The sequence below is a fragment of the Sphingobium sp. genome, assembly GCF_036170395.1.
Lineage (GTDB): Bacteria > Pseudomonadota > Alphaproteobacteria > Sphingomonadales > Sphingomonadaceae > Sphingobium.
Genome location: NZ_JAVHPD010000057.1, coordinates 1 through 53,507 on the forward strand (window position 1 = coordinate 1; position 53,507 = coordinate 53,507).

Sequence of the window (53,507 nt, forward strand, 5' to 3'; positions counted from 1 at the left end):
CCCGGCGCGCCCTTGCCCCAGGGGCTGTCCCATTCCATCTGGCGCTGCTCGCCCGGCGGCGACTTGCGCCAGATCGCAAAGTCGCTGGGGTTGCGCTTGCCCGCGACCGGATCGATCCGGGCGTGCGCCGCATCGTCGCGCCCGCCCGCCAGCGCGCCATAATCCGGCACCGTCGCGCTGTCGAAATACAGCCCACTCTCCAGCTCATAGCAATGATCCGGCGCGATCTTCTCGGCAAATTCGATCATCTGCGGCACATAGTCGGTCGCGACCGTCCATTCGCTGGGCGCGATGATGTTGAGGTCGGCGATATTCTGCTTGAACGCCTGGGTATAGTGCGCCGCGATGTCCCAGATGCTCTTGGCGGAGGCGCGCGCCGCCGCCTCCATCTTGTCGTCGCCGGCGTCCGCGTCGCTGGTCAGATGGCCGACATCGGTGATGTTGATGATGTGGGTGACGCTAAGCCCCTTCCACAGCAAAGTCCGTCGCAGCGTGTCGGTGAACACATAGGCGCGCAAGTTTCCGATATGCGCATAATTATAGACGGTCGGCCCACAGCTATAGACGCGCGCATGGCCCTCTTCGATCGGCGCGAACGGTTCGATCGCGCGGGTCAGGCTGTTGAACAGGCGCAGCGGCGCGGCGATATGCTGGTCGTCGGACATGGGCCAAGCATGTGTCGTCAGAAGGCGCGGGGGTCAATCCTCCGCGTCACCGATCCAGCCGCCGCCCCAGCGCCACGAGCAGATAGACGACTGGCGGCACGAATATGGCCGACAGCAGTATCTTGGCGATCATCTGCCCCAGCAGCAGTTCGCCGATCGGGAACACGCCGTAAAAGGCGATCGTCACGAACAGCAGCGTATCGACGATCTGCGACAAGATGCCCGCCACCGCGGCGCGCAGCCACAGCAGCCGGCTGCCCTCCCGGCCCTTGAGCGCCGCGAAGAGGGTGACGTTCAGCGTCTGCGAAATGCCATAGGCGATGATCCCGCCCAGCCAGATGCGCGGCGTGCCGCCCATCATCAGCGCGAAGGCCTTGGCCCGCTCCGGGTCCATGTCCCCCGCCGCCGGCGCGGCCAGCACCAGCAGCGACAGCAGGATGGACGCGATCAGCGGCGCAAAGCCGATCTGCACCAGCCGCGTGGCGATCGCCCGGCCGTGCAGTTCAGCGACCGCGCTGGACAGGGTGACGAGCAGCAGGAAGGCGAAAATGCCCGCCTCCACCGCCAGCGGCCCCAGCCCCAGCATCGGCCCGACCGCCGCCAACGGCCCCAGCGCCACCTGCTTGTTGCCCAGCACGCCTGCGATGCAGACCATGCCGCCATAGAAGATGGCGAAGGCGAAGAGGGAAGGGGCGATGCGCGTCTGGCCGTTAGTCATCGCCGGGCCTTATCGGCATTTCCGGGCCGAGAAAAGCCGCCGCTCATGCGATCGCCGGCAACGCCCAGTCGATCGCCCCGCGCCCCTTCGCCTCTAGGAAAGCGTTGGCGCGCGAAAAGGGCCGCGACCCCAGAAAACCATTATGCGCCGACAGCGGGGAAGGGTGAGCGGACTTGATGACCAGATGCCGGCTCTGGTCCACGAACCCCGCCTTGCGCTGGGCATAGGCGCCCCACAGCAGGAACACGACCGGCTCCGCCTTCTGCGCCACCAGCCGCACGACCGCGTCGGTGAACAACTCCCACCCCTTGCCCTGGTGCGACGCGGCGCGGCCCCTCTCGACCGTCAGCACGCTGTTGAGCAGCAGCACGCCCTGCCGCGCCCAATGCTCCAGAAAGCCGTGGCGCGCGGGCGCGATGCCAAGGTCGGCCTGCATTTCCTTGTAGATATTGACCAAAGAGGGCGGCGTGCGGACGCCCGGCTGCACCGAAAAGCACAGCCCGTGCGCCTGCCCCTCGCCATGATAGGGGTCTTGCCCCAATATCAACACCTTGACCTGTTCCAGCGGTGTCAGGTCCAGCGCGCGGAAATAATCGCTCCCCCTGGGAAAGATGCGCTTGCCCGCCGCCTTCTCCGCCTGAAGAAAGCTCTTGAGCGCCTGCATGTGCGGCGCGCCGAACTGTTCCGCCAAGGGTGCGCGCCAGCTTTCGTGCAGCCTGATGGTGTCGCTCATACCCGCCAGATGGCGCGGCTGTCACCGACCTGTCAATCCACCACCCGCCGTTCGCTTCGAGCCGGTTCGAGCCTGTCGAGAACCGATGGTCGAGAAGTGCGTGTGTCATAGCATCATCAAAGCCTTGCCACCGGCCCCCCGATCCGCGAAAACCCCGATATGCTGTTCCGCTCGCTGTCCGCTTTGGCCGCCCTCGGCCTCTTCTGCGCGCCTTTCCCCGACGCCGATGCCTTCGGCCCGCCGCCCAAGCCGCTCGTCCAGCAAAGCGCCGAGGCCAAGCTGCTGGCCGAATTCACCCGTTTCTCCGCCCTCTCCGACGGCACGGTGGGCATCGCCGTACGCGATCTTCAGACCGGGGAGACGCAGGCGCTGAACGGCGACACGCTGTTCCCGATGGCGAGCGCTTACAAGGTCGCGGTGGCCGGACGCATCTTCGCGCTGATCGATGCTGGCGAGCTTCGCCTTGACGACCAGCTCGCGCTCGATCCCGCGCTGGCGAGCGAAGGCGGCATCGCCTGGATGTTCTCGAAGCCCGGCGCGACGCTCTCGACCGAGCGGCTGCTGGAATTGATGCTGCAAAAGAGCGACAATAACGCCACCGATGTCCTCGTCGCCCGCGCGGGCGGGCCGCAGGCGATCACCGCCTTCGTCACCCGGCTCGGCGTCACGGGTCTGCGCGTCGATAGCGACACGGTGCATCTCCTCTACCGCGCCATGAGCATCCATCCGCTGACCGGCACGTTCCGGCAAAATGCCGAAGCTGCCCGCCGCGCCGACCCGCAACTCGCGGTGCGCGACATACGCGATCTCCCCAATCTCGCTTTCGCGATCGAGCCGGAGGATACCTCCACCCCCAGAGCGATGCTCGACCTGCTCAGCGCATTCCAATCGGGCCGCGCCCTCTCGCCCGACAGCACCCAGCGCCTGTTCACCATCATGGCGAACTGCGAAACGGGGAAGGCGCGGATCGTCGGGATGCTGCCGCCCGGCACGGCGGTCGCGCACAAGACGGGATCGCTGAACGGCATCGGCAATGATGTCGGCATTGTCCGCCTGCCCGATGGCCGCCGCTTCGCCGTCGCCATCTTCGTGATGAAGGACAGCCGGGGCCACGCATCGCGCGACCGCATCATCGCGGAGGCATCCCGCGCCGCCTATGATTATTTCCTCTACGCCCCCGATCGCGCGCACGGCTCGCCACAAAAGTCTTAACAGCGCCGCCGCCAATCGTTACGCTGCCGGGCAAAAGAGGATGCCCGTGACCAGCCTGACCCGCTTCAACGATTTCTGGCCCTATTATCTCCAGGAACATGCGCGTCCCGGCACGCGCGCGCTCCATTATGCCGGCACCAGTATCGTCGTCGCGCTGCTCGCCGCCGCGCCGCTTGGCCGTCGCGGCTGGATCGCCGCCGCGCTGCCGCTCGCGGGCTATGGTTTCGCGTGGCTCGGCCACTGGCTGGTGGAACGTAACCGGCCCGCCACCTTCCGCTACCCGCTCTGGTCGCTGCGCGCCGATTTCGTGATGTGGCAGCGTTTCCTGACCGGCCATATCGGCCATGATCTCGCCCGCGCCGGCGTCCGCGCCGACGGCACCGTCGATCCCGCGCGCCGCATCAGCGCCTGACGTCCCCGCTTGACCCCATCCCGCGCTCTGCCACAAGGAGCGCGATGGCGCTCACCGCACATTTTTCCCGGCTCGATCGGGCGACGCTGGCGCAGCGCTGGCAGGCGCTCGAATCGCGCGCCGACGGCTCTTTCTTCCTTGGCTGGACCTGGATGGGGTCATGGCTCGACAGCTACCCCGTTCAGCCCGATCTGCTGGCCGTCACCGACGAGCAAGGCCGCGATGTCGCTCTTGCGCTGATGGGCCATGCCATGCAGCCGCGCCTGCTGAGCAAAGTGGCGACGCTCAGCCTCAACCAGTCCGGCGATCCCGCCGCCGACCGCCCCTATGTCGAATATAATGGCCTGCTGGTCGAGGCTGGCCGGGAAGGGGAGGCGGTGCTCGCCGCGCTTGCCGCCGTCGCTCGCCGCCGCGACTGGCGCGCCCTGCGCTTAAGCGGCATCGCGCCGGGCTCGTCGCTGCTGAACCTGCCCGCCCGCCGCAAGACCCGGCTCGACACCTCGCCCGTCTATATGGTCGACCTCGACGCCGTCCGCGCGGCGCAAGGCGACTATCTCTCCCTCCTCAGCGCCAACACCCGCAGCCAGATCCGCCGCGCGATGAAGGATCATGGCGGCCCGCTGCCCTCCGTCGCAGTCGGCACGGTGGACGACATCGCGCCCTGGCTGGACGAAATGGCCGCGCTCAACGGCGGCCGCCATGCCGACAACGCCTGGGACGACCCGGCCTTCCGCGCCTTCGTCGCCACCCTCGCCACGCGCGGCCTACCCACCGGAGAGGTCGAGCTGCTGCGCTTCATCGATGCGGGCGGCGTGGTCGGCCTGCTCGTCAATTTCGTCCATCGCGGCCGGGCAATGAACTATCAGTCCGCCTTTGCCGATCCGCGCACGGCCAAGGACAAGCCCGGCCTGCTCTGTCACGCCGCCGCTGTCGGCCATTATGCCGCCCGCCACCTCGCCCACTATTCGCTGCTGGCGGGCAAGGACCGCTACAAGCAGAGCCTCTCGACCTGCGAGGAGTCGCTCGAATGGTGGCTGCTCGAACGGTTCAGCCCGCGCCTGGAAGCCGAAGCGCTGCTGCGCCGGTTGCTCAGGCGCCCAGCTTCCGCATGACGCGATAGACGAAGCGGCGCACGCCCTGCCGCTCGGGCTGCGCGCTCACTACGGCCACCGGCAAGCCGCGCCGCCGCAACAGCGCGTTGAAACTGTGCAGTTCGCCCTCGGCGACGCTGCGCTCCGACCGCCATGTCACCGACAGGCTGACCGATACGGCGGGGCCGTTCTCCACGAAATGTGGCGCCTTCACCGGCACATGGATCGCCTCGCCGGGCACAAGCGGGAAAGCCGTGCCCCGGCTTTCGAACCCATCCTGCCAGACGAGGTTGCGATGCCCGCCATTATGGAATTCCTCGCTTTTCTGCGCCGGCACCAGATCTTCGTCACGCGCGGGAAAGACGGTCATCGTCTTTGTCCCCATGATCTGGAGCAGGATATTATGCTCCGGGTCCATGTGGAACGGCGTCACGCTCCCCGGCGACGACAGGAAGATGAACGCCTCCCGGTGCAGCATCGCCCCGGTCTTCGCGTCAACAATGGGGGCGATCTCGGCCAGCGCTTCGTCGAGCAACGCGCCATAGGCCGGATCGCGCTCGACATTCTTCAGCACCGCCCAGCTGCCGTTGGTCTCGATCGTGCGGATCGTCTCGCCCAGAGTCAGCCCGTTGGACGGCGTATCCTCCGGCCGCACGCCCTTGGGTAGTTTGCCGAGGTTATATTCGACCGACCCCGCCGGCATCCGCTCGGCCAGCAGCGCCAGGGCGTCGAGGCTCAGCAGCGGATGGCCGACCAGCCCATGCGTCAGCTTGCCCGGCGCATCGGGGTAGAGGGCAGCGAACTGCGCCCGTGCGGCATCGGGGAAGGTCGCGCCGTCGGCCGGCATGATGGGGCTATGGGCGGTCATCCCTGTCCTTTCAGCAATCTGGCGGCGGCCTCCACGCCGTTGGCGAACGCGAAGGCGGCGCTGCGGCGCAGCCGCGTGAGGCCGCGCCCCCGCAGCGCGATGCGATATTGCACGATCGTCCGCCGCTCGGCCCACAGGCTGTCGATCATCGGATGATCGGCGGCGGCGCAGCTGTCCATCCAGCCGATCGCCGGATCGTCTTGCACGGCATGAAGATTGGCGATCTCGATGAGGACGCCGGGCGAAAAGCGGCCGAGTTCCTCGTCGAACGCGATCTTGAAGGAGAAAGCCCCCTCGCCATGGCGGAAATTGACCAGCATCGCGATCGCCCGTCCGTCCAGGTCGATCCGCAGCATATGCAGCCGCCCGGCCGCCAGCGCGGCTACGCAAGCGGCGCGGAAGAAAGCCGCATCCGCCGGCCTGCACCCCAGCGCCGTGCCTTCGCGCCCCTTCCACCCCGACGCTTCCAGCGCGAGGAAATCGTCGCACCAAGCCGGCAGCGCTTGCGGCTCGGCCAGCAGCCGCGTCTCGACCGCGCCCAGTTCCGCCAGCCTCTTCTGAAGGCGCCGCAATTCCTTGCGTTTCTTCGCGCGCACCTGGCTTTCCCAATAGGCGTCGGCGCTCAAATCAGAACGCAGCATCGCCCGTTCGTAGCGGTGGATTTCGCGCCAGCCGCGCCTTTGCTCCACGCACACCGCCTCGATCGCGGCGGCGTTCGCCCCGGCGGCGTCGATCCCTTCCAGATGCAGGAAGCCGCGCGCCCAGTCCGCTTCGTCCAGTTGCGTCAGGAAATCCCGCCACGCCGCCGCCTCATGTCCGCGTCGGATGATCGGCGCGCCGAAAAAGCAATGCTCGTGCATCCAGTTAGTGGCATTGGCGATCGGCAGCCGCCCATGGCGCGGCTGCACCGTTACCGGCATCAGCCCGATCAGCAGATCGCCCGCGCGCGCCTCCATCACCCGCACACCCGCGCCACCCGCCAGATGGTCGATCGCCGCGCAGAGCATGTCCGGCGCGTAAAAAGCGTTGGACTCCGCCGCTTCCGCCGCCAATTCCGCCCAGCGCGCACGCCGGCTTTCCCGGCAGGCGGGGGCGTCGGGAAGCGACGGGTGCGAGGCCATGTCCATGCTGCTCGCCTTAGGCGGTAAAGATTAGGGAAAGCCTAAACTTTGCCGCCTAAGCGGACCACAAGGCCCCACCGGGGCTTTACATCGGCCGCTCGATCATCGCAGACGGTCGGCAGCCCCTCTGCGGAGACAGACGAGATGACGATCCTGGTTACCGGCGCCGCCGGCTTCATCGGTATGCATGTCGCCGACCGGCTGCTGGCGCAGGGTCATGCCGTGGTCGGCATCGACAATATGAACGACTATTATCCGGTGTCCCTGAAGCGCGACAGGATCGCGGCGCTGCGGCAGGCGCATGGCCGGCTCTTCACCTTCCACGAACTGGATTTCGCGGACATGGACGCGCTTCAGGCCGCGCTCGCCGATCAGACGATCGAATCGATCGTGCATCTGGGCGCGCAGGCCGGGGTGCGCTATTCGCTCGTCAATCCGCACGCCTATGTCCGTTCCAACCTTGCCGGCCACGTCAACATGCTGGAACTGGCGCGCGAGCGGCGGGTGCGGCATCTCGTCTATGCCTCCTCCTCCTCGGTCTATGGCGGCAACGACATACTGCCCTTCCGCGTCGAGGACCGCGCCGACCATCCCGTCTCGCTCTATGCGGCGACCAAGCGCGCCGACGAGCTGATGAGCGAGACCTACGCTCATCTTTTCCGCATCCCCATGACCGGCTTGCGCTTTTTCACCGTCTATGGTCCCTGGGGCCGGCCCGACATGGCGATGTGGATCTTCACGTCCAAGATTCTCGCCGGGCAGCCAATCCCGGTGTTCAACCATGGCCGGATGCAGCGCGACTTCACCTATATCGACGATATCGTGACCGGCGTGATCGGCTGCCTCGATCATCCCCCGGCCGACGACGGCGCGGCGAAAGCCGGCGGCAGCCGCGCCCCGCACCGCCTCTACAATATCGGCAACAACCGGCCCGAGGAGCTGATGCACCTCATCGCGGTGCTGGAGGATGCGCTGGGACGAAAGGCGGAGATCGACTTCCAGCCGATGCAGCCCGGCGACGTCCACGCGACCTACGCCGATATCAGCGCCATCGCGCAGGACATCGGCTTCGCGCCGACCACGGGCATCGAATCGGGCGTGCCGAGGTTCGTCGACTGGTATCGCTCTTATCATGGATCATGATGCGCCTTGCGTCGCACGCATGGCCGCAAAACAAGTTCCGCGATTCATCCATTTAAACCAACGCTTCGTCCAGATTGCAGCCTCTGACGCCATGATTCGCCGCAACAAAATTTCTTTCGCAGTTGCAAAATAGATTGCCATAAGCGCCTGAAACAGCGTAAGCCATCCTCCCGGACCGAGCGTTGATCGGTCCTGGGTCGCGGAAAAGAGGAAGGACGACACATCGAATACGATGGTGCGTCGCCACCGGCAGGATCGGACAATCCGGTCATGATCGGCGGAAAAAAGGGCAATCGCGTGTCGACATCTGCGTCAAAGATCGTCCCGTTCGGGTCCGGTAGCCGCATCGTGGAAAGTGCCTGCCGCAGCCTGTCCATCGCCGCCTCCGGGCTCGGCGCGCTGGAGGCACGCTTTTCCGAACGCGATTTTTCAGCCACTTTCCTGCGCGTCATCGGTGTCATCATGAAAGTGCGGGGCCGCGTCATCGTGACCGGCATCGGCAAGAGCGGGATCGTCGCCCGCAAGATGACAGCGACGCTCACCTCCACCGGCACCCCCGCCATCTTCCTGCACCCGGCCGACGCCGGTCATGGCGACCTTGGCATGATAACGCCCGACGATGTGGTGCTGATGCTCTCCCAGTCGGGCGAGTCGACCGAACTCGGCCCGATCATCCATTATTGCAAACGCTTCGCCATCCCGCTCGTCGCTGTCACTGCGCGCGCGAACAGCACGGTCGCCGCCGCCGCCGACATGGGCCTCATCCTGCCCGAAGTGGAGGAAGCCTGCCCCAATGCGCTGGCCCCTACCACCTCCACCACGGTGCAGATGGCGTTCGGCGACGCGCTCGCCATTTCGCTCATGGAAATGCGCGGCTTTTCCGCCGACGATTTCCACAAATTCCATCCCAATGGAAAGCTCGGCGCGCAGCTGGTCAAGGTGCGCGAACTGATGGCGACCGGGGAGGATGTGCCGAGCGTGCATGAGGACGCCTCGCTGCTCGACGCTACGATCGAAATGACCCGCGCGCGCCTCGGCGGCACGGCGGTGGTCGATCGCAACGGCCGGCTGATCGGGGCCTTCACCGATGGCGACCTGCGTCGCACCGTCACCGGCAAGCAGAATCTGACCGAGCCGGTCGGCCGTTTCATGACGACCAATCCCTATGCCCTCGGCCCCGATGAACTGGCGTCCGAAGCGCTGCACCTGATGCATGAAAAAAATATCATGCTGCTGTTCATCTGCGAACAGAATCGCCTGATCGGGGCGGTCCATATGCACGATCTGCTGCACGCCGGGGTCGCCTGAGCCTTCTCGTCGTCATTCCCGCGCGCGCGGGATCGTCCCGCCTGCCGCGCAAGCCGCTCCGCCCGATCGCCGGGCGGACCTTGCTCCATCGCACCATCGCCATGGCCCGCGCGGCGATCGGATCGCGGCCGGGCTTGGCGCTGACGGTCGCCACCGATGATGACGAGATCGCCGATCATGCGCGCGCGGCCGGCTGCGACGCGGTCTTGACCGACAGCGCCATCGCCACCGGATCGGGCCGCGCCCTCGCCGCCGCGCTTGCCCAGGCGGAGACGCCGCGCTTCGTCGTCAATCTCCAGGGCGACTCGCCCTTCCAGCCCGCGGGCGCATTGGGCGCGGTCATCGCCGCTCTGGAGCAGGGCGCTCAGGTCGCCACCCCGGTCATCGCGCTCGACTGGGCCGCGCTCGATGCGCTGCGCGAGCACAAGACCCGTTCGCCCTTTAGCGGCACCACCTGCGCCCGTGCGCCCGACGGCCGCGCGCTCTGGTTTTCCAAGACGATCATTCCCGCGATCCGGGGCGAGGAGACATTGCGCGACACCATGCTTCGCTCGCCCGTCTGGAGGCATGTCGGCCTCTATGGCTACGCCCTCGACGCGCTGCGCCGGTTTGAGGCGTGCCCGCCCACCGCGCTTGAAAATCTGGAGGGTCTGGAGCAGCTTCGCCTGCTCGAACTCGGCATCCCGATCACGACCGTCGCGGTCGATCCGCCGCTGTTCGACAGCAGCGGCATCGACACGGAGGCGGACATTATCCGGGTCGAAGCGCTGATCGCCGCCCACGGCGATCCCACCCCGCCGCTCTGATGCGCCGCATCGTCGTCATCCGCCACGGCAACACCTTCGCCGGCAGCGCGCAGGCGCGCCGCATCGGCGCGCGTACCGATATTCCGCTGGTGGAAAGCGGCCGGGCGCAGGCCGATCGCCTGGGCGCCTGGTTCGCGGGCCAGGGCATGACAATCGCCCGCCTCCTGTCCAGCCCCCTGCTGCGCGCCCGCGAAACGGCCGATCGCATCGCCGCCGCCACCGGCCACCCGCCGGACGGCACCGCGCACTGGCTGGGCGAGATCGACCATGGCCCCGACGAAGGCCGCCCCGAAGCCGAAGTGCTCGCCCGCATCGGCGCGCAGGCGCTCGCCGACTGGGATGAACGCGCCATCGCGCCCGATGGCTGGATCGTCGACACCGACGCGCGCATCGCCGCCTGGCGCGCTTTTTTCGCGGAGGGCGGAGAGGGCGCTGACCTGCTCGTTACCAGCAACGGCGCGGCTCGCTATGCTCTGCTCGCCGCCGGCCTGCCGATGGGGTCGCTCAAGCTCCGCACCGGCGCATTCGGCGAGCTGGCGGTGGACGGGGGAGGGCGGGTCAGCCTGGTCCGCTGGGACGAGCGGCCCCCATTTGGATAACTATAAGCCGTTCGCCCTGAGCCTGTCGAAGGGCGCGCACCCTTCGACAGGCTCAGGGCGAACGGGGGCAGGTGTGGTCCCTCGACATAGGGCATTGTCCTAACCACACTCCACCGTCACATGCGCCATATTCGGAATTGCGCGCACCCGGTCGCGCACCGCCGCGCCCGGCGCGCCCTCGGCCACACTGACGATCGCCGCATGAGCATGCGGGCCGATCCGCCAGACATGCAGATCGCGCACGATCGCCCCTTCGGCTTCGGCGGCCTGCCGCACCCGCGCCATCAGCGCCGGCTCAGCGGTATCGAGCAGGATCGCGGCGGTATCGGCCATCAGCCCCCAGGCCCAGCGCGCGATCACCACCGCGCCCAGCAGGCCCACCGCCGGGTCCATCCACCACCAGCCGAGATAGCGACCGGCGAGCAAAGCCGCGATCGCCAGCACCGACGTCAGCGCATCGGTCAGCACATGCACATAGGCCGCGCGCAGATTATTGTCGGCATGGCCGCGCCCGTGGTCATGCCCATGCCCGCCATGATCGTGGCTATGGTCATGCCCCAGCAGCAGCGCGCTCACGATATTGATGACAAGGCCGACGATCGCCACCAGGGTCGCCTCGCCGAACGCCACCTGGGTCGGATGGACGAAGCGCAGCGCCGATTCGACCGCAATGAACAAAGCCGTCACCATCAGCAGCAGCGCGGAGGCGAATCCCGCCAGGTCGCCCACCTTGCCGGTCCCGAACGTATAGCGCGGATTGCGCGCATGACGCTTGGCATAGCCATAGGCGGCGGCGGCGACGGCGAGCGCGCCGGCATGGGTCGCCATATGGAAGCCGTCCGCCAGCAACGCCATCGAACCGGTGATCCAGCCGAACGCGATCTCCACCACCATGGTCGCGGCGGTCAGCCACACCACCCACATTGTCTTGCGCGCGTTCCGGTCGTGGCCCGCACTCAGATAGATATGGTCGAAATAATGGCTGTCCTCCGCCGCGCCCGGCGTGGCGATGCGATCGTCATGTCCATGGTGATGGTGCGCATGATCGTGCCCGTGACTATGCATCGTCATTTCCCGTAGCGCCGGATCAGCGTCAGCATCTCTTCGCTGGCCGCGGCGCGCGCCTCGTCGGTCAGGCCGGGCCGGGCGACATGCTCGCGCATATGCTGCTCGATCAATTCCTCCATCAGGCTGCCGACGGCGCCGCGCACGGAGGCGACCAGCTGCAACGTCTCCGAACAGTCGGCGTCGCCCGCCAGCTGGCGCTCGACCGCGCTCACCTGACCCGCAATCCGTCGCACCCGCGCCAGCAACTTCTCTCGATCGATTACAATATGCATAGGATACCCCACTATACTATGTGGGAGGCACGATGCAAGCGCGACTGACCGCAAGGGAGGTTCCCTCCCGCTCATCCTTCGCCTACCACCGCCGCCATGGACCTCGACTGCGACCTGGCGATCATCGGCGGCGGCCTCTCGGGCAGCCTCATCGCGCTCGCCTTCGCCGCGCTCCGGCCGGAGGTGCGGCTGCTGCTTATTGAGGCGGGCGCGGAGCCCGGCGGGAACCATGTCTGGTCCTTCTTCGACGGCGACGTTGCCGCCTCCGATCGCTGGCTTATCGACCCGCTTCTCAGCCATCGTTGGAAAGAGGGCCATGAGGTGCGTTTTCCCGGCCATTCCCGCCACTTGCCGACCCCGTATAACAGCCTCACAGCTGTCTCACTCGCTGTTCCACTTAAGGCCCGATTGGGCGATCGGCTGCGCCTTTCGACACCCGTCTCAGACCTTGCGCCGGGTGCTGTCCATCTCGCCGATGGCCGCGTTCTGCGCGCCGCCGCCGTCCTCGATGCGCGAGGGGCGGGGGATCTCAGCGCTCTGCGCTGCGGCTGGCAGAAGTTCGTCGGACAGGCGCTGCGCTGCGACGCGCCCCACGGCATAGACCGCCCCGTCATCATGGACGCGACCGTGCCGCAGATCGACGGCTATCGCTTCGTCTATCTCCTCCCCTGGGACGACCGCACCATCTTCGTCGAGGACACTTATTATAGCGACAGCCCGGTGCTGGACGAACCCGCGATCGAGGCCCGCATCGCGGCCTATGCCGCCGAAAGGGGCTGGCGGGCGGAGGTCATTCACCGCGAGCAGGGCGTCCTGCCGGTCGTCCATGGCGGCGACTTCGACCGCTATTGGCCCGCCGACGATCCTGTCGCCCGCGCCGGCGCGCGCGCCGCGCTGTTCCAGCCGATGACCGGCTATTCGCTGCCCGACGCCGTCCGCTTCGCGCTCTGGCTCGCCGATCAACCCCTCGACGGCCTGGCCCAGGCGACCCGCGCTTATGCCAAAGCGCATTGGCGTAGCGGCGGCTACTACCGGATGCTGGGCAAGATGCTGTTCGGGGCCGCCGCGCCAGAAGAACGCTGGCGCATCTTCGACCGCTTCTACCGGCTCGACCCCGCGCTCATCCAGCGCTTCTACGCCGGCCGATCGACCCTGGCTGACCGTTTGCGCATCTTGTGCGGCAAGCCCCCCGTCCCCATAAGGAGCGCCATGCGAACCCTGCTGAACCCGCCCGCCTGATGTCCCGATCCGCTATCGTCATCGGCGCGGGCTTCGGCGGTCTCGCCCTCGCGATCCGCCTCCAGTCCGCCGGCATCCAGACCAGCCTGGTCGAAGCGCGCGACCGCCCCGGCGGCCGCGCCTACATGTGGCAGAAGGACGGCTTCACCTTCGACGCCGGCCCGACCGTCGTCACCGATCCCGACTGCCTCTCGGAACTCTGGCGCCTGTCCGGCCACGACATGGCGCAGGATGTCGATCTCGTGCCCGTCAGCCCCTTCTACCGGCTCAACTGGCGTGACGGGACCAATTTCGACTATAGCAACAACGAAGCCCAACTGCGCGCCGAGATCGCCAAGCTCGATCCCGGCGACGTCGCGGGCTATGAGCGCTTCCTCGACTATTCGGCCGGCGTGTTCGAGGAAGGCTATCGCAAGCTCGGCGCGGTCGCCTTCCTCGACTTCGCCTCGATGATAAAGGCCGCGCCGGCGCTCGCCAAGCATCAGGCGTGGCGATCGGTCTATTCGATGGTCAGCAGCTTCGTGAAGAATGAGAAGCTGCGCGAGGCCTTGAGCTTCCACACGCTGCTGGTCGGCGGCAACCCGATGAAGACCAGCGCCATCTATGCCCTCATCCACAAGCTGGAGAAGGATGGCGGCGTCTGGTTCGCGAAAGGCGGCACCAACCGCCTCGTCCAGGGCATGGCGACCCATTTCGAGCGGCTCGGGGGCGTGCTGCGCCTGGGCGATCCGGTGACGCGGATCGAGACCTATGGCGACAGGGCGACCGCCGTGCACACCGCCTCGGGCTGGCGGGGGGAGGCCGACGCGGTCGCGACCAACGCCGACCTGATGCACAGCTATCGCGACCTTCTCGGCCATCATCCGCGTGGGGCGAAACAGGGCGAAAAGCTGGCCGCCAAGCGCTGGTCGCCCAGCCTCTTCGTCCTGCATTTCGGGATCAAGGGCAGCTGGCCCGGAATCCCGCACCATATGATCCTGTTCGGCCCGCGCTACGAAGGGCTGCTGACCGACATTTACGATCATGGCGTGCTGCCGCAGGACTTCTCGCTCTACCTGCATCATCCGACCGTGACCGACCCGTCAATGGCCCCCGAAGGCCATTCGACCTTCTACGCCCTCGCCCCGGTGCCGCATATGGGCAAGCTGCCGATCGACTGGGACCAGTTCGCTCCGGCCTATGCCGATCGTATCCTGGACGAGATCCAGCATCGCCTTATCCCCGACATACGCTCGCGCATCGTCACCCAGTTCCACTATACCCCGCGCGACTTTGGCCGCGATCTCGCCGCGCATATGGGCAGCGCCTTCAGCCTGGAGCCGCTGCTGACCCAAAGCGCCTGGTTCCGGGCGCATAATCGCGACGATGTCATTCCCAACCTCTATCTGGTAGGGGCCGGCACCCATCCCGGCGCGGGCATCCCCGGCGTTGTTGGCAGCGCCAAGGCGACCGCGGCGCTGATGCTGGACGATCTGGGCAGGATATAGATGAAGCGACTGGCGGTCTATTGCGGGTCGGCGACGCCGGCCGACCTTACTTATGTCGATGCGGCGCGTCACGTCGGCCGGACGCTGGCGGAGCGAGGCATCGGTCTTGTCTATGGCGGCGGGCGGCTCGGCCTGATGGGCGCGGTGGCCGATGCCGCGCTGGAGGCGGGCGGGGAGGTGATCGGCGTGATCCCCGAAGCGCTGGTCGGGGCAGAAGTCGCGCATCGCGGCTGCACGCAGCTCCACGTTGTCCAGACGATGCACCAGCGCAAGCAGCTCTTCACCGACCTGTCCGACGGCTTCGTGACCCTGCCCGGCGGCGTCGGCACCATGGACGAGCTATGGGAAGCGATCAGCTGGGCGCAGCTCGGCTATCATGGCAAGCCCGTCGGCCTGCTGAACGTCGCCGGCTTTTACGACCAGCTGATCGGCTTCAACCGGCAGATGGTGGAGGCCGGATTCATCCGCGCGCAACATGCCGGCATCCTGATCCACGCGGACGGCATCGATGCGCTGCTCGACGCCATGGCTGCCTATCAGCCGCACGAGACCATCTTCGCGATGAAAGCGGATCGGCTTTAATTATGCCCCTCCCGCTTGCGGGAGGGGTTAGGGGAGGGCATGTCCTGCCGATGGACACAGCAGGCCCTCCCCCGGCCCCTCCCGCAGGCGGGAGGGGAGAATTGGTCGCCCACGCCCGCGACAGCATAGCGCGCGGCTCCAAGAGCTTCGCCATGGCCTCGAAACTGTTCGACGCGCAAACTCGCGAGCGCGCCTGGCTGCTCTACGCCTGGTGCCGCAAGTGCGACGACATCGCCGACGGACAGGACCATGGCGGCGCATTGTCGGCCGTCGATGATGCCCCGGCCCGCCTCGCCGACATGCGCGCGCTTACCGACGCTGCACTGCGGGGCGAGCCTGCCGGCGATCCCGCCTTCGACGGCTTCGGCCTCGTCATGCGTGAATGCGCCATTCCCGCCCGCTACGCCCACGACCTGATCGACGGCTTCGCGCTCGACGCCGCCGACTGGCGACCCCTGACCGAGGATGATCTGCTGCGCTATTGCTATCATGTCGCCGGCGCGGTCGGCTGCATGATGGCGGTGCTGATGGGCGTCGATCCGGCCGAAGAGGCGACGCTCGACCGCGCCTGCGACTTGGGCCTCGCCTTCCAGCTCGCCAACATCGCCCGCGATATCGGCGAGGACGCCGCCGCGGGCCGCTGCTATCTGCCCGTCGCCTGGCTGGCTGAAATGGACCTCACACTCACAACGCTTATGACCCCCGTCGCCCGGCCGCGCTTGGCCCGGCTCGGCAACCGCCTCGCCACCATGGCCGCCGCCTATGAGGAGAGCGCCCGGCACGGCACCGGCGCGCTCCCGCCGCGCGCCGCCTGGGCGGTGCTGGCCGCCGCCGGCATCTATGGTGACATCGCCCGCAAAGTCGCCCGGCGCGGCGAAGCAGCGTGGGACGACCGGGTGGTGACACCCAAGCGCGAGAAACTCGGCTGGGTCGCCCGCGCCGGCCTCCAAGTCATCGGCCGCGCCCGCCGCTGGCCCGCCGCCGCGCCCCGGCACACGATCCTCTGGACCCGCCCCCGCTGAACGCCAAAAAATAGGGCCGATACTTTCGTACCGGCCCAAGGCATGTTCGCAGGAGGAACATCATGTGGCGGGCGGCCCTTGGCCCTTCTGGCGGGCCGCCCGTCCGAACTCAGTAGTTGTAGGCGCGCTCGCCATGGCTGGAGAGGTCGAGACCTTCCTGCTCGGCGTCGGCGCTCGGGCGCAGACCGATGGTCTTGTCGATCGCGAAGAAGAGGATGCCGCTCAGCACGCCCGAATAGACGAGGGTGAAGAGCACCGCCTTGATCTGCGTGACGACCTGGGTCGCGATCGAGTAGCTGTCGGCGTTGAAGCCGGCCGGGAACACAGTGTAGTCGAACACGCCCTGACCGCCGAGCGACGGGGCCGCGACGATGCCGGTGGCGATCGCACCGACGATGCCGCCGATGCAGTGGACCCCGAACACGTCCAGGCTGTCGTCATAGCCGACCTTACCCTTCACGAACGCCACGAAGATGTAGCAGATCGGCGAAACGACGAAGCCGAGGACGATCGAGGTCATCGGCGCGCCGAGACCCGCCGCCGGCGTGACGGCCACGAGGCCCGCGACCGCGCCGGTCACCGCGCCCAGCAGCGACGGCTTGCCATGGTGGAACTGCTCGACCAGCGCCCAGCTCACCGCCGCCGCGCAGGTGGCGAGCATGGTGTTGATGAAGGCGACGCCGGTGACGGCATTGGCTTCCAGGTTGGAGCCGGCGTTGAAGCCGAACCAGCCGACCCAAAGCAGGCTCGCGCCGATCATGGTCATGGTCAGCGAGTGCGGCGGCATGGGCTCCTTGGGGTAGCCGACGCGCTTGCCGATGATGATCGCGCCCACCAGGCCAGCGATACCGGCGTTGATGTGGACGACAGTGCCGCCTGCGAAGTCGAGCGCGCCCCAGCCCCAGAGCAGACCGGCGTCGGTCGGCGCGTCAGGCAGGAAGTCGGGGCCAGCCCAATACCAGACCATGTGCGCCATCGGGAAGTAGACGATGGTCAGCCACAGCACGACGAACACGATCAGCGCCGAGAATTTCACGCGCTCGGCGAAGGCGCCGACGATGAGGGCCGGGGTAATCATCGCGAAGGTCATCTGGAACACCACGAACACCAGTTCGGGCAGATACAGATTGTTGCTGAAGGTCGCCGCATAGGTGGAGCTGCTGACGTTCATCAGGAACGCCTTGTCCAGCCCGCCGAAAATGGCGGGGAAGGGCGTGTTGGTGCTGGTGAAGGCCATCGAATAGCCCCAGCAGGCCCAGACCAGGCCGGCGACCGACACGATCATGAACACCTGCATCAGCACGCTCAGCATATTCTTGGTGCGCACCAGGCCGCCGTAGAAGAGGGCAAGGCCGGGGATCGACATCATCAGCACCAGTGCGGCCGAAACCAGCATCCAGGCGACGTCGCCCTTGTTGACCATGCCGGCCATGGCGGCGGCGTCCGGCGCCTTCACCGGGCCGGCGAAGGCCGGCGATGCGGCGAGCAGGGTCAGGCCGACCGCCCCCGCAACTCCGCAGAGTTTCTTGGAAAAGCTCATCATTCCCCCCTTCTTACAGCGCGGTTTCGCCGGTCTCGCCGGTGCGGATGCGCACGGCCTGACCGACATCGAGGACGAAGATCTTGCCATCGCCGATGGCGCCCGAATTGGCGGCCGCCTGGGTCGCTTCCACGACGCGCGGCGCGAGGTCGTCGTCGCAGACCACCTCGATCTTGATCTTCGGGACCATGTTGGTGGAATATTCCGCGCCGCGATAGATTTCGGTCTGGCCCTTTTGGCGACCAAAGCCCTTCACTTCGCTGACCGTCATACCCGCGATGCCGAGCGAGGAGAGTGCCTCGCGGACATCGTCAAGCTTGAACGGCTTGATGATAGCCATGACAAGTTTCATGTCGCCCCCTTTATTGGTGTGCGGCAACACACCAGCAAAAGCCGTGCCAAATTGCTAAGGACGGGTTAATGCGCGGGTGAGCGGGTCGGCGTCATGCTGCGCCGCCAAAAAAATGGGCAGGCGCGAATGGATGCCTGTTTTTTGTGCAGCGCTTTACCAGCGCGCGCCCTCGCGCACCGCCTCGACTTCGTCGGGCCGTGGGTCGCGGCCGAGCGCCGCGTTGCGATGGGGGAAACGGCCGAACCTCGCGATGGTTGCATGATGCGCCCGCGCGAAGCCGATCGATTCCGCGTCGCCCGTCGCCTCGAACAGCGTCAGCGACAACGCCTGATCCTCAATCGCCTCGCTGTGCATGAAGGGCATATAGAAGAAGCGCCGTCCCGCCCCGCCGATCTGGATGTCGTAGCCGCGCGCGATCCCGCCGCGCGCCACCTCTCGCGCGAGACTATCGGTGGCGAAGGCGTCGGCCGTGTCGCGGAACATGTTGCGGGGCAGCTGGTCGAACAGCAGCACGGCGGCAAGTGCGTCGTCGGCGCGGTCGAGAAACGCCTCGGCGGGAAGGGTGCGCTTCTCCCGCCACAGCGCCTCGAACCGCTGAATGGTCATGCGGTCGAGCGCCGGGTCGTGACTCCACCAGCCCGCCTCACCGACTTCGTTGAACCAGAAATCGAGCAGGCGCGCCGCCCAGTCGGCGGTCACGGCGTCATGGCTGTCGGACGGATTGGTCATGCAGGTCCAATGACGCAGCGGGCGCTGGGTTCCGGGTCGCTCAGGCCGCCGTGCCGCCGACCGTCAGTCCTTCCATCAGCAGCGTCGGCTGGCCTACGCCCGCCGGCACGCTCTGCCCGCCCTTGCCACACATGCCAATGCCTTCGTCCAGCGACCAGTCGTTACCGACGCCGATCACCTTGGTAAGAGCGGTCGGTCCGTCGCCGATCAGCGTCGCGCCCTTGATCGGATCGCCCAGCTTGCCATTCTCGACCTTATAGGCTTCGGTGCAGGAGAAGACGAACTTGCCCGACACGATATCGACCTGCCCGCCGCCGAAGCTCTTGGCGAAGATGCCGGATTTCATGCGGGACAGAAGCTCCTCGGGATTGTCCTGCCCGCCCTTGATGAAGGTATTGGTCATGCGTGGCATCGGGGCGTGAGCGTAGCTCTCCCGCCGCCCGTTGCCGGTAGGCGCAACGCCCATCAGCCGGGCGTTGAGCCGATCCTGCATATAGCCGCGCAATATGCCGTCCTCGATCAGGATATTTTCCTGCGTCGGCGTGCCTTCGTCATCGATGGAAAGCGATCCGCGCCGGTCCATGATGCTACCGTCGTCCACGACCGTGACGCCCGGCGCGGCGACGCGCTCGCCGATGCGGCCGGAAAAGGCGCTGGTGCCCTTGCGGTTGAAGTCGCCCTCCAGGCCGTGCCCGATCGCTTCATGCACCAGCACGCCGGGCCAGCCTGGGCCGAGCAGCACGGTCATCTCGCCCGCCGGGGCGGCGACAGACGCCAGGTTAACCCGCGCCTGCGCCAGCGCCTCGTCGATCGCGCGGTTCCAGACGGCGGGGTCCATCACCTGATCGTAAAGATAGCGGCCGCCGATGCCGAACACACCGGTTTCGCGCCGGCCATTTTCTTCCAGGATGATCGAGACGTTGAGTCGCACCAGCGGCCGGATGTCGGTGGCGGTGAAGCCGTCGGCGCGGACAATCTCGACCACGGACCAGCTTCCCGCCAGGCTGACGGAGACCTGCGCCACGCGCGGATCGCGAGCGCGGGCGGCGGCATCGATCGCGGCGCAGAGCGTCACCTTCTCGGCGAAGGGGACGATCTCCAGCGGATTGGCGTCGGTGTAGAGGTGGCGGTTGGTGCGCTGCGGCGGCGGGGCGGGCTGGCCCTTGGCGGGATCGAGCAGGGTCAGCGTCTGCGCCGCCTTGCGGATCGCCGCTTCGCTGAGGTCGTTGGCGTGCGCGAAGCCGGTCATCTCGCCCGACACGCCGCGCAGGCCGAACCCCGCATCGGTCGAATAATCGGCGGTTTTCAGCCGGCCGTCATCAAAGCCGAAACTCTCGCTCGCCCGATATTGGAGGTAAAGCTCACCGTCGTCGCAGTTCTTGAGCGCTTCGGCGGTCAGGCGGCGCGCGGCGTCGGGGTCGAGCAGACCCGGACGATAAAGAAGGCCACGGGCGTCGGTGAAATGGGAGGCGGGATCGGTCATGAGCCCGATATAGGAGCGCTCCCGTTCAAGCCCAACCGAAAAGCGTCAGAGGCTGGCGCCCGAGGCGATATCCGGCTTGGAAGCGACATCGGCGGTGTCGGCAACGCTGCCGATCAGCACGAAACGCCGGTCGCAATAGCCGCAATCGACATAGCCATGCTCGTCAATCTCCAGGAAGACGCGCGGATGGCCGAGCGCGGCGGGTATGTCCCCCGATCCGTCGCAGGAAACGCGGGGCTTTGGGACTCGGATGATTTCGGGCGGCTGGATCATGGGCAAAAGCGTTAGCAGCGCCTCTGCCGCGCCGCAATATTACATGAGCGGGGGCAAGGGCCTCGGGCAAGCCTTGCCTTCCCCGCCGACGGCCTGAGCGGGCGGCGTCCAGTCGGGGCAATCGCGCGCCGCCATCACCGCGAAGGGCGATAGCATCAGCAGCACGGGCAGGATCGCACCGGCAAGGGAAGCTGCGAACGACATGCAGCAGCAATGCCAAAGCAATGCTTGCTGCAGGATGAATGTTACGGGGACGGAGCGACAGCTTAGGGCTGTGAGAAGGCCTCCCCGGCTTGGGCATCAAAATGGCGTCGGCCCAGCGACGGCGGCGTGCGGACCGCTTCTTCAAACGCTTTCGACCCGGATTATGTGCCCGTTACGATCCCCCAATCAAGATCGAAGCGCGCCAGATATTTTCGCAGCCGATCGGCGTCGTTCGTCTTGGCCTTGCGCGTGCGCGAAGCCGAAAAGAGGTAACGCCCTGCTTCTGACAGCGATCGGCTAGCCTGGCAAACGCGAATGGTCTCGGCCAGTTGGACACGATCGAACGGGTCGATCCCCGCCAAGGCATGGGCATCCAGCAGCGGGGCCAGCACATCGGGGCTGTCCGCAGTCCGGCCCGACCAGAGGCGCCTCAGTCGATCGATCTCCATGTCCACACAATTCAGGTCGATGCGGCCTTTCGGGGAGAGGGTCGCCATGCGGGTGACGCTGGCGGCGAGGTCGCGGAAATTGCCGGGCCAGGATGCTTCCGGCGACATGGCAAAGGCCAGGTAGCGCTCCCGCGCCTCCTTGTTGAAACTTGCCCGGTCGCCTTCGCGCTCGGCGAAGCGATCCAGCTCATAGACAAGATTAGGCTCGATATCCTCGCGCCGGTCGGCAAGGCCCGGGAGTGCGAAGGTCCAGAGATTGAGGCGGGCGTAAAGGTCGTCACGGAAGGCACCGGTGGCGACCGCCGCGCCAAGATCGCGGTTGGTGCCGGCCAGCAGCTGGAAATCCGACTGCGCCTCCGTGTCCGCGCCGACGGGCAAGAAGCGTTTGTCCTCGATCGCGCGGAGGATCATCGCCTGCTCGTCAAGACCCAGTTCGCCAATCTCGTCCAGGAACAGCACCCCCTTGTCGGCGGTGCGGAGCAGGCCAGGGCGATCGGCGGCCGCGCCCGTGAAGGCGCCCTTGCGATGGCCGAACAGGGCCGACATCGCGCTGTCGCCCTTGAGGGTGGCGCAGTTCACCTCGACAAACGGGCCGCTGATCTGATGCTTTAGGCGTTTCAGTTCATATATCCGGCGCGCGAGCCGACTCTTGCCCGCGCCGGTTGGCCCCATCAGCAGCATCGGCGCCTTGGAGCGCAGCGCAACTTGCTCGATCTCGTCAATCATGCGGTTGAAGGCGGCATTGCGCGTCTCAATCCCCGATTTGAGGAAGGACGCGCTCTCAGCGCGGTCGGCGGCAAAGCGGGTCGCGATGCTGTCATAGCGCGAGAGGTCAAGGTCGATCATGGTCCAAGTGCCCGGGCCTCCGGGCGGGCCGCCACGGGCGGGCTGGGTCTGGAGCAGGCGGCCGGGAAGGTAGCGCGCTTCGGTCAGCAGGAACCAGCATATCTGCGCGACATGGGTGCCGGTGGTGATGTGGATCAGATAGTCTTCCGTCTCCGGATCGAAGGGCTCCGCCCGCGCGAAGTCGAGCAACTTGCCGTACACCTCCTCGAAATCCCAGGGGTTGTCGAAATCAAGCGTGCGGCGATCGACCGTGGTTTCAGGCGAAACCGATGCAATGTCCTGCGTCACATACTCGCCTAGTCGGCTATGGACCGTACCGTGGAGCAGGATCAGCCGATCGACCCGCAAATCCTCATGCATGGTGAGGCCGACAGTAGGCCGCCACTTGTTCCAGCGCGACGGGCCGAAGGCGCTGGCGTCCAGAGTGGAACCCAGAAAACCGATGACGGTGAGCGGTTTCATGCTTATCATGTAAGATAAAATATGATCCTGTTCGATAGGAAATTTATAGCTGTTGTCCTATTGCGGAGAATGCAGGCAGTCGCTTGAGTGAAAAATAAGATAAGTAAAATAAGGAGTTGAACGACAATCGATGGTTGCCTGCCCGCGTTTGGCACGGCTCCTGCTCCAGGATGGGCGTCGGTCGCGGCGGATTACGCGATCGGCGCGCGGAAGAGAGGGAGCGGCCGGAATGGGCCGGCCGCTCCCAAAAACGCCGCTGACGATATTGGATTGAGCGATGACCCAGACGACTTATGATGTGCAGCATGTGGAAGGCGGAAAGCCGGTCAAGATGTGGACGCGCGGCGTCCCCGTCGATGATAAGGCGCGCGAACAGCTGCGCAGGGCGGCGCAGATGCCCTTCATCTTCAAGCATGTGGCGGCGATGCCCGACGTGCATGTCGGTATCGGCGCGACCGTCGGTTCGGTCATCCCGACCAAGGGTGCGGTGGTTCCGGCGGCGGTAGGCGTGGACATTGGCTGCGGCATGATGGCGGCGCGGACCTCGCTGATGGCGAGCGACCTGCCCGACAATCTGGAGGGGATACGCTCAGCGATCGAACAGGCCGTGCCCCATGGCCGTTCAGTCGGACGAGGCAAGCGCGATCATGGATCGTGGGGCGACCCGCCCGCCGAGATCGTGGAGGCCTGGGCGACCCTCGTCGCGCGGTTCGATCGGATCACGGATAAGTATCCGCGGTTCAAGAACACGAACCAACTGACCCATCTGGGGACGCTGGGGACGGGCAATCACTTTATCGAGCTGTGCCTCGATGCCGAGCAACGGGTGTGGATCATGCTCCATTCGGGTTCGCGCGGCGTGGGCAATGCGATCGGCAGCTTCTTCATCGAACTGGCGAAGCAGGACATGCGCAAATGGTTCATCAACTTGCCCGATGAGGATCTGGCCTATTTCCCCGAAGGGACCGACCATTTCGACGACTATGTCGAGGCGGTCGAGTGGGCGCAGGACTTCGCCGCGCTCAATCGCCGGATGATGATGACCAATGTGATCCGGACGCTGCGCAGCCAGATCGCCAAACCCTTCGATGCCGAGCTGGAAGCGGTGAACTGCCACCATAATTATGTGCGGCGGGAAAGTCATTTCGGCCAGAATGTGCTGGTGACCCGCAAGGGCGCGGTGCGCGCAGCGGAGGGCGTGATGGGCATCATCCCCGGGTCGATGGGGGCGAAAAGCTTCATCGTGCGCGGCCTTGGCAACAAGGAGGCGTTCGAGAGCTGCTCGCATGGGGCGGGGCGGGTCATGTCCCGCACCCAGGCGAAGAAGCTGGTGACGCTCGACGAGCATATCGCCGACACGGCGGGGGTCGAGTGCCGCAAGGACGAAAGCGTCATCGACGAAACGCCGCGCGCCTACAAGCCGATCGAAGCCGTGATGGCCGCCCAGGCCGATCTGGTGGAGATCGTCCATACGCTGAAGCAGGTAGTGTGCGTGAAGGGGTGACACGGGTGTCAAGCGGCAGGCGGAGTGCATGCCAGCCCGTTTCGCCGTCCCGCAAGCGGCCGTCGCTCGATCTAGACAGGAAATGGTATGAAGACGCTCGTATGCATCGCATGCGGAACGGCATTGTCGAAACAGCTCAATATTCTGTCGGGTAAGAACCCGTCGGTCGAGGCCCCGGAATTTGAAGATCGTCAGCCTATCATGCCTCAAGGCAATGCCTTCAAATCCTATGAGCCGATTGAGCATTCGTTCACAGATGAACCGGGATTGCTGGAGTTTTTGCCGCAATACTGGTTGAATCCGGATGACCTGACCGATCAGGTTCGATTGACCAAAAATCATAAGCGTCTCAATGGCTGTTGCGGTCTGGACGGGACAGATGGTCCAAACCAGCTATGCCGATGCGGTGCAGAAATCGGCACCCTCAAAACGGATTGTTGGACTCCGCGCATGTTCATCCCGGTTCCTCAGACTACCCATTGGATCGAAGAAACATGATCATCATCGACGGATCGGAAGGCGAGGGTGGGGGGCAGGTGGTGCGCAACGCATGTGCGCTGTCGCTCGTCACCGGCACCCCCGTGCGCATTGAGAATGTCCGCGCGAAGCGGTCCAAGCCCGGCCTGATGCGCCAGCATGTGACCGCAATTGAAGCGGCCTGCGTCATCGGCAATGCGTCGTGCGAAGGGCTGCTGGTGGGGTCGTCGGCGCTGAGCTTCCGGCCCGGCAAGGTCGTGCCGGGAGACTATAGTTTCGCCGTCGGTACAGCCGGGTCGACGGGCCTTGTGCTCCAGACCGTGCTGATGCCCTTGCTGCTGGCGGACAAACCTTCGCGGCTGGTGCTGGAGGGCGGCACGCATAATATGCAGGCCCCGCCGTTCGACTTCATCGCGAAAAGCTTCCTGCCGGTCATCAACCGCATGGGGCCGACTGTCTCGGCACGGCTGGTGCGACATGGCTTCTATCCGCGCGGTGGCGGCCGGATCGAGGTGGATATCACGCCAGCGCCCTTGCGGCCGATCCATTGCGTCGGGCGCGGCGCGGCGATCAGCGTCGGCGCTGCGGCACTGGTCGCCGGACTGCCCTTCGCCATCGCGGAGCGGGAGATTGGGAAGGTGCGCAAGGAGCTGAACTGGTCCGAACGGGAAGCCTATGTCCGTGAACTGCCCGCCGATCAGGGGCCGGGCAATGTCCTGCTGCTGGAGGCGGCGTTCGAGCATGTGACGGAGATCGTGAGCGGCTTCGGCCAGCTGGGCGTCACCGCCGAGCAGGTCGCGAAGCGGGCGATCGGCCGGATGCGCGGCTATCTGGAAAGCGACGCCTTTGCCGGTCCCTACCTGGCCGACCAGTTGCTGCTGCCCTTCGCGCTGGCGGGCGGTGGCAGCTTCACGACCGTGAAGCCCAGCCAGCACAGCCTGACCGCCGCCGATGTAATTGCGCGCTTTCTGGACCAGCGGCCCGCGTTCGAGCAGCAGCCGGGGGGTACGCACCTGATGACCTTGCGGTGAAGCCGTTGCGCGGCCGTTGCACTTGTTGTAAGGGGCGCACCGGTCGCGAGCGCTTCCGCTCGCATGAACTGGAGTAGATGGATTGCTGGACCTCATGCCTTTGATGGGCAGGGCCGGCAGCATCCGTTCGCTGCCCTAGGCGTCTCGATCGACTGAGGCGATCCAGCGGGCGTGATGCGGATCTGCCGCCCGTAGCCAAAACTATATGGACAGATGCGACCGTCGCGCGCCTGCTGGCGATGCAGGCGCGTGCCGTTCGCGCGGACGGATGATATATGGACGAATGGACGATCGTCCGGAGCCTGGCGCTCCGGATCGGCGCGGAAGGCGACGCTCGCCTGGGCCGTGCCCTTGATAATTGGGCCGATACCCATGCCGACTGGCTGGGCCTGACCGACGCACGCGACTGGAATGCCGCGTGCGAGGTGCTGGCGCGCGCGCCGGATATGGGGCCGACGCCGCATATGCTGGCGGTGACGGACGTGCTGGCTCAGTCGCTGACGCTCGAAGCGTTCGATGCGGCCCTGCTGCGGATGCTGGTAGCAGTCGACCGTTTGCCGCGCGTGGCGGCGCTGGCCCGGCTGTGGAGCGAGCATGGCCGCGACCTGCCTGGCTTGCTGGGCGAGATGGCGGGCGCCAGCACCCTGGAGGCGGACCGCGCGGTCCGGCGGAGTGCAGCGCTGCGCCTTGGCCTCGTCACCTTTCGCGTGAACCGGCAGGGCGTGGTGGAGGTGGATATCCGCTGGCCGCTGGAACGGTTGCTGGATCGGGCTTCGGCGGAGCGCGAGTCGATCGTCGCGACGTTGGTCGGTGCGCACCAGGTGGCGCGGCTTTCGCTCGACGACTTCGCTCATGTCGGGGACGCGGACTTTCTCGTCCGCATGCTCATGGGCGCGGCGGGCGAGCGCGCCAAGGGAGTCAATATCTTGATCCACGGTCCGCCCGGAACCGGCAAGACCGAGCTGGCCCGCACCCTTGCTGCGTCGGCCGGGCTTGCTCTGCATGGCGTGGGCGAGGCGGATGACGATGGTGACGAGCCCAGCCGCTGGGACCGCGTCTGCGCGCTGCAACTCGCGCAGCGCATGGTCGCGCCGGCAGGCGGCGCGGTTCTGTTGTTCGACGAGATGGAGGATCTGATCGGCGACGCCCGGCCGTCGGCTGGCGACTGGGTCAGTGGTCGGCAGGGCAGCAAGGTGTTCGTCAACCGGCTGCTGGAAACCAATGCTGTGCCCGTCATCTGGACCACCAACACGATCGGCAATGTCGATGATGCGATTCTGCGGCGGATGAGCTTTGTATTGAAGCTCGACCTGCCTTCGCCAAAAGCTGCCCGGCGCATGCTGGATCGGGTCGCGCGGGAGGAGGCGGTCGCGTCGCATGACGACCTCACAACGCTGCTCGACCGGGCGCCTGAGGTGGCAACAGTGCTGCGCGTCGCGATGCGCTCGGCGCGGTTGGCTGAGGAACCGGACGGCGGCGCGCGCCCGGCGATGGCGCTGGTCAAGGCGTTGCGGGGATCGGAACTGCCCCCAATGGTGGGCGGCGCGCTCGACCTCGACCTGTTCGAGGCGGATCGGCCGCTGGCGCCGTTGATGGCGCAACTGGCGGGGCAAGGCGCGGCAGACGTCTCGCTGCTGCTGACGGGACCGCCGGGCACCGGCAAGACGGCTCTGGCGCATCATCTCGCCCGCGCGATGGACCGGCCGCTGGTGGTGCGGCGCGCGTCCGATCTGCTCTCCCATTGGGTCGGTGGCACCGAACGGGCGATCGCGGAAGCCTTTGCGGACGCCCGTGAACGGGGCCATGCGCTGCTGTTCGACGAAGCGGACTCGCTGCTGTTTGATCGCACCAGTGCGCGCCAAAGCTGGGAAGCCGGCCAGGTCAATGAAATGCTGACTTGGCTCGACAACCATCCGCTGCCGGTGATTGCAGCGACCAATCATGCCGGCCGACTGGACCCGGCGGCGTTGCGGCGCTTCGAGTTCAAGATTGATTTGGCGCCACTGGGGCCGGAGAGGGTGGCGCAGGCGTTCGAGCGTTTCTTCGGGATGCGCCCGCCACCGGGGATCAGGACGCTGGCCACGCTGACACCGGGCGATTTTGCCGCGGTAAGAAAGCAATTGCGTCACGCGCCTACGGTCAATGCACAAGATTTGCTAGACCGCTTGCGGGCTGAGACGAACTGGCGGGAAAAAGGCGAACGGATCGGCTTCTGAACCGGCGGCATTGCTTGCCTGAACGAAAGCTGATCCCCCTGCGAGCTATGGGCTGAGGGGCGCGCTAGCGCTTATTTCGCTGGATGCCGCCACCGAACGGCTTCTACTTTAGCGAAACTGGTGGTCGATGACGGGCTCGAACCCATCGGCAATATCCCGCCTGCTGAAGCCGAAGAACGATATTACGCTATGCTGGACGATCAACCTGTGGCGGCCTAACTTAAACCAAATAGCCTCCGGCAAACGTGGGGCGGTTCAGCTCGATGTTGAGGAGATTATCTAGTGAACCTCAGCCGGTTCGATCTTAATCTGCTGCGCGCGCTCGATGTCCTGCTCGAAGAACGCAATGTCACCCGCGCGGCCGAACGGTTGTTCGTCACCCAGCAGGCGGCGAGTGGCGCGTTGCAACGCTTGCGGCGGCATTTCTCCGACGAATTGCTGACGCGGGTCGGCCGCCATCTGGAGCCGACGCCGCTCGGCAGGTCGCTCATCAATCCGGTGCGGGAGGCGTTGCTGGCGGCCCAGTCCGCGCTCGATACGCGGCCCGCCTTCGATCCCAAAACCAGCCTTGCGACCTGCCGGATCGCCATTTCCGACTATACGCTGGCGGTTCTGCTGCCGCGCTTTTTGAGGTTGCTGTCCACCCGGGCTCCGCACATGCACTGCGTCGTCGAGCAGATGACGCAGAACAGCTTCGAACGGCTGGCGATGGGTGATCTCGATTTCTGCCTCACCGCGCATGACATCAGGCTGTATGGCAGCCATCGGCCCGGCAAGCGCATCCGATCGACCCCGATGTTCCAGGACGATTTCGTCTGCGTGGTCGATCCCGCCAAGGTCGACGCATCGCAGGGAATCTCGCTGGCCACCTATCGGCGCCTCCGGCACAACTCTGTCGCGTTCGGGCAGGGGGTCGCGACGATCGTCGAAACCGCATGGTCGACATCGGGCTATGAGTTCGACGTGGCGGTGAAAGCGCCCAATTTCTCGGCGCTGATCTTCATGCTGCCGGGCACGCCGTTGATCGCGACGACCCAGCGGCGACTGGCGCGCACGCTCGCGCCGCGCCTGGGCCTGGCCATTTGCGAATGCCCGCTGAAGATACCGAAGCTCCAGGAAATCCTGATGTGGCACGAGCGGTCGGAGCAGGATCCGGCACATCAATATCTGCGCGAAATTTTTCACGCAGCGGTAGCGGACCTGGAATCCGGCAGCGCTTGATTCACAAGCATGGCTTGTAGTTCCTATCTCCCGATGTGATTTCCCAGCCGTCCGGTTTCCGTCCACTTTCCGCATCGAAGACGCATCAGGCGTCACGAGGAGGGGAAGTATGAAGACGGCACGGATCTATCGTGGCGCGGCAATGGCGAGCATCGCGCTCTGTCTGGCAAGCGCGGCGGGCGCGCAGACATCGTCGGGCGACGCTGTCGTCGACACCACCGGCGAGATCATCGTCACCGCGCAGAAGCGATCGGAATCGGTCCAGAAGATCCCGCTGGCCGTCTCCGCGATCGGCGGCGACGCCTTGCAGCAGCGCGGCGCCACCACCCTGACGGCGCTGGGCCAGACCGTTCCCGGCCTCAACGTGTCGGAACAGGTTGGCCAGGCGCGGCTCACGCTGCGCGGCATTGGCGTGGACAATATCTCGACCGGCGCGGAAAGCAGCGTCGCGTTCAACCAGGACGGCATCTTCTATTCGCGCTCGGCGGCCGCCCTTGCATCCTTCTACGACGTGGAGAGGGTCGAGGTGCTGCGCGGGCCGCAGGGCACGCTCTATGGCCGCAACGCGACCGGCGGATCGGTCAACATCCTGACCAACCGTCCGGACGATGGCTTCGGCGCCGGGGCGAACCTCACGGTCGGCAATCGCGAGACGATCAATGCCGACGCCTTCGTCAATACGCCGCTGTCGGAGACGGTCTCCGCCAGGCTCTCGGGGCAGGTCCAGCACCATAACGGCTATGGCAAGAATCTGGTCACCGGCACCGACATCGACACCAAAAGTTCGCAGGCCGTCCGCGCGCAGCTGCTGTTTACGCCTGACGATCGCCTGACGATCCTGATCGGGGGGGACTATTATCGATCGCGCGATCGCTCCAACACTTATCATTATTTCGGGGCGGGCGGGGTGACGGCCGCCGGTGCCCCGATCACGCCGACGAGCATATTGCTGGGCGGCTTCGCCCCGGCCAGCAAGCGCGACATCGCAAGCGCGCAGGATCCCCGCGCACGGGCCGACTTCTACGGCGGCCGGATCGACATCAGCTATGATCTTTCCGACAGCATGACGCTGCGGTCGCTCTCGGCCTACCGCCGCAGCGACTATCAGGTGGAAAGCGACATCAGTCCGCTCGCCATCGACCTGTTCCCGGTCACGGTCACCGAGAAATCCGATCAGTTCACGCAGGAATTCCAGCTCAATATCGACAGCGACAGCAACAAGTTCGTCGCGGGCCTCTTCTATCTGCACGAGAAGATCGACGGTTCGATCAGCGCGCCGCTCAACCTGTTGTCGGTCGGCGGCCCGGACTTCTTCGTCCAGGGCTTTTACGCCGGCGGGCGCATGAAGACCGACGCGGCGGCGATCTACGCGCAGGATACCTACAGCATCAGCGATAGGGTGCGGCTCACCCTGGGCGGTCGCTACAGTTGGGAGCGCAAGAGCGTCAACGATCAGTCCGACTTCGATTTCGCGCGGCCCTATTCGCCGACCAACGTCCCGCTGACGCCCAGGCACATCGATGACGAGAGCTTCAAGTCCTTCACGCCGAAGGTCGGGATAGATGTCGATCTCGGCCCGCGTGCTCTGGCCTATGCGTCCTTCTCGAAGGGCTTCAAGTCGGGCACCTACAATCTCGGTTCGGCCGGTCCGCCGCTGAAGCCGGAGAAGGTCGACGCCTATGAGCTTGGCGTCAAGGCGACCTCCTCGGACGGGATGTTCCGCGCCAACATCGCCGGCTTCTACTATAATTACAAGGATCTCCAGGTCGGCAAGGTCCAGGGGCAACTGGTCGTTCTGGAAAATGCCGCGACCGCCCGCATCTATGGTCTCGAAGGCGAGTTCGTCGCGAAGCCGACGCCCGATCTCACCTTGAGCGCGAACGCCTCCTGGCTCCACGCGCGATTCCGCGACTATGTCACCGCCGACCAGGCCCGACCGGCGGGCGACGGATCGACGATCGATCCGGCGTCCGGCCTTCCCGCCTTCGATCTGAGCGGAAAGACGCTGCCGCAGTCGCCCGATTACACCGTCAGTCTCGCGGCCGATTATGTCGTGCATCTGGACAGGGGAACGCTGACGCTGCGGGGCGAAAGCAATTGGTCCGACCGGGTCTATTTCTCCCCGTTCAACCGCAAGGAGGTGTCGCAGCCGAGCTACAGCCTGCAAAACGCCTACGCCACCTATGACGATGGCGCGCATTGGCGACTGTCGCTTTACATCAAGAACATCGCCAACAAGACGATCCTGGCGTCGGGCCAGGTCGCCACCGCGCTGCTCGGATCGCCGATAGTCGGCTTCGTGCAACCGCCGCGGACCTTCGGGGCGACGCTCGGATACCGCTTTTAGGACGCGAGACCGCCCAACTCCGCCGGGCGCGGCTGGCAAGACCAGCGACCTGCGCCCGGCCACCCCAAGGACAGGATCACGATCGTGGCAATCTTAGGTATCGAAACCCTCATCTATGGCGTCGATGACGTTGCGCTGTCCCGCCGCTTCTTCGAGGATTTCGGCCTCGCCATCGAACATGCGACAGAGGCCGAAGCGCGCTTCCGGCTGCCCGAGGGATCGGCGGTGGTGATCCGGTCGCTCGCCGATCCCGACCTCCCGCCCTCCCCGATCGAGGGGGCCGGCGTGCGGCAGGTGATCTGGGGTGTCGACAGCGAACAGGCGCTCGACGCGCTCGCCGCCGATCTGTCGCGGGATTGCGACGTTCGCCGGTCCGACGACGGCACGGTCCATTTCCAGGCGGGCTTCGGCATACCCATGGGCCTGCGGCTCTTCCGCAAGCGCCCCGTCCTCTGCGCGCCCGAACCCGCCAATGCGCCGGGCCGAACGGAACGATTGAACCGACCCCGCCGCTGGCGCACGCGCGCTTATCCCAAGGGGCTGAGCCACGTCGTCTTCGCGGTGCCGGATTTCGAGAGCGGAACCGCCTTCATGCGCGATCGGCTTGGGTTTCGCCTGTCCGACGAACAGGTCGGCTTTGGCATGTATCTGCGCGCCGACGGCAGCAACAACCATCATAATTTCCTGCTGCTCAATGCCACAGCGCCGCTCCCCGGCATGGACGGCAAGCTGCGCTTCCATCACGCCAATTTCGCCGTCGAGGATCTCGATGAGATCATGATCGGCGCCAACCATATGGACCGGCGCGGCTGGGAGCCGTCGCATGCCGGGCTGGGCCGCCACCGCATCGATTCCGCGCTATTCTACTATCTTCCCTGCCCGGCCGGCGGCGAGGCCGAATATGGCGCGGACTCCGATTGCGTCGACGATGGCTGGGTGCCGCGCCGCTGGCCCGAGCCGCTCTTCGCCTATGCCCATTTCGTTCACAACCTGCCGCCATTCCTGCGGCAGCCGCCACGCTGGAAGATCGACTATATGACCGACCCGATCGAGGTTCTGCCGCCGCACGAGGGGAAGCACTGATGGCCGCGATCGAACGCGCGCTCGTCGTCGGCGGCGGGATCGGCGGGCTGACGGCCGGGGTCGCGCTGCGGCAGGCCGGCATCGCTGTGGACCTAGTGGAGATCAACCCGGCCTTCAGCGTCTATGGCGTGGGCATTATCCAGCCCAACAACACGCTGCGGGCGCTCGACCGGATCGGCCTCGCGCGCCGCTGCGTTGATCTCGGCGCGCCCTTTCCGGGTTGGCGGATCCATGATGCGGCCGGAAACTTTATCATGGACGCGCCCAATGAGACCAGGGCCGCGCCCGATTTTCCGCCCAATAACGGCATCACCCGACCCGATCTGCAGCGGGTGCTGAGCGAAGCCGCCTATGCGCACGGCGTTTCCGTCCGCCTGGGCGTCAAGGTCGAGACGATCGAGGATCGCGGCGATCGGGTCGATGTTTCGCTGAGCGACGGGACGGCCGACAGCTACGACCTCGTCATCGGGTGCGACGGCCTCTATTCGGACATGCGTCGGCGCATCTTCGGGGACGCCGTAACCCCGCAGTTCACCGGCCAGGCCGTGTGGCGCTACAATTTCCCGCGTCCCAAGGAACTGGTGTGGGGCGAGATTCATGCCGGCCCGAACAGCAAGGTCGGGCTGACGCCGATGCGGCACGACCTCATGTATATGTTTCTGGTCTCCGCCGAGCCCGGCAATCCCTGGATGCCGCAAGACCGATTGGCGGATCTGATGCGCGAACGGCTGACCGGCTTCAGCGGTTTCATCGCGCAGCTGGGCGAGCAGATCGTCGATCCCGCCGGGGTGGTCTACAAGCCGATGGAGAATCTCCTGCTGCCCGCGCCCTGGAACAAGGGCCGGGTGCTGATTATCGGCGATGCCGCCCATGCAACGACGCCGCACCTCGCGCAGGGCGCTGCGATGGCGATCGAGGATGCGGTGCTGCTCGGCGAATTGCTTGGTCGCCGCGAGGCTGACTTCGACGCTCTGATGGCCGAATTCATGGCCCGCCGTTTTGACCGCGCCCGCTTCGTCGTCGAGAGTTCGGACCAGATCGCGCAATGGGAAATGGAAAGCTGGAAGGGCATCCACAATCCCGAAGCGCGGCCTGGCGAAGTGCTGCATCATGCCACCGTAGCCCTGCTGGAAGACTTCTGATGCCCTATCTCCGCAATTGCTGGTACGTGATCGCCTGGGATGACGAGGTTCCCGCCGAAGGGAGCCTCCGCCGCCGGGTTCTGAACGAGGATATCCTCCTCGTCCGTGACAAGGGCGGCGCAGTGCATGCGCTGCGCAACCGTTGCCCGCACCGCTTCGCGCCGCTCCATCTGGGCAAGCGGGATGGCGACACGATCACATGCGCCTATCACGGGCTGCGCTTCGGTCTCGACGGCGGCTGCCTGCACAATCCGCATGGCGACGGGACGATCCCGGCCGGCGCGCGGGTGCAATCCTATCCGCTGGCGCTCAAGCATATGCTGCTGTGGATCTGGATGGGCGATCCCGATCGCGCCGACCCGGCGGAAATCCCCGACTTGGTCGGCCTCGATCCTGATCGCTACGCGATCAATCGCGGCTATATGCACACGCCCGCCAATTATGAGCTGATGACCGACAATATCCTGGACCTCGGCCATATCGAGTTCCTGCACGAAGGGCTTCTCGGCAGCGAGGCGGTCCGCCGCGGCGAGACCGAGGTTCGTCAGAACGGCAAGACCGTCATCTCCAACCGGCTGGTTCGCAACGAGATTCTCCCGCCCGCGCTGGATGCGCTGTTCGAAAGCGGCGGCCAGCCGGTCGATCGCTGGCTCGACGTCCTATGGACAGCGCCCGCGAACATGCAGCTGACCGTCGGGGTGACACCCGCCGGCTCGCCCGAGCGTGTCGGCAGGGAAACTCCGGGCGTCCATCTCATGACGCCGGAGACCAAGACGACCACCCATTATTTCTGGTCGAACGCCCGCGACTTTCGGCGCGACGACGCCGAACTCCACGCCGCGCTCGAACAGGGGCTGCGCTATGCCTTCGAACATCAGGACAAGCCGATGATAGAGGCCGTCGCCCAAAGCATGGATGGCGAGGATTTCTGGGATCTCCGGCCCGCCATCCTCGCCTGCGACGCGGGCGCGATCCGCGCGCGCCGCGTCCTGCGCAAGATGATAAGCGACGAACAGGCGGCATCATGAGCAAGGTCATCATCAGCTGCGCCGTGACCGGCGCGATGCACATCCCCACAATGTCCGATGCGTTGCCGCTGACGCCCGAACATATCGCCGAAGAGTCGATCGCTGCGGCCGAAGCCGGGGCCGCGATCGTCCACCTCCATGCGCGCGTGCCCGAAACCGGCGCACCCACCGGCGATCCCGATATTTTCGCGCGCTTCCTGCCCGTCATCAAGCAACGCACCGATGCGGTAATCAACATCACCACCGGCGGCAGCCCGGCGATGACGGTGCAGGATCGCCTGTCCGCTGCGACACGGTTCAAGCCCGAAATGTGCTCGCTCAACATGGGCAGCATGAACTTCGCGATCTTCCCGGCCGCGCGGCGGATCAGCGAATGGAAACAGGATTGGGAGCGCGATTATGTCGTCAATTCGGATGACTTCATCTTCCGCAACACCTTTCGCGACATCGCCTATATCCTCCAGTCGCTGGGCGAGGCGGGCACGAAGTTCGAGCATGAATGCTATGACGTCGGCCACCTCTACAATCTCGCCCATTTCCTTGACCGCGGCCTGGTGAAGCCGCCCTTCTTCGTCCAGATGATCTTCGGCATTCTCGGCGGCATCGGCGCCGATCTCGACAATCTGATGTTCATGAAGCAGACCGCCGACCGGCTGTTCGGCAAGGACAGCTTCCAATGGTCGGTGCTCGCCGCCGGCCGGCACCAGATGCCGTTCATGACGCAGGCGGCGCTGATGGGCGGGCATGTCCGCGTCGGCCTCGAAGACAGTCTGTTCATCGAACCGCGCAAGCTGGCGACGTCGAACGCTCAGCAGGTCGAAAAGGCCAGGCGCATTCTTGCCGAAATGGGCCATGAACCGGCCACGCCGGCAGAAGCGCGCGCCATGCTCGGTCTCAAGGGCGGCGATCGGACGGCGATCTGACATGGCCCGAACGATCATCGATCTGTCCATCTATCTGGAAAATGACGTGGTGTCGGACCCGCCGCCATTTCGTCCGAAGATCGACTATATCGACCATGCGATGTCCGTGCCCGAACTGGCGGGTTTCTTTCCGGGGCTACAGCAGGACGACCTCCCCGACGGCGAGGCTTGGGCGATCGAGCGGGTCGAACTGATTACCCACAATGGCACGCACCTGGACGCACCCTATCATTTCGCCTCGACGATGGATCGGGGCGATCGCGCGATCACCATCGACGAAGTGCCGCTCGATTGGTGCTTCCAACCAGGCGTCAAACTCGACTTTCGGCATTTCGCGGACGGCTATGTCGCTAGCGCTGCCGATGTCGAGACGGAGCTGGCGCGCATCGGTCACAGCCTTTCCCCGCTGGAGATCGTCCTCGTCAACACCAGCGCGGGGCAGCGCTATGGCCAGGACGACTATGTCAGCGCTGGCTGCGGCATGGGCTATGAAGCGACCATGTACCTGCTCGAGCGCGGTGTCCGCCTGACCGGCACGGACGGTTGGAGCTGGGACGCGCCTTTCGTCCACACGCGCGAGCGCTACCTTGCCACCGGCAATGCCGCGCTGATCTGGGAAGGGCATAAGGCCGGGCGGGACATCGGCTATTGCCACCTTGAAAAGCTGCACAATCTGGAAGCGCTGCCGGCGACAGGTTTCACGGTCGCCTGCTTCCCGGTGAAGATCCGCGCGGCGTCGGCCGGCTGGACACGCGCCGTCGCGATCATCGAGCAATAGGAGGCAGGGATGTTCCTCAAACAATCATGGTATGCGGCATGGTGGGCCGATGATCTGCCTGCCGATGGCCTGTCGCCGCGCACCATCGCCGACGAGCCGATCCTGTTCTGGCGCGACGACCAGGGGATGCCGCAGGCGATCCTCGATCGTTGCCCACATCGCTATGCGCCGCTCAGCATGGGGCAGCGCGTTCCGGGAGGCGTGCGGTGCGGCTATCACGGCATCGCTTTCGACGGGGCAGGGCGATGCCTGCAAAATCCCCATGGCCCGATCGTCTCCGCGCTTTCGGTGCGGGCTTTCCCGGTGGTCGAAAAGTACAAGATCCTGTGGATCTGGATGGGAGACGCCGATCGCGCCGACCCGGCCGCCATTCCCGATCTCGCCTTTGCCGATCGCGCGCCGGACACCGCCTACAGCCGGGGCTTCCTGCCGACGGCGGCCGGGCACCAGCTGATCGAGGACAATATTCTCGACCTGACCCATGCCGACTATCTGCACGCCACGACGCTGGGCGGCGGATCGGTCACCCGCGCCCGGCCGAACATCAGGGAACATGAGGACGGCACGGTGTTCATCGAATGGCCGGCCAGCAACGAAGTGGCGCTGCCCTTCTTCCGGGCCGAGATGCCCGATCCCGACATGCTGACCGATATGTGGACGAGCGTGCTGTGGCATCCTTGCGGCGTGATGACGCTGCGCTTCGGCGCGACCCCGGCGGGGCGCCCGCGCGAGGAGGGGATCGATACCTGGTCGGCGCATATCGTGACGCCGGAAACCGCCCGATCCAGCCATTATTTCTACTTCAACACCCGCGAGTTCCGCGTCGATGACGCGGAGTATAACGCGCTGTTCGCGGCCGGCTTGCGCCACGCCTTCACCACCGAGGACAAGCCGATGATCGAGGCGCAGCAGCGCCGCCTGGGCGACGCCGACCTGTTCGACCGATCGCCGGTCCTGCTCGCTTCCGACGCTGCATCGACCCGTGCGCGCCGCGTCTATGCCCGTCTACTCGCAGCCGAGCAGGACGCTGCCACAGCTTCGTAAAGGACATATCATGTACGAGCCCTTTCCCGGCAATTATGTCTGGAATCTGTCGGTCAACATCGCGCTCAACATGGGGGGCGTGATGGGGGAGATCGATCCGGCGAACGACAAGGTGCGCGCTGTCGCCCAGCAGGGCGAGGACAATGGCACCGAAGCCTTTTTCGACTCCTGGGGCGAACTCGCGGACCGGGTCCGGTCGGGTGCTGAAAAGAACGAGGCCGCCGGCCACATGCTGAGCGCGGCGGAGAAATATGGCCGGGCGGCGGCCTATTACATCACCGCCGAGCGGATGCAGAGCCGCGATTATGGCCCGCGCAAGGCGATGTACGCGACGATGCTGCGCACGATGGAGCGCTTCTACGCGACCGGCGACATCGGCGCGCGGCGGGTCGAGTTTCCCTATGAGGGCGCAACCCTGTCGGCGGTCTTCGTGCCCGGACATGGCGAAGGCCCACGGCCGTGCATGATCTTCTGCAACGGGCTCGACAGCACCAAGGAGATGATCCTGCTGACCCTGCGCGATCGCTTCGCCAAACGCGGCATCGCCTGTCTGATGATCGACCAGCCTGGCGTGGGCGAGGCGCTGCGCCTTCACGATCTCCATGCGGTTTACGATACCGAGCGCTGGGCCAGCGCGGCGGTCGACTATCTCGAGACGCGCGACGACGTTGATCCCACGCGGATCGGGATGATGGGCTGGTCGATGGGCGGCTATTATGCGCCCCGCGCTCTCGCCTACGAGCCGCGCTTCGCAATCGGCGCGGTGTGGGGCGGCAATCATGACTGGGGCGGCCACCAGAAGGCGCGGTTGCAACGTGAAGGCGACATGCCGGTTCCCCATTATTGGTCCCATGTCATGTGGGTCTGGGGCCAGCCCGATATGGACAGCTTCATGGCGCTCATGGAGAAGGTCAATCTCGACGGCCATCTCGACCATATCCGCGTGCCCTTCCTCGTCACGCATGGCTCGAACGATCGCCAGATTCCGCTCAAATATGCCCATCGCAGCTACGACCAGGCGGTGAACAGCCCCGATCGGGAGCTGAAGATATTCACCCCCGAGGAAGGTGGGATCGAACATTGCGGCGCCGACAATATGGAGCCGGTGCAGAACTTCATCGGCGACTGGCTCGCCGATCGTTTCGCAAGGATGGACCGGGCATGACGCTGTTGCGGACATCGCCAGGCCCCAACCCGCTGCGCGGGTTTCAGGTCGATCCTGCCGCGATCGGGCGCATCGGCAAGGATTTGCAGCGACCCGAATGTATCCTGGCGGAGCGCGACGGGACGCTGTGGTCCGCCGATGCGCGTGGCGGGGTGATGCGCATCGATCCCGACGGACAGCAGACGCTGATCGCGCAGGCGCCCGATCCCCATTTCGATCTGAACGCGGCGGCGGCCGACAGCCTGCTGGCGGGAACGTTGCCCAACGGCCTCGCCTTCGCCGCGAACGGCGATCTGCTGATCGCCAATTTCGGCACCGACCGGCTCGAACGGATGACGCGGACGGGCGAGACCCGGGTGATGCTCGACAGCATCGACGGCCGGCCGCTCGGCAAGGTCAACTTCGTCCTGCGCGACAGTCGCGACCGGATCTGGATAACCGTTTCGACCCGCATCAATCCGTGGAGCGACGCGATCAACGCCACTTTGGCGGACGGCGCGATCCTATTGCTCGACGAGAAGGGCGCGCGCATCGTGGCCGACGGCTTCCGCTTCACCAACGAAATCCGCTTCGACGCCGCCGAAGAGTGGCTCTATGTGGCGGAGACGACCGGCAAATGCGTCACCCGGCTGCGCGTGCAGCCCGACGGATCGCTGACCGACCGCGAGATTTACGGCCCGGCCGATCTCGGCCCCGGCGTGATCGACGGCATCAGCTTCGATGCTTATGGCAATTTATGGGCGACCATGATCTTCGCGGACCGGCTCATCGCCATCACGCCTCAGGGAGACATGATCGAACTGCTGGCCGACGGCGATCCCGCCGCCACGGCCCGCTTCGAGCGCGATTTCGCGTCCGGCAACCCGGTGTCTTTCGACACGCTGATCGCGTGCGGCGGCACGATCTGTCCCTGGCTCGCCAGCGTGACCTTCGGCGGCCCCGACCTCTCGATCGTCTATCTCGGCGGCCTGCGGAGCGACAGCATCCCCTTCTTCGCCAGCCCGGTCGCGGGGCTGCCGATGGTCCACTGGTGAGCCGCTCTGGTGGAGCGGCGGCATGATAACGCTCCATGCCTTTGCGCCAGCCTTCGGATTGCCGAGCCCGGGGCCGTTCGTGATGAAGACCGAAGTGCAGTTGCAGATGATGCGGCTGCCCTATCGCTGCGTGATCGACCGGCCGACCGGCGCACCGAAGGGTAAGCTGCCCTTCATCGAGGACGATGGCGCGGTCGTGGCCGACTCCACCTTCATCCGTTTCCATCTCGAAGCGAAATATGCGGTTGATCTTGACACGGGCTGGGACGATCGGTCGCGCGCCAAGGCGTGGGCGATCGAGCGGTTGGTGGAGGATCAGCTCTATTGGGCGATGGTCTACAGCCGCTGGGCGATCGATGCCAATTTCGCCAAGGGGCCAGCGCACTTCTTCGACGCCTTGCCTGAGGAGGTACAGGACGAGGCCCGGCAGAAGCAGCGACGGGCGGTGCTGTCCTATCTGGACGGACAGGGCATCGGTCGACATGCATCCGACGACATCGCCCAACTGGCCCGGCATGGCTATGCATCGCTCGCCAAATTGCTGGGCGACCGACTCTATATTCTCGGCGAGCGCCCATGTGGGGCGGATGCGAGCGTCTTCGCGCAACTGGCGAGCGCCCTGACGCCATTTTTCGATTCCCCCGTGCGCGATGCGGCGGCGTCATGCGACAATCTTGTCGCCTACAGCCGGCGGATGATGGTCGCCTATTTTCCTGACTTCGCTGATCCAGCAGACACGCAGAGCCTGTGAAGGAACGCCTCATGCCTCAAGCCGCCTCATCTTTTTCCGACCCCGCTCTCCCGCTGCTGCGCGGCAAGCGCATCCTCGTGACAGGCGCTGCCAGCGGCATCGGTCGGGGCGCGGTGGATGTCTTCGTGCAGGCGGGGGCCAGGGTGGTTGCGACCGACCGCGACGCAGATTTGCTGGCAGAAGCATGGGGCGGCCACGCGCATGTCTCTGTGAAACCGCTCGACGTGATCGACGAGGCCCAGTGCGAGGATGCGGTCGCCTTCGCGGTCGATCGGCTCGGCGGGCTCGACGGAGTCCTCAACAGCGCCGGCATAAGCGATATCGTGTCGCCCGCGACGGAGATCGCGATCGAGGATTGGCAACGCATCGTCGACGTCAATCTGCGCGGGAGCTTTCTGGTCGCGCGCACCGCCGCCCGCCACATGCTGGCAGCAGGCGGGGGATCGATCGTCCTGATTTCGTCGGTGAACGGCATCGCCGGCATTCCGAGGCGACACGCCTATGGCCCGGCCAAAGCCGCGATCGCGCAGCTGACCCGCACCCTCGCCTGCGAATGGGGTGGCGCAGCCTTGCGGGTCAACGCCCTGGCGCCGACCTATATCAATACGCCGATGATCGTGCGGCTCGCGGCGGAGGGGAAGGTCGATCTCGACCGGCTGCGCCGTCGCACGCCGATGGGGCGGCTGGGTGAGGTCGAGGACATCGCCCAGGCGGCCTGCTTCCTGCTGTCCGACCAGAGCCGCTACATCACCGGCGCCATTCTGCCGGTCGACGGAGGCTGGCTGGCCTATGGCGGTCCGGGCGACGTCGTCACGGCGTGACGCGGATCGTGACGCGGACCAATGATCTGGAGCTTCGCTTACATGAACTTGTTCGAAGCCGGTTGCGGCGGATCTTGTCCATTTTCATCGCCGGAGACTAGATTTCGCCGCTGTCGTTCCAGGCCCGCCGTCGCAGATCGGTATGCCGAGGATCTTTATCATCGCCCGATGTCCTCAAAATTAGGATCAAAGGCGTAGAGAAATCCAAGTGCTATTCATTCCGCGTCGGTATACCTCTGCGATACGGCCAGAAACCGCGCTTCTCGGCGAAACTGGTGGGCGATGACGGGCTCGAACCGCCGACATTCTCGGTGTAAACGAGACGCTCTACCAACTGAGCTAATCGCCCTCTCGGGGGTGTGCGCCTTCTAGGCGAAAATGCGGGCCGGTCAAGCGGTTCAGCCGTGCCGTAGCCGCCGGCTCGCCCCGAACCACCGCAGCAGCGCGTCGGCTGTATCCTGCGCCAGGGTGATGAACACGCGGCGGCCGTCATGCGGGTCGGCCTGTCGCTTCACCAGACCCTGATCGGTCAGCGTGCGGATCCAGCGCAGCGCGGTCGTCGGCGGCACGGCGGCGGCGATGCACAGGCTTGATACCGACACGCGTTCCTGCTCCAGCCGCGCAGCCAGCAGGTCGAGCAACATGTCCCAGGCCGGATCGGCGAACAGGTCGCCAGGCAGGAAGTCGGCCCGCATCCGCCGCGCACGCAACATGTCCCGCACCTGGGCGCCGGTTATGTCGGGCAGGTCGGCATGGGGCTTGGCCTGGGCCGGGGCAAGCGGCTCGAGCACCGGCATGCCGATATAGTCGCTCGGGCGATCGGAAATGCGCGGTCCAAGATCGAAGCTGGGCGGCGCTGACACGCGCGCTCTCTGGGTCAGGGCGTCGATGGTCCGCGCCAGCCGGCCGACCTCTTCGCTCAACTGTTGCAGCCGGTTGCTCTCGGCGTTGATGTCATGCACCTGACGCGTCAGCGGCTCATGCGCGCCGGCGGCGATCAGCGCGGCGGCAAGCTCGGTGCGATTGGGGTCGCACAGCAATTGGCTGTGGGGACTGCGCAGGCAGGCGTAAGCGAGTTCGACCGTGTCCCACCCCGCAACGATCACCACCGCCATGCCGGTCTGCACCGCCTGCGTCTCGATCTGGACCAGCAGCCGTTCCAGGGCGCTGCATGGGGTCGGGCAGAACAGCAGCAGTGCATCGCACTGGGTCTGCGCGTCGAGCCGCGCCGACGCGTCCTCTACGTCGCTTACGCCCAACAAGCGCAACCCCGCCGCGTCGGCGATCGGAGAAAGATCGGCAGCATCAGTGGCATCGGCAATGACCAACAGGCCCGGACGCTCATCGACGAGCGCCATCACCTTTGCCGCCATGGGAGCGGGATAGGGGAAATCTTCCATCATGGTCCGACTCCTGTTCTAGCTTCGTTCTATAACATAGAGCAACATCGGATCGGTCCAGCGGCATCTTTGTCCGCTATGACATACAATCTGGAGGGAAATCCGACGCGATAAGCGCGGTCGCACCCGCTCTCGCTCCGATCCCGAGCGGCATCGGACTTGGTCCCCGCCAAAGCGGAGCCGTTTGGGCGAACGTCAAACTGCGGTAACAATGCCGCCGAAACGGACCTAGTTTTCAGACCGCGGTTTGCCGGGCGAAATCGATGTAGAGGTCACGAAGCCGCATCGCGACCGGCCCCGGCACGCCGTCGCCGACCGGTTGGCCGTCGATCCGCACGACCGCCTGGCAGAAGGTCGACGCGCTGGTGATGAAGGCTTCCCGCGCCGCCTGCGCCTCGGCAACTGTGAAGGCGCGGCGAACGATCTGCGTACCGCGCTCCGCCGCCAGCGCCATCAGCGCCGTGCCGGTGCAACCCGCGAGCACGCTCTGGTCATAGGCGCGAGTGATGATCCCTTCGTCGGTCAGGATGAAGGCGGTGGAGGACGCGCCCTCGGTCACGAAGCCATCTTCCACCATCCACGCTTCCTGAGCGCCCGCCTCCTGCGCCGCCTGCTTCGCCATCACTTGCGCAAGCAGCCCGACGCTTTTGATGTCGCGCCGCTGCCAGCGCAGGTCCGGGACCGTAGCGACCGCGATGCCGGCGCGCGCCGCCGGCACGTCGATCACGGGGCGGTCCTGAACGAACAGGAAGAGGGTGGGCGTCAACTGAGCGGGCGCCAGGAAGTCGCGACTTTTGTCAGCGCCGCGCGTGATCTGGAGATAGACCAAGCCTTCGGACACATTGTTTCGCTTGACCAATTCCTTCTGTACATCCTCGATGCGGGCAAGGGTCAAGGGCAGGGCGATGCCGATCGCAGCGGTCGATCGCTCCAGTCGCGCGAGATGGCTGGCGCTGTCGACGAGCTTGCCGTCAAGGACTGCCGCGACCTCGTAAATGCCATCGGCGAACAGAAATCCCCGGTCCAGCGGCGAGATGCGCGCCTCTTCCAGGGGAAGAAAGGCATCGTTCAGAAAGGCGATGGACATGGGAGCGGGCGTTCCTCGCGAGGGAGAATGTCGCTCTTCCGCAGCGTCATCCTAGGGTCAAGCGGTTATCCGCGTCGATGAGCGGGGCGACGGAATGCTTGTCTATCGTGGCTGTTCATGCTACAGCAACATTCGCCGGCGAGGAGCCGCCGAGCGACAAGCCGAAGGCCGCACGCTCCGTCGTCTGCGCTGTATCGCTATTGCTGATCCAGATGCCGCCGGAACCGGAGAGGAAGAGGCTGTGGCTGCAATATATCCTATGCTGGTCCGGCGCGCGTCGCTGACGATGCTGTGCGGTGTCATCGCTGCCGGCTGTGCGTATGCCGACAATCGGCGAACAGCCGACCCGCGCCTGCCCGTCCTGCCAGCGGGAACCAAAGCCCCGCCCGGCACCGGGGGCATCATGCTGCCGCCGGGCGATGCAGAGGTCGCGGTCCGATCCGAATTTGCGGGCATGGAGAAGACGGGCACGGCGGAGGCATATGCCTTGTTCGCCGAGCGTCATCCCGACCATCCGCTTGGCCGAGAGGCCGCACGAAAAGCCGCCGCGCTCCGAGGCCATTCTGTGGCCGCGCCAAATACTCCATAAATGAAAAATGCAGTTAACAAATAATATATTAGTAAAAATACTGCGTAAATTCAGTGAAATAGCGTGGTTTCCTCACCAAGGTATTGAATTGGTTTGAAATTAGTTTTCTTGGCAGCTTTCAAATTTGCTGCCATGTAAACGCCCCACAAGAACGTTCGCCAACCGACACAGTGAACGTGTCAGCCTCTAGTCCCTTTAGGAGGATGTATGTTCAAAGTAGAAGGCAATGGCCCCATCAAAGCGAAGTCGGCCTCCGATTTTTCTTCGTCTCTCGCCAGTGGCATCGCGGATGCCGCTCCCACCTGGACCATCGCGGACAGCACCGTACGGTCGGAGGTTCTGCTTCTCTATCCGCAGGATGTGATGCTGCCGCCGGACACCGCGCCGGGCGGCGCCAATGATCTTAACAAGCCGCAGGAAAATGGCAGCGGATCGACCTCGACCGCCCAAGGTTCCACCGGCGATCAGAAGATTGATGGCATCTTGAGCGGGGTCAAATGGTCCGGGTCCATAACCTACTCTGACACCGACTCAGCAGCCGACTATCAAAGCGGCTATTTCAGCGATGGCGACGGTGACGGCATCAGCGCGCAGAATGAGGGATTTTCCCAGTTCACTCTGGAGCAGATGGTTGCTTTCCATACAGCGCTAAACTCGACCGCCTACACGCAGTCGACCGCGTCGACCGCCTTCGCGGTTGAATCTTTCACCAACCTCAGCATCACTTATAATGGGGCAGGTTCATCCACGGCGACCATTCGCGGGGCGAACTCCAGCGATCCAGGCACGGCTTACGCTTATTATCCCAACAACAGCATCTATGGCGGCGACACCTTCTTCGGCGCGGCCTATGACAACACGATTTATTCCCTCAAGACGCCTACCGCCGGCAACTACGCCTGGCACACCATGTTCCACGAACTGGGCCACTCGCTGGGCCTCAAACATGGTCAGGAAACCGGCGGCTTCGGCGCTCTTCCTACCGCCTGGGACTCGATCGAATTCACGGTCATGACCTACCGCAGCTATGTGGGTGCGCCGCTGACCGGCTATTCCTACGAGCAATGGGGCGCCCCTCAGACCTATATGATGCTCGATATCGCAGCGCTTCAGGCGATGTATGGCGCTGACTATTCGGTCAATTCGGGCAACACCACCTATAGCTGGAACCCGACCAGCGGCGAAACCTACATCAACGGCGCGGTCGCCATCGATCCGGGCGGCAACCGCATCTTTGCAACGCTGTGGGACGGCGGCGGCGTCGATACCTATGACCTGTCCAATTATACGACCAACCTGTCGCTTGACCTGAACCCCGGCGGCCATTCGGTGTTCAGCCAGACTCAACTCGCCTATCTCGGCAACAATGGCAGCAACGTCTATGCCCGCGGCAACATCTTCAACGCGCTGCTCTATCAGGGCAACACCGCGTCGCTGATCGAAAACGCCAATGGCGGCACGGGCAATGACAGCATCATTGGCAACCAGGCCAACAATGTGCTGAACGGCAACAACGGTAACGACTATATCGATGGCGGCCTGGGCAACGACACGATCCGTGGCGGATCGGGCGACGATACGCTGATCGGCGGCGGCGGCAGCGATTCGGTTTATGGTGATTTGGGCAACGACCGGATCTACTGGGCTCCGCCGGTACCGGCGCTTTCGGACGTCCGCTACCATGACGGCGGCGGCGGATTCGACACGATCGATGGCGGCGGCACCAGTTTCGGCGGTGGCGCGACGTTCGACCTCGGCGCCGGCACATACACCAATGGTGGATCGTTCAACGAAACCTGGGTGAATTTCGAACATTATTACAACGGCGCAGCCAGCGGCAGCGAAACCGTTATCGGCAGTACGGCGTCGAATAACATTACGACCGGTTCTGGCAGCAACATCATCAGCGGCGACGCGGGAAATGACACAATTTCCAGCGGTGCAGGCAACGACACTGTCGATGGCGGCACGGGCAATGATGTCATCAACGCCGGCACTGGCGACGACAGCATCACCGGCGGCGACGGCAACGACACCATCACCGGCGGCGATGGCCTCGACGCCATCGACGGCGGCGCGGGCAACGACACGATCGACGCAGGCGCCGGTAACGAGACTGTCTATGGCCAGGCCGGCAACGACAATATCTCTGGCGGCGATGGCGACGATCTGCTGATCGGCGGCACCGGCAACGACGTGTTCGATGGCGGCAGCGGCCGCGATCTCGCTTATGGCGAGGAAGGCGACGATACGTTCCGCCTCTACAACGGCTGGAACGGCAGCTATGGAGAGGCCTTCTTCGGCGGCGCCGGCTCCGACACGCTAGACGTATCTGCCATTGGCGTTACGACGACCACCATCAACCTGACCGATGGCACCTTTGCCTATACGCCCGGCGGTTCCGGCCCGATTTCCTTCTCCAGCGTGGAGAATGTCGTCGGGTCGGCGGGGGCGGATTCGCTGACTGGCTCGGGTGAGAACAACAGTCTGTGGGGCAATGCCGGCAACGACCTGCTCTATGGCCTACTGGGTGATGACATCCTGGATGGTGGCGCGGGCGACGATCTGCTCGACGGTGGCGCAGGTGTCGATACCGCCAGCTATGCCAGCGCGGCGGCCGGTGTCACCGTAAGTCTGGCCCTTGCGAGCGCGCAGGCTACAGGCGGTGCCGGTAGCGATACGCTCGCCGGGGTCGAGAATATCGATGGTTCCGCTTATGCCGACACGCTGACGGGCGACGTCGGTAACAATGCCATCCGCGGCGGAGACGGCAACGACACGCTCAACGGTGGCGATGGCGACGACGTGCTCAACGGCAACGCGGGTATCGACGTGCTCAACGGCGGCACCGGCAACGACACTTATTATGTCGAGAACTCGTCCGACAACGTCGTTGAAGCATCGACCGGCGGCACCGGCGACGTCGTATATTCCTCGGCAAGCTACAACCTCAACGGCCGTGCGATTGAAGCGCTGATCCTTAATGGCTCGGCCAACATCAATGGCACCGGCAACAGCTTGGCCCAGTCGATTACCGGCAATAGCGGAATCAACATCCTCAACGGGCTCGGGGGTAACGATGTGCTGGATGGCAAGGCTGGGTCGGACACGCTGACTGGCAGCACCGGAGCGGACGTTTTCGCGTTCACCACCGCTCTGGGTGCGGCCAATGTTGATAGCATCACCGACTTCGTGGTGGTGGACGACACGATCCGCCTCGAAAATGCCGTGTTCACCGGACTTGCCGCCGGCGCGCTCAACGCCAATGCCTTCTTCATCGGGGCTGCGGCGAACGATGCGAGCGATCGCATCATCTACAACAGCGCGACCGGCGCGTTGCTGTTTGACGCCGATGGCAACGGCGCCGGCGCGGCGATCCAGTTCGCCACCCTGTCCACCGGGTTGGCCATGACGGCGGCGGATTTCGTCGTGGTCTGACCCACGCGATCCACATGCTAACAAAGGAGGGGCTGCCCGCTATGGGTGGCCCTTCTCTTTTTCTGTTTTCTATCAAAATGTCACGATCGCTTCCGCCCGCGCGACAAGCCTTGTATAGGGCGGCCATGGTCGCCGCGATTGTCCTGTCCGCCTTAGCCATGAGCCTGATCGTGGCGGTGCGTTACCTGCTGGCGAGCGCGGGCTTCGCACTGGCGACGCGATTGCGCCAGCCCGGTCTGTACCAGGGGCTCGACGCGCAAATGCGGCGGGAGATCGCCTGGTCGCTGCTGTCCGCCATCATTTATGGCGTGCCGGCTGGGATCGTGGCCTGGGGCTGGCAGACGCATGGCTGGACCCGCATCTACGACGATATCCACACATGGCCGCTCTGGTATATCCCGCTATCCGTGCTGCTCTATCTCGCCGCGCATGACACATGGTTCTACTGGACCCATCGCTGGATGCACCAGCCGCGCCTGTTCCGCATCGCTCACGCGGTGCATCATGCCAGCCGCCCGCCGACGGCCTGGGCAGCGATGAGTTTCCATCCGTGGGAAGCGCTCACCGGAGCGATTATAATCCCCGCCCTTGTCTTCCTGATCCCGATCCATGTCGGCGCGCTCGGTCTCGTGCTTACGATCATGACGGTCATGGGCGTCAGCAACCATATGGGGTGGGAGATGTTCCCGCGCTGGATGGTGCGCGGGCCGATCGGTGGCTGGCTTATCACAGCGACTCATCATCAGCGGCATCATGACCAGTATCGGTGCAATTACGGTCTCTATTTCCGTTTCTGGGATCGGCTGTGCGGGACCGACCGGGGTCTGGGTGACTTTACGAAGGGCAGGGCATGAAGGGCAGGTTATTGGCGGCGGCGGCGGCAGCGATCGCGCTGGGCGGGGCCGCGCCGCCCGATCTGGCGCAGCCGGTCAGCATCGATCTCACCGGGCTGCGTTCGACAAGGGGCAAGGTGCTGGTCTGCCTCACCCGTCTGCCCGACCATTTTCCCGATTGTCGCGACGACCCGGACAAGCGCCACTTCGCCGTCGCTCCCCGTGGCGGCGAGACGCCGCTGGGGATGCTCGCGCCGGGAAGCTATGCCATCGCGATCATCCATGACGAAAATGGCAATGGCCGGCTCGATACCTTTGCCGGCATCCCGCGCGAGGGTGTCGGCTTCTCGCGCAACCCTGCTTTGCGCTTCGGCGCGCCCAGCTTCCGCGCCGCGAGCTTCCCGGTCGCGGGCGCGCCGGTCGAACAGGATATCCGCCTCAAATATTTCCTTTGAGACGAAGGGCGGAACCGTAACCCCCTCGAAACATTATCGACCCGCATCATCTTTCAGTCAGGGTCGTCCATGCACAGCCTTCGCCTTCTCCTGGGCGCGACGATCGTCGCGTCCATGCCCTTCGCCGCGCCCGCCTTGGCGCAGCAGGAGGACCATAGCAGCCTGACCATCGGCCTTGGCGCCGCTGTCGTGCCGACATACGAGGGGTCGGATGAGCATCGGGTGCTCCCTTTGCCCCAGCTGCGGGGCAAGGTGAAGGATCGCAGCTTCTGGACACGCGGGCCGGCGCTGTATGTCGATATGCTGACCGATACGGATGGGGAGGGATGGGACCTGGAACTCGGCCCTGTCGTCGGCGCCCGCTTTGACCGCTCCAGTCGCAAGGCGATCAACGATCCGCAGGTCGAAGCCCTGGGCAAGCGCGACTTCGCGATCGAGGTCGGCGGTTTTGCCGGCTTCGGCAAGACCGGCGTCGTCACTAGCGCCTATGACAATCTCTCCGCTCGCGTCGCGGTGACGAAGGATGTGGCGGGCGCGCATGAAAGCATCATCGTCACGCCGCAGATCGAATATTTCACGCCGCTTTCGACCAAGAGTTTCGTCGGGCTCGGCCTGTCGGCGGACTATGTGGGCAAGAGGTTCGGCCGCTATTATTTCGACATTGATCCTGCCGGAGCGGCGGCCAGCGGCTTGCCCGTCTACGACCGCGCCGGCGATAAGGCGGGCTTCCGGCGTGTGACCGCTAGCCTCGCCGGCGGCTATTCGCTCTCCGGCGACATCAGGCGCGGTTGGGCCTTGTTTGGCGTCGTCGGCTATTCGCGACTGCTCGGCCGCTATGCGGACTCGCCGATCGTTTCGATCGCGGGCTCCCGCAACCAGTGGATTGGCGCGCTGGGGGTCGGCTATACCTTCTAGGATGCGTCTCTTGCAGCCAGAGGGTGACGCGCCCCATATTGCGGTCTATGGGCGGGGCAACCCGTATCGGCAGCAGGAGATATGAGCGTGGCGACCCTGGGATTGAGCGACACCGAAAAGGCGGCGGTCGAGGAATTTCGCCGGGACGTTGTGGAGCCTTCGCGCACCCAGTTGGTGATCGTCGATTTCTGGGCCGAATGGTGTGGCCCGTGCAAGCAGCTCACCCCCGTGATCGAGAAGGTGTGCGCGGAATACGCGGCCAAGGGCGTCAAGCTGGTAAAGGTCAATGTCGACGAAAATGGCTTCATTGCCAGCCAGTTCCGCGTCCAGTCGATCCCTACCGTCTATGCTGTGTTCCAAGGCCAGCCGGTCGCGGACCTGAGCCAGGCGCGCACCGAAGGCCAGCTCCGCCAGTATCTCGACCAGATACTCGCGCAGTTGCCGATCCAGTCCGACGAAAAGGCGCTGGCGCAGGAAATCGCGCCGCTCATCGCCATGGGTGAGGAGCTTCTGGCCGGGGGGGAGGCGGAGCGCGCTTTATCCGTCTTCACCCAGATTGCGGAGATGGACCCGGACAATGCGGAGGTTGCGGCTGGTCAGGCGCGCGCGCTTGTCGCCTTGGGCGAGTTGGATGACGCTGAGGCGGTGCTCGCTGCTCTCCCTGAAGAGGCTGCCCGTCATCCCGCCATCGACCAGGCGCGTGCCGCCATCGCCCTTGCTCGTGACGTAAAGCCCGTCGCCGATCTGTCCGGCGTGGAGAAGCGAGTCGCCGCCAATCCGGACGATCATGACGCGCGCTTTGAACTGGCGGGCGGGTTGATGGCGAATGGCGACCGCGACGGCGCGGCGGCGGCGCTGCTGGAGATCGTCCGCCGCGACCGTGCCTGGAACGACGGCGCAGCCAAGGCGCAACTGCTCAAGATTTTCGAAGCCGTCGGGCTGGAAGATCCCTGGGTCGCGGCACAGCGGCGCAAATTGTCGCAAATCCTGTTTTCGTAACGCCCATGCCGCTCGCGCGCGTCTCGATCTTTCCCCTGTCCGGCGCGCTGCTGCTGCCGGGCATGGAATTGCCGCTGCACATTTTCGAGCCGCGCTATCGGGCGCTGATCCATGACGCGATGGCGCGCGACCGGCGGATCGGCATGATTCAGCCGCGCGGCGGCGGGCCGGTGCCGCCGCTTTTCGACATGGGGTGCCTCGGCCATGTCAGCCATATCGAAGCGCTGGACGATGGCCGCTTCAACATCATTCTGACTGGGCTGGCGCGTTTCCGTGTGGTGCGCGAACTGCCCGTCGCCACGCAATTCCGCCAGATCGAGGCGGATGTCGAACAGGCGCCACAGGAGGATGAGTCGCTGGCTGCGGTTGAGCGCGCCGCGCTGGAGCAGGAATCGCGGCGCTTCGCCGACTCGCTTGGCTATGTCGTCGACTGGACGGCCGTGTCCCGGCTGGACGACACGGCGCTGGTGAACGGCATCGCCCAGATCGCGCCCTTCGATCCCGCGGCCAAGCAGACCTTGCTGGAGGCCGATACGCTGTCCGAGCGGTCCGAGCGGATCATCCAGTTGATGCAGATCGTCGGCCGCATAGAGCGTGACGGCGGCGCGACCCTGCAATGAGCGACGCTTCGCCCATCGATCCCTGGCTGTTCGCGAAGCTCGTCTGCCCGCTCACCCGCGCCCCGCTGCGCTGGGATGCAGCGCGCCAGGCGCTCGTGTCCGAGGCGGCGGGCCTGGCCTATCCGGTTCGCGATGGCGCTCCGGTGCTGATCGCGCGCGAGGCAATTGCGCTGTAGAGTCAATTGAACGCGGCGATGCACTCCACCTCGACCGGCGCGCCGAGCGCCAGCCCGTCCGTCCCGAACGCGCTGCGCGCGGGTAGCCGCTTGCCCTCGAAATAGGGCACATAGGCGGCGTTGAAGCGCGGCCAGTCGGCCATGTCGTCCAGCATCACCGTGCATTTGACGACGTTGCCGAAACCAAGCCCATGCTGCGTCAATATCTTGCCGATCGAGTCCATCGCATTCCTGGTCGCCGCGTCGAAGCCCGCGCCATGACGATCCATCCCTGCTGGAACCTGCCCGATCTGACCCGACATGTAGAGGATGTCGCCGACCCGCACCGCAGGCGAGAAGGGCAGCTTGGCCGGCATGGCTTGCGGCGCCGGCGCGGGCTGGGCGAGGGCAGGGGCGGCGCTTAGTAGGGCAAGGGCAGCAAGACTGGACTTCATGGACAAGACTCCTCTGGGGACGTGCAAGCACACGATGTTACCCCAACGAAAAAGGGCCGGCCACCGCAGGCCGGCCCTTCCTTCGCGACCTGGTTCAGAATTTGAAATCGATACGGGCGTAATAATAACCGCCAGAGGTGCTGTACGGGCCATGACCATAGGGCGAATTATATGCGCCCGCGCCATTGATATAGGGCGACACACCGGTCGGCACGGTAACGCCGACGAGCTTCTTCGGGATTTCCGGAATCTTGTCGAACAGATTGTTCGCACCGATCGAGAAGGTCACCGCGTCGGTGAAGTCATAGCCGACCTCCAGGTCGGTGATCGCTGCCGGCTTCACGACGCCGTTGAAATAGAGCTGGTTCGCTCCGCCCGCACCATCATTGATAAGGAAGCCGCCATCGGGGATGACGATCTGGCCGCCCGAACTGGATGTGAAAGCGGGACGCACCAGCACGCTCGTTTTGCCGTAGAATGTCTCGCGCAGGTTGAGCGTAAACCGGCCAGACGTGAACAGGGCGTTGGCGACGATTTTGTAATCTGGATTGGAGCGCTCGATATTGCTCTCCGACGCCGCGTTGAAGATCGGATAGCCCACCTTATTGTTGGTGATCTTCGTCTTGTTGTAATTGGCCGTCAGCGACAGATTCAACTGCCCGAAATCGAGCGCGACCGGATAACTCGCGGAAAAGTCGATGCCCCATGTGCGCGTGTCGATGCCATTGGTGAAGCTCGACACACCGATGGTGCCGGCAGTGAACAGCGCACTGTCGAGCACGATGCCTGCCGCGTTGAGCGCATTGATGATATCGGCGGCGCCTGGCTGCACAACACCGTTCAGCACAGCGTTTCGGGCTGCGGTTCCGGTGATGCGATCCTTGATCTTGATGAGATAGCCGTCGACCGTGATCGCCAGCTTGGGCGCGGGCCGCAGGACGATGCCGGCGGAGAAATTCTTCGATTTTTCAGGCTTCAGATTGCCGAAGCCCAGCAGCGCGGCCGCTGGCGTGCCTGCGGGGAGCTGCGCCACGGCGCTGGTGGGGCCGACATTGATCGTCGAATATTTCTGCTCGGCGAGCGTGGGCGCGCGGAAGCCTGTGCTCGCCGTGCCGCGGATTGCGAAGGCGTCGCTGAAATCGTAACGAGTCGTGATCTTGCCGATCAGTGTATCGCCGAAATCGGTATAATCTTCATAGCGGCCGGCGAGGTCCACCGACCATCCGTCGACGGGCGTCGCGATGAAGTTCAGATAACCCGCCTTGTTGGGGTGGACGGCTCCCAACGGCATCGCAATGTGCCAGAGTGAGTG

General features: G+C 65.1%; 53 protein-coding genes, 1 tRNA gene and 1 pseudogene. 35 read left to right on the plus strand and 20 right to left on the minus strand.

Translation table 11 applies throughout. The features are described from left to right. The 3 genes and pseudogenes from V2B31_RS14390 to ung form a co-directional block, all read right to left on the minus strand. Positions 1-665, minus strand: a pseudogene (locus V2B31_RS14390) (cysteine--tRNA ligase); the annotation flags it as partial. Between the two features lie 46 nt (positions 666-711). After that, positions 712-1,383 (minus strand): queuosine precursor transporter, encoded by a 672-nt coding sequence (locus tag V2B31_RS14395; protein ID WP_328279681.1) that lies wholly within the window; start codon positions 1,381-1,383, stop codon positions 712-714. 43 nt (positions 1,384-1,426) lie between these two features. Further along, positions 1,427-2,116 carry a uracil-DNA glycosylase gene (ung, locus tag V2B31_RS14400; protein ID WP_328279682.1) on the minus strand — a complete coding sequence of 230 codons (690 nt, stop codon included), beginning with the start codon at positions 2,114-2,116 and terminating at the stop codon, positions 1,427-1,429. A gap of 159 nt (positions 2,117-2,275) precedes the next feature. Here ung and bla point away from each other — a divergent pair, with 159 nt between their 5' ends. Genes bla through V2B31_RS14415 form a run of 3 tightly spaced genes read left to right on the plus strand, consistent with a single transcriptional unit; the run spans position 2,276 to position 4,852 of the window. Then, the gene (gene bla, locus V2B31_RS14405; protein WP_328279683.1) at positions 2,276-3,328 is read left to right on the plus strand and encodes a class A beta-lactamase; all 1,053 of its coding nucleotides are present in this window, start codon (positions 2,276-2,278) and stop codon (positions 3,326-3,328) included. A 46-nt stretch (positions 3,329-3,374) separates the two neighbouring features. Beyond that, the gene (locus V2B31_RS14410; protein ID WP_328279684.1) at positions 3,375-3,740 is read left to right on the plus strand and encodes a DUF962 domain-containing protein; all 366 of its coding nucleotides are present in this window, start codon (positions 3,375-3,377) and stop codon (positions 3,738-3,740) included. A 44-nt stretch (positions 3,741-3,784) separates the two neighbouring features. Beyond that, positions 3,785-4,852, plus strand: a complete 1,068-nt coding sequence (locus tag V2B31_RS14415; protein ID WP_328279685.1) for a GNAT family N-acetyltransferase — start codon at positions 3,785-3,787, stop codon at positions 4,850-4,852. On the opposite strand, the gene V2B31_RS14420 is transcribed toward V2B31_RS14415, so the two are convergent. Then, positions 4,830-5,699: a cupin-like domain-containing protein gene (locus V2B31_RS14420; protein ID WP_328279686.1), complete on the minus strand. Its 870-nt coding sequence runs from the start codon at positions 5,697-5,699 to the stop codon at positions 4,830-4,832. The genes V2B31_RS14415 and V2B31_RS14420 overlap by 23 nt on opposite strands. Further along, a complete protein-coding gene (locus tag V2B31_RS14425) occupies positions 5,696-6,826 on the minus strand; it encodes a GNAT family N-acetyltransferase (RefSeq protein WP_328279687.1) in 1,131 nt (376 codons plus the stop codon). The genes V2B31_RS14420 and V2B31_RS14425 overlap by 4 nt, the downstream gene beginning before the upstream one ends. A gap of 138 nt (positions 6,827-6,964) precedes the next feature. Here V2B31_RS14425 and V2B31_RS14430 point away from each other — a divergent pair, with 138 nt between their 5' ends. The 5 genes from V2B31_RS14430 to V2B31_RS14450 all read left to right on the plus strand — a co-directional run bounded on the left by V2B31_RS14430 (position 6,965) and on the right by V2B31_RS14450 (position 10,676). Next, the gene (locus tag V2B31_RS14430) at positions 6,965-7,963 is read left to right on the plus strand and encodes an NAD-dependent epimerase/dehydratase family protein (RefSeq protein ID WP_328279689.1); all 999 of its coding nucleotides are present in this window, start codon (positions 6,965-6,967) and stop codon (positions 7,961-7,963) included. Further along, on the plus strand, positions 7,953-8,096 hold the full coding sequence (locus V2B31_RS14435; protein WP_328279690.1) for a hypothetical protein: 144 nt from the start codon (positions 7,953-7,955) through the stop codon (positions 8,094-8,096). The genes V2B31_RS14430 and V2B31_RS14435 overlap by 11 nt, the downstream gene beginning before the upstream one ends. A 137-nt stretch (positions 8,097-8,233) precedes the next feature. Beyond that, positions 8,234-9,271, plus strand: coding sequence for a KpsF/GutQ family sugar-phosphate isomerase (locus tag V2B31_RS14440; RefSeq protein WP_328279692.1), 1,038 nt, complete (start codon positions 8,234-8,236; stop codon positions 9,269-9,271). Further along, complete coding sequence (gene kdsB / locus V2B31_RS14445; RefSeq protein ID WP_328279770.1) at positions 9,268-10,077, plus strand: 3-deoxy-manno-octulosonate cytidylyltransferase; 810 nt, start codon at positions 9,268-9,270, stop codon at positions 10,075-10,077. Before V2B31_RS14440 ends, kdsB begins: the two co-directional genes overlap by 4 nt. Then, complete coding sequence (locus V2B31_RS14450) at positions 10,077-10,676, plus strand: histidine phosphatase family protein (RefSeq protein WP_328279693.1); 600 nt, start codon at positions 10,077-10,079, stop codon at positions 10,674-10,676. The genes kdsB and V2B31_RS14450 overlap by 1 nt, the downstream gene beginning before the upstream one ends. 99 nt (positions 10,677-10,775) lie before the next feature. Here the strand turns inward: V2B31_RS14450 and dmeF are convergent, their stop codons facing one another. Both dmeF and V2B31_RS14460 read right to left on the minus strand, forming a co-directional pair. After that, entirely contained in the window at positions 10,776-11,747 is a 972-nt protein-coding gene (dmeF, locus tag V2B31_RS14455; RefSeq protein ID WP_328279695.1) for a CDF family Co(II)/Ni(II) efflux transporter DmeF, read from the minus strand. Next, positions 11,744-12,016: a metal/formaldehyde-sensitive transcriptional repressor gene (locus tag V2B31_RS14460; protein ID WP_328279697.1), complete on the minus strand. Its 273-nt coding sequence runs from the start codon at positions 12,014-12,016 to the stop codon at positions 11,744-11,746. The genes dmeF and V2B31_RS14460 overlap by 4 nt, the downstream gene beginning before the upstream one ends. Before the next feature lie 96 nt (positions 12,017-12,112). On the opposite strand from V2B31_RS14460, the gene crtY reads away from it, so the two are divergent. Genes crtY through V2B31_RS14480 form a run of 4 tightly spaced genes read left to right on the plus strand, consistent with a single transcriptional unit; the run spans position 12,113 to position 16,346 of the window. Next, positions 12,113-13,255, plus strand: a complete 1,143-nt coding sequence (gene crtY, locus V2B31_RS14465) for a lycopene beta-cyclase CrtY (RefSeq protein ID WP_328279699.1) — start codon at positions 12,113-12,115, stop codon at positions 13,253-13,255. After that, positions 13,255-14,742: a phytoene desaturase gene (locus V2B31_RS14470; protein ID WP_328279701.1), complete on the plus strand. Its 1,488-nt coding sequence runs from the start codon at positions 13,255-13,257 to the stop codon at positions 14,740-14,742. The genes crtY and V2B31_RS14470 overlap by 1 nt, the downstream gene beginning before the upstream one ends. Beyond that, the gene (locus V2B31_RS14475; protein WP_328279702.1) at positions 14,743-15,324 is read left to right on the plus strand and encodes a TIGR00730 family Rossman fold protein; all 582 of its coding nucleotides are present in this window, start codon (positions 14,743-14,745) and stop codon (positions 15,322-15,324) included. It begins immediately after the preceding gene. Positions 15,325-15,374: 50 nt separating this feature from the next. Further along, on the plus strand, positions 15,375-16,346 hold the full coding sequence (locus tag V2B31_RS14480; protein WP_328279704.1) for a phytoene/squalene synthase family protein: 972 nt from the start codon (positions 15,375-15,377) through the stop codon (positions 16,344-16,346). A 109-nt stretch (positions 16,347-16,455) separates the two neighbouring features. Here the strand turns inward: V2B31_RS14480 and V2B31_RS14485 are convergent, their stop codons facing one another. The 7 genes from V2B31_RS14485 to rtcR all read right to left on the minus strand — a co-directional run bounded on the left by V2B31_RS14485 (position 16,456) and on the right by rtcR (position 22,684). After that, entirely contained in the window at positions 16,456-17,886 is a 1,431-nt protein-coding gene (locus tag V2B31_RS14485; RefSeq protein ID WP_328279705.1) for an ammonium transporter, read from the minus strand. A 13-nt stretch (positions 17,887-17,899) separates the two neighbouring features. After that, positions 17,900-18,238 carry a P-II family nitrogen regulator gene (locus V2B31_RS14490; protein WP_004209785.1) on the minus strand — a complete coding sequence of 113 codons (339 nt, stop codon included), beginning with the start codon at positions 18,236-18,238 and terminating at the stop codon, positions 17,900-17,902. A 153-nt stretch (positions 18,239-18,391) separates the two neighbouring features. After that, a complete protein-coding gene (locus V2B31_RS14495; protein WP_328279707.1) occupies positions 18,392-18,967 on the minus strand; it encodes a DUF924 family protein in 576 nt (191 codons plus the stop codon). A 40-nt stretch (positions 18,968-19,007) separates the two neighbouring features. Next, the gene (gene tldD / locus V2B31_RS14500) at positions 19,008-20,450 is read right to left on the minus strand and encodes a metalloprotease TldD (RefSeq protein WP_328279709.1); all 1,443 of its coding nucleotides are present in this window, start codon (positions 20,448-20,450) and stop codon (positions 19,008-19,010) included. A 45-nt stretch (positions 20,451-20,495) separates the two neighbouring features. Next, a complete protein-coding gene (locus V2B31_RS14505) occupies positions 20,496-20,723 on the minus strand; it encodes a zinc-finger domain-containing protein (protein ID WP_328279711.1) in 228 nt (75 codons plus the stop codon). A gap of 39 nt (positions 20,724-20,762) precedes the next feature. After that, positions 20,763-20,927: a hypothetical protein gene (locus V2B31_RS14510; protein WP_328279713.1), complete on the minus strand. Its 165-nt coding sequence runs from the start codon at positions 20,925-20,927 to the stop codon at positions 20,763-20,765. A gap of 161 nt (positions 20,928-21,088) precedes the next feature. After that, positions 21,089-22,684, minus strand: coding sequence for an RNA repair transcriptional activator RtcR (gene rtcR / locus V2B31_RS14515; RefSeq protein WP_328279715.1), 1,596 nt, complete (start codon positions 22,682-22,684; stop codon positions 21,089-21,091). 277 nt (positions 22,685-22,961) lie between these two features. Here rtcR and V2B31_RS14520 point away from each other — a divergent pair, with 277 nt between their 5' ends. The 16 genes from V2B31_RS14520 (at position 22,962) to V2B31_RS14595 (ending at position 41,249) form a co-directional block, all read left to right on the plus strand. Next, positions 22,962-24,188: an RtcB family protein gene (locus V2B31_RS14520; RefSeq protein WP_328279717.1), complete on the plus strand. Its 1,227-nt coding sequence runs from the start codon at positions 22,962-22,964 to the stop codon at positions 24,186-24,188. A gap of 87 nt (positions 24,189-24,275) precedes the next feature. Then, positions 24,276-24,686, plus strand: a complete 411-nt coding sequence (locus V2B31_RS14525) for a hypothetical protein (protein WP_328279718.1) — start codon at positions 24,276-24,278, stop codon at positions 24,684-24,686. Further along, positions 24,683-25,696 carry an RNA 3'-terminal phosphate cyclase gene (rtcA, locus tag V2B31_RS14530; RefSeq protein WP_328279719.1) on the plus strand — a complete coding sequence of 338 codons (1,014 nt, stop codon included), beginning with the start codon at positions 24,683-24,685 and terminating at the stop codon, positions 25,694-25,696. Before V2B31_RS14525 ends, rtcA begins: the two co-directional genes overlap by 4 nt. Before the next feature lie 275 nt (positions 25,697-25,971). Further along, positions 25,972-27,912 (plus strand): AAA family ATPase, encoded by a 1,941-nt coding sequence (locus tag V2B31_RS14535; protein ID WP_328279720.1) that lies wholly within the window; start codon positions 25,972-25,974, stop codon positions 27,910-27,912. Between the two features lie 282 nt (positions 27,913-28,194). Then, positions 28,195-29,133 carry a LysR family transcriptional regulator gene (locus tag V2B31_RS14540; RefSeq protein WP_328279722.1) on the plus strand — a complete coding sequence of 313 codons (939 nt, stop codon included), beginning with the start codon at positions 28,195-28,197 and terminating at the stop codon, positions 29,131-29,133. A gap of 109 nt (positions 29,134-29,242) precedes the next feature. Then, a complete protein-coding gene (locus V2B31_RS14545) occupies positions 29,243-31,480 on the plus strand; it encodes a TonB-dependent receptor (protein WP_328279724.1) in 2,238 nt (745 codons plus the stop codon). 84 nt (positions 31,481-31,564) lie between these two features. Then, positions 31,565-32,563, plus strand: coding sequence for a VOC family protein (locus tag V2B31_RS14550; RefSeq protein ID WP_328279726.1), 999 nt, complete (start codon positions 31,565-31,567; stop codon positions 32,561-32,563). Next, the gene (locus V2B31_RS14555; protein WP_328279728.1) at positions 32,563-33,705 is read left to right on the plus strand and encodes an FAD-dependent oxidoreductase; all 1,143 of its coding nucleotides are present in this window, start codon (positions 32,563-32,565) and stop codon (positions 33,703-33,705) included. Before V2B31_RS14550 ends, V2B31_RS14555 begins: the two co-directional genes overlap by 1 nt. Further along, complete coding sequence (locus tag V2B31_RS14560; RefSeq protein ID WP_328279730.1) at positions 33,705-34,733, plus strand: aromatic ring-hydroxylating dioxygenase subunit alpha; 1,029 nt, start codon at positions 33,705-33,707, stop codon at positions 34,731-34,733. Before V2B31_RS14555 ends, V2B31_RS14560 begins: the two co-directional genes overlap by 1 nt. Next, the gene (locus tag V2B31_RS14565) at positions 34,730-35,656 is read left to right on the plus strand and encodes a 3-keto-5-aminohexanoate cleavage protein (protein WP_328279732.1); all 927 of its coding nucleotides are present in this window, start codon (positions 34,730-34,732) and stop codon (positions 35,654-35,656) included. Before V2B31_RS14560 ends, V2B31_RS14565 begins: the two co-directional genes overlap by 4 nt. Before the next feature lies 1 nt (position 35,657). Then, on the plus strand, positions 35,658-36,434 hold the full coding sequence (locus tag V2B31_RS14570; RefSeq protein WP_328279734.1) for a cyclase family protein: 777 nt from the start codon (positions 35,658-35,660) through the stop codon (positions 36,432-36,434). A gap of 9 nt (positions 36,435-36,443) precedes the next feature. Next, a complete protein-coding gene (locus V2B31_RS14575; protein WP_328279736.1) occupies positions 36,444-37,478 on the plus strand; it encodes an aromatic ring-hydroxylating dioxygenase subunit alpha in 1,035 nt (344 codons plus the stop codon). 10 nt (positions 37,479-37,488) lie between these two features. Then, positions 37,489-38,643: an alpha/beta hydrolase family protein gene (locus V2B31_RS14580; protein ID WP_328279738.1), complete on the plus strand. Its 1,155-nt coding sequence runs from the start codon at positions 37,489-37,491 to the stop codon at positions 38,641-38,643. Continuing rightward, positions 38,640-39,677 carry an SMP-30/gluconolactonase/LRE family protein gene (locus tag V2B31_RS14585; RefSeq protein WP_328279740.1) on the plus strand — a complete coding sequence of 346 codons (1,038 nt, stop codon included), beginning with the start codon at positions 38,640-38,642 and terminating at the stop codon, positions 39,675-39,677. The genes V2B31_RS14580 and V2B31_RS14585 overlap by 4 nt, the downstream gene beginning before the upstream one ends. Positions 39,678-39,699: 22 nt before the next feature. Further along, a complete protein-coding gene (locus tag V2B31_RS14590) occupies positions 39,700-40,428 on the plus strand; it encodes a glutathione S-transferase family protein (protein ID WP_328279742.1) in 729 nt (242 codons plus the stop codon). 11 nt (positions 40,429-40,439) lie between these two features. After that, positions 40,440-41,249 (plus strand): SDR family NAD(P)-dependent oxidoreductase, encoded by an 810-nt coding sequence (locus tag V2B31_RS14595; RefSeq protein ID WP_328279744.1) that lies wholly within the window; start codon positions 40,440-40,442, stop codon positions 41,247-41,249. Positions 41,250-41,522: 273 nt separating this feature from the next. Here the strand turns inward: V2B31_RS14595 and V2B31_RS14600 are convergent. From V2B31_RS14600 to V2B31_RS14615, 4 genes are all read right to left on the minus strand, one after another. Beyond that, positions 41,523-41,598 (minus strand) — tRNA-Val (locus V2B31_RS14600). 49 nt (positions 41,599-41,647) lie between these two features. Next, positions 41,648-42,652 (minus strand): winged helix DNA-binding protein, encoded by a 1,005-nt coding sequence (locus V2B31_RS14605; RefSeq protein WP_328279746.1) that lies wholly within the window; start codon positions 42,650-42,652, stop codon positions 41,648-41,650. A 232-nt stretch (positions 42,653-42,884) separates the two neighbouring features. Further along, positions 42,885-43,736, minus strand: a complete 852-nt coding sequence (locus tag V2B31_RS14610; RefSeq protein WP_328279749.1) for a D-amino-acid transaminase — start codon at positions 43,734-43,736, stop codon at positions 42,885-42,887. A gap of 115 nt (positions 43,737-43,851) precedes the next feature. After that, positions 43,852-44,298, minus strand: coding sequence for a hypothetical protein (locus V2B31_RS14615; protein ID WP_328279751.1), 447 nt, complete (start codon positions 44,296-44,298; stop codon positions 43,852-43,854). A 234-nt stretch (positions 44,299-44,532) separates the two neighbouring features. On the opposite strand from V2B31_RS14615, the gene V2B31_RS14620 reads away from it, so the two are divergent. From V2B31_RS14620 to V2B31_RS14650, 7 genes are all read left to right on the plus strand, one after another. Continuing rightward, complete coding sequence (locus V2B31_RS14620) at positions 44,533-47,763, plus strand: M10 family metallopeptidase C-terminal domain-containing protein (RefSeq protein WP_328279754.1); 3,231 nt, start codon at positions 44,533-44,535, stop codon at positions 47,761-47,763. A 125-nt stretch (positions 47,764-47,888) separates the two neighbouring features. After that, positions 47,889-48,617: a sterol desaturase family protein gene (locus V2B31_RS14625; protein WP_328279756.1), complete on the plus strand. Its 729-nt coding sequence runs from the start codon at positions 47,889-47,891 to the stop codon at positions 48,615-48,617. Next, the gene (locus tag V2B31_RS14630; protein ID WP_328279758.1) at positions 48,614-49,051 is read left to right on the plus strand and encodes a DUF2141 domain-containing protein; all 438 of its coding nucleotides are present in this window, start codon (positions 48,614-48,616) and stop codon (positions 49,049-49,051) included. The genes V2B31_RS14625 and V2B31_RS14630 overlap by 4 nt, the downstream gene beginning before the upstream one ends. A 69-nt stretch (positions 49,052-49,120) precedes the next feature. After that, complete coding sequence (locus V2B31_RS14635; protein WP_328279760.1) at positions 49,121-49,966, plus strand: MipA/OmpV family protein; 846 nt, start codon at positions 49,121-49,123, stop codon at positions 49,964-49,966. A gap of 87 nt (positions 49,967-50,053) precedes the next feature. Beyond that, positions 50,054-50,965, plus strand: coding sequence for a tetratricopeptide repeat protein (locus tag V2B31_RS14640; protein WP_328279772.1), 912 nt, complete (start codon positions 50,054-50,056; stop codon positions 50,963-50,965). A 5-nt stretch (positions 50,966-50,970) separates the two neighbouring features. Next, a complete protein-coding gene (locus tag V2B31_RS14645; RefSeq protein WP_328279762.1) occupies positions 50,971-51,585 on the plus strand; it encodes an LON peptidase substrate-binding domain-containing protein in 615 nt (204 codons plus the stop codon). Then, positions 51,582-51,761 (plus strand): Trm112 family protein, encoded by a 180-nt coding sequence (locus V2B31_RS14650; protein ID WP_328279764.1) that lies wholly within the window; start codon positions 51,582-51,584, stop codon positions 51,759-51,761. The genes V2B31_RS14645 and V2B31_RS14650 overlap by 4 nt, the downstream gene beginning before the upstream one ends. Before the next feature lie 2 nt (positions 51,762-51,763). Here the strand turns inward: V2B31_RS14650 and V2B31_RS14655 are convergent, their stop codons facing one another. Both V2B31_RS14655 and V2B31_RS14660 read right to left on the minus strand, forming a co-directional pair. Continuing rightward, on the minus strand, positions 51,764-52,195 hold the full coding sequence (locus V2B31_RS14655) for a RidA family protein (RefSeq protein WP_328279766.1): 432 nt from the start codon (positions 52,193-52,195) through the stop codon (positions 51,764-51,766). 94 nt (positions 52,196-52,289) lie between these two features. Further along, positions 52,290-53,507, minus strand: a 1,218-nt coding sequence (locus tag V2B31_RS14660) for a TonB-dependent receptor domain-containing protein (RefSeq protein WP_328279768.1), incomplete at its 5' end; no start/stop codon positions are given.

What these genes read in the sequence shown, in the direction of transcription:
- V2B31_RS14395 (WP_328279681.1), bottom strand. Translation starts at nt 1,383, where the DNA reads ATGACTAACGGCCAGACGCGCATCGCCCCTTCCCTCTTCGCCTTCGCC.
- ung (WP_328279682.1), bottom strand. Translation starts at nt 2,116, where the DNA reads ATGAGCGACACCATCAGGCTGCACGAAAGCTGGCGCGCACCCTTGGCG.
- bla (WP_328279683.1), top strand. Translation starts at nt 2,276, where the DNA reads ATGCTGTTCCGCTCGCTGTCCGCTTTGGCCGCCCTCGGCCTCTTCTGC.
- V2B31_RS14415 (WP_328279685.1), top strand. Translation starts at nt 3,785, where the DNA reads ATGGCGCTCACCGCACATTTTTCCCGGCTCGATCGGGCGACGCTGGCG.
- V2B31_RS14420 (WP_328279686.1), bottom strand. Translation starts at nt 5,699, where the DNA reads ATGACCGCCCATAGCCCCATCATGCCGGCCGACGGCGCGACCTTCCCC.
- V2B31_RS14425 (WP_328279687.1), bottom strand. Translation starts at nt 6,826, where the DNA reads ATGGACATGGCCTCGCACCCGTCGCTTCCCGACGCCCCCGCCTGCCGG.
- V2B31_RS14430 (WP_328279689.1), top strand. Translation starts at nt 6,965, where the DNA reads ATGACGATCCTGGTTACCGGCGCCGCCGGCTTCATCGGTATGCATGTC.
- V2B31_RS14435 (WP_328279690.1), top strand. Translation starts at nt 7,953, where the DNA reads ATGGATCATGATGCGCCTTGCGTCGCACGCATGGCCGCAAAACAAGTT.
- V2B31_RS14440 (WP_328279692.1), top strand. Translation starts at nt 8,234, where the DNA reads ATGATCGGCGGAAAAAAGGGCAATCGCGTGTCGACATCTGCGTCAAAG.
- V2B31_RS14450 (WP_328279693.1), top strand. Translation starts at nt 10,077, where the DNA reads ATGCGCCGCATCGTCGTCATCCGCCACGGCAACACCTTCGCCGGCAGC.
- dmeF (WP_328279695.1), bottom strand. Translation starts at nt 11,747, where the DNA reads ATGACGATGCATAGTCACGGGCACGATCATGCGCACCATCACCATGGA.
- V2B31_RS14460 (WP_328279697.1), bottom strand. Translation starts at nt 12,016, where the DNA reads ATGCATATTGTAATCGATCGAGAGAAGTTGCTGGCGCGGGTGCGACGG.
- crtY (WP_328279699.1), top strand. Translation starts at nt 12,113, where the DNA reads ATGGACCTCGACTGCGACCTGGCGATCATCGGCGGCGGCCTCTCGGGC.
- V2B31_RS14470 (WP_328279701.1), top strand. Translation starts at nt 13,255, where the DNA reads ATGTCCCGATCCGCTATCGTCATCGGCGCGGGCTTCGGCGGTCTCGCC.
- V2B31_RS14475 (WP_328279702.1), top strand. Translation starts at nt 14,743, where the DNA reads ATGAAGCGACTGGCGGTCTATTGCGGGTCGGCGACGCCGGCCGACCTT.
- V2B31_RS14480 (WP_328279704.1), top strand. Translation starts at nt 15,375, where the DNA reads ATGGACACAGCAGGCCCTCCCCCGGCCCCTCCCGCAGGCGGGAGGGGA.
- V2B31_RS14485 (WP_328279705.1), bottom strand. Translation starts at nt 17,886, where the DNA reads ATGAGCTTTTCCAAGAAACTCTGCGGAGTTGCGGGGGCGGTCGGCCTG.
- V2B31_RS14490 (WP_004209785.1), bottom strand. Translation starts at nt 18,238, where the DNA reads ATGAAACTTGTCATGGCTATCATCAAGCCGTTCAAGCTTGACGATGTC.
- V2B31_RS14495 (WP_328279707.1), bottom strand. Translation starts at nt 18,967, where the DNA reads ATGACCAATCCGTCCGACAGCCATGACGCCGTGACCGCCGACTGGGCG.
- tldD (WP_328279709.1), bottom strand. Translation starts at nt 20,450, where the DNA reads ATGACCGATCCCGCCTCCCATTTCACCGACGCCCGTGGCCTTCTTTAT.
- V2B31_RS14505 (WP_328279711.1), bottom strand. Translation starts at nt 20,723, where the DNA reads ATGATCCAGCCGCCCGAAATCATCCGAGTCCCAAAGCCCCGCGTTTCC.
- V2B31_RS14510 (WP_328279713.1), bottom strand. Translation starts at nt 20,927, where the DNA reads ATGTCGTTCGCAGCTTCCCTTGCCGGTGCGATCCTGCCCGTGCTGCTG.
- rtcR (WP_328279715.1), bottom strand. Translation starts at nt 22,684, where the DNA reads ATGAAACCGCTCACCGTCATCGGTTTTCTGGGTTCCACTCTGGACGCC.
- V2B31_RS14520 (WP_328279717.1), top strand. Translation starts at nt 22,962, where the DNA reads ATGACCCAGACGACTTATGATGTGCAGCATGTGGAAGGCGGAAAGCCG.
- V2B31_RS14525 (WP_328279718.1), top strand. Translation starts at nt 24,276, where the DNA reads ATGAAGACGCTCGTATGCATCGCATGCGGAACGGCATTGTCGAAACAG.
- rtcA (WP_328279719.1), top strand. Translation starts at nt 24,683, where the DNA reads ATGATCATCATCGACGGATCGGAAGGCGAGGGTGGGGGGCAGGTGGTG.
- V2B31_RS14535 (WP_328279720.1), top strand. Translation starts at nt 25,972, where the DNA reads ATGGACGAATGGACGATCGTCCGGAGCCTGGCGCTCCGGATCGGCGCG.
- V2B31_RS14545 (WP_328279724.1), top strand. Translation starts at nt 29,243, where the DNA reads ATGAAGACGGCACGGATCTATCGTGGCGCGGCAATGGCGAGCATCGCG.
- V2B31_RS14555 (WP_328279728.1), top strand. Translation starts at nt 32,563, where the DNA reads ATGGCCGCGATCGAACGCGCGCTCGTCGTCGGCGGCGGGATCGGCGGG.
- V2B31_RS14560 (WP_328279730.1), top strand. Translation starts at nt 33,705, where the DNA reads ATGCCCTATCTCCGCAATTGCTGGTACGTGATCGCCTGGGATGACGAG.
- V2B31_RS14565 (WP_328279732.1), top strand. Translation starts at nt 34,730, where the DNA reads ATGAGCAAGGTCATCATCAGCTGCGCCGTGACCGGCGCGATGCACATC.
- V2B31_RS14570 (WP_328279734.1), top strand. Translation starts at nt 35,658, where the DNA reads ATGGCCCGAACGATCATCGATCTGTCCATCTATCTGGAAAATGACGTG.
- V2B31_RS14575 (WP_328279736.1), top strand. Translation starts at nt 36,444, where the DNA reads ATGTTCCTCAAACAATCATGGTATGCGGCATGGTGGGCCGATGATCTG.
- V2B31_RS14580 (WP_328279738.1), top strand. Translation starts at nt 37,489, where the DNA reads ATGTACGAGCCCTTTCCCGGCAATTATGTCTGGAATCTGTCGGTCAAC.
- V2B31_RS14585 (WP_328279740.1), top strand. Translation starts at nt 38,640, where the DNA reads ATGACGCTGTTGCGGACATCGCCAGGCCCCAACCCGCTGCGCGGGTTT.
- V2B31_RS14590 (WP_328279742.1), top strand. Translation starts at nt 39,700, where the DNA reads ATGATAACGCTCCATGCCTTTGCGCCAGCCTTCGGATTGCCGAGCCCG.
- V2B31_RS14595 (WP_328279744.1), top strand. Translation starts at nt 40,440, where the DNA reads ATGCCTCAAGCCGCCTCATCTTTTTCCGACCCCGCTCTCCCGCTGCTG.
- V2B31_RS14605 (WP_328279746.1), bottom strand. Translation starts at nt 42,652, where the DNA reads ATGATGGAAGATTTCCCCTATCCCGCTCCCATGGCGGCAAAGGTGATG.
- V2B31_RS14610 (WP_328279749.1), bottom strand. Translation starts at nt 43,736, where the DNA reads ATGTCCATCGCCTTTCTGAACGATGCCTTTCTTCCCCTGGAAGAGGCG.
- V2B31_RS14615 (WP_328279751.1), bottom strand. Translation starts at nt 44,298, where the DNA reads ATGGCCTCGGAGCGCGGCGGCTTTTCGTGCGGCCTCTCGGCCAAGCGG.
- V2B31_RS14620 (WP_328279754.1), top strand. Translation starts at nt 44,533, where the DNA reads ATGTTCAAAGTAGAAGGCAATGGCCCCATCAAAGCGAAGTCGGCCTCC.
- V2B31_RS14625 (WP_328279756.1), top strand. Translation starts at nt 47,889, where the DNA reads ATGGTCGCCGCGATTGTCCTGTCCGCCTTAGCCATGAGCCTGATCGTG.
- V2B31_RS14630 (WP_328279758.1), top strand. Translation starts at nt 48,614, where the DNA reads ATGAAGGGCAGGTTATTGGCGGCGGCGGCGGCAGCGATCGCGCTGGGC.
- V2B31_RS14635 (WP_328279760.1), top strand. Translation starts at nt 49,121, where the DNA reads ATGCACAGCCTTCGCCTTCTCCTGGGCGCGACGATCGTCGCGTCCATG.
- V2B31_RS14645 (WP_328279762.1), top strand. Translation starts at nt 50,971, where the DNA reads ATGCCGCTCGCGCGCGTCTCGATCTTTCCCCTGTCCGGCGCGCTGCTG.
- V2B31_RS14650 (WP_328279764.1), top strand. Translation starts at nt 51,582, where the DNA reads ATGAGCGACGCTTCGCCCATCGATCCCTGGCTGTTCGCGAAGCTCGTC.
- V2B31_RS14655 (WP_328279766.1), bottom strand. Translation starts at nt 52,195, where the DNA reads ATGAAGTCCAGTCTTGCTGCCCTTGCCCTACTAAGCGCCGCCCCTGCC.